The organism is Candidatus Uabimicrobium amorphum, from assembly GCF_009002475.1.
GTDB lineage: Bacteria > Planctomycetota > Uabimicrobiia > Uabimicrobiales > Uabimicrobiaceae > Uabimicrobium > Uabimicrobium amorphum.
This window is the reverse complement of the sequence record NZ_AP019860.1, coordinates 7,183,325-7,240,995: the sequence shown is the minus strand read 5'-3', so window position 1 is coordinate 7,240,995 and position 57,671 is coordinate 7,183,325. Positions and strand designations below refer to the sequence as shown.

Below are 57,671 nucleotides of genomic sequence, written 5' to 3'. Positions count from 1 at the left end.
TCCATTCCCCACTGATGACACCTATCCTCGACGACTTTAGCAAAGTGGCGCAGCAAGTAACATTTCATGCTCCCAAAATACCGCTCATTTCCAATGTAAGCGGCAAACAAGTCGACAACAGCATTGCGACACCACAGTATTGGCGTGAGCACATTATGGCGACCGTTCGCTTTCAGAGTGCTGTAGAATATGCACATGAACAAGGCTTTCGCGATTTCGTGGAGATAGGACCTTCACCAACCCTGATCGCGATGGCGCGTAGATGCGTACGCGATAAAGAAGTGAATTGGCTATTTAGCATACGTGGTAGCGGTAATAATAATCAGCAAATACTGGAAAACTTAGGAAAACTTCACGTCTTAGGCTATAAAGTGGAGTGGCCGATGGTGACATACCAGCAAGATGTCGCGCGCGTTTCGTTGCCAACATACGCTTTTCAACGCAAGTCTTTTTGGCTTGAGGGAGAAGAAATATTAACACCGGCATTTGTCGAACATAAAAAAACGACAGCACCGCAAGAAAAACCGAAGACAGTCGCGCCTGCGTCACAAAAAGTAACTGCGACTACGCCACCACCACAAATGTTTGGCGAACATTGTTACTACATTGATTGGCAAAAAACAGCAACCCCACAAGCGATGACGTCTGAGAAAAAAAGTTGGTTGGTGTTTAGCGAAGGACAGAAGGCAAAAGACTTTACCGAATACCTACAACAACAAGGTCACGAAGTGATGGTTCTTGAAAAAGGCAAGAGCTTTAAGCAAGTTTCTGCGAAGCACTTTATTGTAGGAGCGCACAAAAAAGAGGTGTTCAGCAAAATGTGTGCGCTCTTCGCCAAAGATGGTGATAGTTTTGATCACGTTGTCTATTTTTGGGGTGTGGATAACGGTGGCGATGACATTGATGCCGGTATCGAAAACACCAAGTATGTTTTTGACCTGACACGGGCTTTTGTCGCACAAAAAGATTTGGCCTTTACTCCCAATATGTGGCTTGTAACGCAAAATGCTTGTCCGGTGAACAACGATGTAGCTGTGGCGCAATCCTTTTTGTGGGGGATCGCTCGTGGAATCGCCATTGAATACCCTCAATGGTTTGGCGGCGTTGTTGATATAGACGACACGGTACAAACGGACTTACTATGCCGCGAGGTACAAAAAAATTCCTATAGTGTACGTACCGCATTGCGCGGTGAGACACGCTACAAACCAAGTATGCAACCGTGTGAAAAACGCGAAGCCAAAAAACTATCGTTAAAAGACGATGCCACATATATGATCACCGGTGGGTTGGGGGCGATTGGTTTTGCCGTAGCGCAAAAGTTGGCGCAAAACGGTGCCAAAAAATTACTACTCGTTGATTGCAAGTCACCCGATGCAAAGCAACAGCAGCAAATAGACGCGTGGAATATCGACTGCAAAACGATGGAGTGTGATCTGGCAGACACAAAACAAGTACAAAGCCTTCCTCAAGGTATTCACGGAATTTTTCATGCAGCTGGCCTTCTCGGAGATGGTTTGGGGATCGACAAAACCACTTGGGAAGCTTTTTCGCGTACTCTGGGTCCAAAAGTTCAAGGAAGCATGAACCTAGCGCTTCATTTTCCCGATGTGGATTTTTGCGTGCACTTTTCCTCTATTTTGACGCTCTACGGCATGATGGGACAATCCAGTTATAGTACAGCAAACGCCTTCCAAGATGCGATGGCGCATCACTTTGACAATCACATCACCATCAACTGGGGCGCCTGGGAAAAACAAGGTATGGCCGTAGAGAGCAACCAGGAACAAGTGCTCACTGCTCTTGGGGCAAACAATTTTTCTGCCGACAAAGGATTTGCGATTCTCGAAAATGTGATTGTGCAGCGTGACCATGCGCAAGTTGTGGCGACTGACATCACGTGGAAGAAGTTCATGCTGCAATTCCGCGAAGATGCGACACCAGAGTTATTTGCTGCGGTGATTGAAAATGCGCGTGGCAATGTACAGCGACAAACCGCACAACGATACGCTACTAAAACTTCAGGAGCGCGGCTCAATAGAATTATGGCGCGTCTAAAAATCATGGCTTCGGATTTATTCGGTATCGAAGCAAATGAAATCGAGGAGGACGTTTCTTTCTTAGAGATGGGTGGCGACTCGTTCTTACTCATTCAAATCGCACAGCTCATCGGCGAGGAATTCGCGGTGGTGATTTCGTTCCAGGAACTGATTGAAGACGTGAATAACTTAGCGGATTTGGCGAAACTCATCGATGAGAAACTACCTGAAGACGAACAACAAAGCGAAGTTGCTGGGGATTATGTTGGCGATGATATTGCCGGAAACGACCTGGAAAAAATACTCGCCAATCAAATGAAATTGATGTCGCAACATTTAGAAAAATTGCGTAGCGAAGGAGCTAACAGCGTTTTAGATTTGCAACAGCGTCAACTACAAGGATTGGCAACAAGTGGAGATCAGGAACTTGTTGGACCGAAGAGCACATTGGCCCCACAAACTTCCCGAGATCCGATCAATCTAAATCTAACAGAACAACAACAAAAATACCTGGAGGATTTCTTGCAACGCTTTGCGGCAAAAACCGCGACATCGAAGAAAATCACCGCTGAAAATCGCCACAATCTCGCCGATCGTCGTACAGCACTGATTTTTCGTATGGAAACCAAAGAGATTATCTATCCCATCATCGGAGAGAAATCCTGCGGTGCAAGGATTTGGGACGTGGATAACAATGAATACATCGATGTTAGTATGGGTTTTGGTGTTCACCTGTTTGGACACGGTGCGGACTTTTTGTTAAAAGCGATTCAAGACCAACTAGCCCTCGGAATTCACATCGGCCCGCAAGCGATGCGCGCCAATGAAGTGGCGAAAGGAATCGCCGAAATCACCGGAAACGAACGCGTGGCATTTTGCAATACCGGAACCGAAGCGGTGATGTACGCAATGCGTCTGGCACGCACGGTGACCAATCGCAGAGCGATCGTCATGTTCAACAATTCTTATCACGGAATGCATGACAGTTTGTGGGGATACCGCACCCCTTCGGGGAAAACCTATCCCGAAAAGTATCTAGCGGGTATTCCACGAAGTTTGGTACAAGACATGGTGGTGTTAGACTACAATGATCCGGCGTCATTAGATTTTATCGAAGCCAATGCCGAAAAAATTGCCGGAGTGATGATCGAACCGGTGCGCAGTAGAAGTCCACACGTTCAACCGCGCGAGTTTCTCCAAAAATTGCGCAAGATCACCGAAGACAACGATGTACCGCTCATTTTTGACGAAGTGCTCGTCGGTTTCCGCCTAAAGCGTGGAGGTGCGCAAGAGTGGTATGATATCCGCGCCGATATTGTGACTTATGGTAAGATTATCGGTGGAGGAATGCCCATAGGTGTCGTTGCTGGTAAATCAGAGTATATGGACGCCGTTGACGGTGGACTGTGGCAATACGGCGACGATTCTTTTCCCGAAAAAATGTCTACCGCATTTGGCGGAACCTTTAGCAAGAACCCACTGACAATGGCCGGAGCGCATGCCGTCATTCAGTATTTGAAAGAGCAAGGCCCACAACTGTATGACAATTTGAATCAGCTCACCGCAGATTTGGCCGCAGAGCTAAATGCGTATTTGAGCGAAAACCGCGTGCCGATGAAGGTCGTGAACTGCGCGTCGATTTTCCGCTTTATCCCCACGGAGATGAAGGGATATCTAGTTCCGTTTGATGTCGATTTGTTCTTCCACCACATGAACTACCATGGTGTATACATTTGGGAAAGCCGCGTTTGTTTTATGTCCACGGCGCATACCAAAGAAGACACTCAAAAAATAGTTGCGGCGGTAAAGCGCTCTGTGGAAGACTTGCGTAGTGGCGGGTTTTTGTTGCCGGAAACAACCAAAAAAATTCACTACCACACCACGATTGAAAAACCAAAACTACGCGTATTTTGTTTTCCATACGCCGGTGGCGGAGCGTCACTATTTCGCACGTTCCACGAAACCATGCCCGAAGGTGTGGAAGTGGTTCCGATCCAATACCCTGGTAGAGAAAATTTGATCAAAGAACCGCTACTCAAAAGTGTGGATAAACTGGTCGCGGAGATTTATCCTGACGTGAAGGAAATGCTAGATGTTCCCTGTGTGTTTTTGGGCTATAGCCTCGGTGCGTTAGTGGCATTCGAAATGGTACGCAAACTACGCCGCGAAAATGATACGCTGCCGCAAGAGTTAATCGTTGCTGCACACCGTTCGCCACATTTGCCGGATTCGACCGTACAAATTCACAGTTTGCCGGATAAGGAAATGGTGGACGTACTGCGCAAAACCATCACCGACGTTCCCGATCAACTTTGGGAAAACGAGGAAATGCTCAAAGCATATTTGCCGATGATCCGTGCAGATGTTACCGTCAGCGAGACGTATCATTATGTCGACGAAGAGCCTTTGGGTTGTAAGATTCTCGCATGCGGTGGTACGCACGATGATCATGTCAGTGAAGAGGAAATACTGGCGTGGCAAAAACAGACTTCGGCAGAGTTTGTGCATAAAATGATCGAAGGGACGCACTTTTTCTTGCACGACGAAAAACAGGATTTTCATAAGATGGTCGCAAATGAGATGAAAAAGAGGTGTTAATTTGGGTTGGAATTCGCTGTTGTGCGATGGTCGCAGCTGAGATGAAAAAGTGGTGCTAATTTGGGTTATGGAATTCGTTGTTGTGCGATGCCCTCACCATCGATTTGCAGATTTCAGCTACGCTGAAAGCAGCAATTCTCATGCCTCTCCCACGGGAGAGGCGTAATGCGTCTTCTTTGTAAAAAACAAAATTCACTTAAGTTGCGAAACACCTGGTGTGCGATGCAATTTTGGAAATTGTGGTTGTGGCGCAAACAACAAAACAACAAAAACAAGTTGGACGTGTTACGTCCCTCCACGTGGGAGGGACAGCGATTCGCAGTCTTCAGCGTTAGCTGAAGGAAGAATCGCAGGGAGGGCATCAAAATGAAGACGAATCCCCAGCTGAAGTTTTCCATATGAGGGCATCAAAATGAAGACGAATCCCCAGCTGAAGTTTTCCATATGAGAGCATCAAAATGGAGACGAATTCTTTAACTAAATTTCACATATGAGAGTAGTCCTTACCACCTAATTCAAAATAATGCGGAGGATACATGGAAGAGATTCTACGGTTTTTAGAAATAGAAGACTTAGAGTTGTTACGCGAAGCTAGAAAAACATTGCCGGCGCTTGATGATGATAGTCACTTTGTCGTGCAAAACGTCGTTGACAAATGGGACGATGAACAAGCGGTGGCCAATATCTTAATGTGTCCTGACATTATGGAGGAAAGTTATCGTTGGCAGACGATTGAAAAAGGACTTGAGTCCTACTCCAATCCTTATTACATACTCTCCACAGTTTGTGGTTTGCAACATCTTACTGCTATTCCCGATTCTTACCGTGAGAAATATTTGACGCGTGTCTTGCGTTTTTGTGAAACGAAGACCGAGACCTTGGCGATTTGTGCTTCTATTACCGTGACACATCTTCTTCGTAAGGATGAAGACTACCTATTTTCACAACTGTATCCGGTGTTTAACGATAACGTGAACCACAACATTACTCTGTATTTTGCCAAAAATTACGATGCAAAGGAATTCAAGGCTGTTGCGAAAAAAGCGGGGTTGTCTTGGGGAACAAAGCGTCACTTTTTGAAAGAATTTGCGAAGATCAAAGAACAGGAATTCGTGAAGGCTCAAATTCCTCATTTTCGTAACTCTTAAACTTTGTTTTGTGCCCACAGTTGTGCTGCGCGAAAAATAATGTCCATTACTGGGTCTTTGATATCAAGGTAGCCGTCTATATCGTGTGGGTAAATAGATGCCAGTTGCTTCTTTATCTGTAGATAGGCATCTCTTGTCGTGGTACAGCTTCTGAGATAGTCGCGAAATAATAGCGCATATTTTTGGTTTAATGCGCCCTCTTTGCGTATGTGGATATTTGCGCGGCGCTGTCCTTTTTTTTCCAAGGTTAAAAACTTGCGCATTTCACATGCATTTCCAGTAAAACCGGTTAGGCAATCTTTTTGTATATGTTCGCGAATTTGGTAATCGTTTTTGCGCAATGTTTCCAGGATCTGTGGATCGAGTTCACGAACGGTTACCTGAATATCAATGATGTCTTTTGCCCCCAAATTCGGAACTGATGTAGAACCAATATGATCTATGCGAATTGCCTTGGGGAGTATTTGTCGTAAATCTTGTGCAATTTTCGCAAACTCTTGTGGCCAATTTGGGTTGTAGTCAACTATTTTTATTGTACGTTTCATCGCGATCTCCTGCTAGCGAGGCTGTTTTAACAACAGTTTCAAACGACCTTGTTGCTTCTTTAGCAACTTTTTCTCCCCATATTGTTGCAATATCTTGACATATAAATCTTGCGCTTTGGTGTAGAGAGGTGATAGTTGCAAAGCCTTTTCCACGGCCCGCCGCGCTCTTTTGTATTGTTGATTATCGTGGCGGATTTTGGCGAGGTAATACCAATAGAAACTCATGTTTGGCTTTAATTTAAGCGCCTTTTTTAGACTTTTCATCGCAAGACTATCTTTTTTTAAATAATGAGAAGCGACCGCATGACAAAATAAATATTCATGTGCCTCAGAATTTAGAGCATTTGCCTCAACTAAAAAATTTCGATATTGTTTTAATAGTGCCTTATCCTTGCGTCTACTGAGTAAAGTTTGGTCGATGCGTTCTCCCCAATTTTGGTATGCCAGATTGTTATCCCATCTTCCCAATTTACGAACACAAACGTGCATTTTTCCCATGTCAAAAACAGGAAAGGCGTAGCCAAATGCTGCGCCTTTTTGGGCGGCAGAACTTTGTTTTTTTACCCAACTGTGGAAAGTTTTTCTCTTTTTTGGTACTTGCGTTACCAAAGTGGCAAATAAGGCCCCTGAAGCGATTTGGTGTAAAATGGGGTTTTCCGTTTTACCAATAACTTGCTGTAAATCTTTCATTAAACTCACTTTTTTGGAAACAAAAGCGCCATAGCAAGAAGAAATTTGCACTTCTAGCGAATCGGAGCGTAGAAGCTTTCGTACATAGCTGGCTCCTAATCTTTCCCCGGCAATTTGCGCGATCGTGGGAATGGATTGAATGTTTGTCTCTAAAGACAACTTTGGAAGCATGGTTAAAACTTGCAGCATATCGACTTGCTCGAGTATCTTTGCCAAATCAGCATAAACAAAGGCAGCGCGAATGATCTGTTTTTCTTGTGGATCGCAAACGACGCGTAAGCCGGAAGTCACGTCATTTTTACGAAGTAACCCCAGAACCGCATAGGCACGAACAACTTCGTTTTGTTGTTTGTCTTGCGACACTTTTATTAAATCACGTAATATATTTGTTTGCCGAAATTGACTGAGGTAGTTCAAACAAATTTGTTGCACGAGGTGGTCTTTGTCGTAAATACCTTTTTTCAGGAGGGAGATGTCTTCGCGTACTGCTTGAGCGACATGTTCTTTATTGGCAGTAAAGTATACTTTGTACGCATAACGTCTTATATGGATATCTTGTGATTTAAAGTATTGGCGAATGACTTTACGTGCTTTTTGATCCCCCTTTTGCCAAAGTTTCTCTGCACAGAGCAAGCGTACCTTGTCATTGGGATATGTCATAAAATTGGCAAATGTATATGGTGCGTGACGTATCACCAGTGAATGCACTAAATATTCTTTGTATCTATTATTTTGGCGAATTTTTTTAGGCTGAGCTTTGTTGTCGGAGCCATGTTTGTGCAGAAGAGACAGTGCTAAAATGGCGTTGGGCGAATTCTGTGTTGCGATTTCTTCTACGGCTTTATGGGTACCAGGTGTGGCTAAATCCATCAGTGTTTGCAAAATCCACAAATTCAAAATGATCGAATTACTACGCAGTAATTGCGGCGCAAATCTGATGAGTATTTTTCTGTTTAAAAATAAAGGCTGTAGGGCACTTTTATCGTTAAAAAATTTATAGCGCGTTACCAAATAATTCAATAAGGCTACATTGTGATCAACATGACGTTTTTGTATTTTACGCTGTAATTTTTTCAGAGCCGGTGTGGTGTTTTCTTGCGCTCTAATGTCTTTGAGCATTCTCGCAGAACGATACATTGTTTCGATGCCTTGTATGGCGATTTGCCGCAAGGCCCCCGAATTATCCGCGGCAATTATTTTCAAAAATTTTTGTACATATTCTTTGTTATAAGTTTGTATTTTTTCGCGTTGCCATTCGCGGTAAACACGTACTACGTCCAGAGCAATTTTTTTCTTTTCTTTATGCAAAATATCGACGTCAAAGTTTTCAAAAAAATTCACAAGAACACCATCTAGTATGCAGTTAGTTTTATAGCGCATTAACATCGGATAGTTGTTACTATGAGCATGCAATTCCATAATCGCATTATGTTGGCGACGATTGATTTCGATGGATTTCAAGAAATCATCACGTGCTGCGACAATTTGATTTAATTGCGTGTAGCACATGGCTCTTTGATAGAAATATTCCGCTTTCCATGGCGACAAATCAATCATTTCATCGTATGTGGTTTTTGCTTCCTTAAAATTTTTTGCGTTTTGGTAGCTTTGCGCAAGTAGGCGAAGAACTTTTTCGTCATTGTTGCGCTCTTCCAAACTCTGTGATAAATGTTTTATGGCTTGTTCTGGTTTCTTTTCTGCAAAAAATATTTGTCCTAGAAAACGATGGGTTTTTTTCAGGGGAAAATGTGATAATGATTTGAATAAATATTCTTTGGCCACTCGATATTTTTTCTGCGCAAAACATGTGGCTCCCAGATAAAGAAACATTTCACCTCGGCCGTTCTTGTCGAGTTTAAATTTTACCAATTCCTGTAAATATTGTTGCGTTTCTCCATACATTTTTAGGTCAAAGCTGGTTTTTACCAATAATAACAAGCATTCTGCTGAAGGAGAAGTTTTGTACACTTTATGTACGAGATCGTATGCGGCTTTTTGTCGTTTGGTTTTCCATAAACCTGTGGCATGCAATAATTGTAATTTTTGAATCTGCAAGCGATTGTTGTATTTTTTTTGGAGTTGTTGCGCATTTTCGATGAGTGCAGCGTAATTTTGCTGTTTTTCTAAGCAGCGCAGTTGTAAAACATATTTTTCAAAAGAGGTTTTTTTTTCGATAGATCTAGTGATGAGAGCAAAGGCTTGTTCAAAGTTTTGTTTGGCAAAAGCTTCTTGTCCCTTTTGAAAAAGCAATGAGGCATTTTCTTGTACTTTAGTGTTGGTGTTTCCAAAGCGAATGTAACCATTGGTGAGCATGACGGTAATCGCTATGACTAAAAATGCACTACCATATAAGAGTAATGTACGCAATTGCGTTATTTTTTTGAAACGCAACACCGAGGAAACAAGTAAACTTTCGCCATGCTGTGCTCTTTGTAAATCATTGACTAATTCTACAGCACTTTTATAGCGATCTTGAGGTTTCTTTTCTAAAGTGTGTAGACATATCTTTTCCCAGGTAGTGGGGATTTCCGGATTTATTTTACGTGGTGCTATTACCTTTTCGTTGCAAATTTTATTTGACAATGTTACTTGATTTTGTGCATCGAAAGGTCGCTGATTTGTCAAAGCTTCATACATCACAACACCTAAACTGAATACATCACTCGCATAACTAACTTTAGATGTTTTTGTTTGTTCGGGAGACATATAAAATGGCGTTCCGAGAATATGACTGGTCTGTGTATATTGCGACTCTGTTTTCATTGATTTTGCCAAACCAAAATCGGCAAGATACGGTGTGTCATTGGCGTCAATTAGTATATTCGAGGGTTTAATATCGCGATGGACAATACCTTTTTCGTGTGCGGCGGCAAGGGCACTGGCCATGGCTTCGATAATCCGCATTCTCTCCGAGAGAGAATCGTTTGTCGAGAGAAATTCGCGAAATGTTTTACCGGGAATGTATTGCATAACTAAGAATAGGCGCCCCTCATATTCTCCCATATCATAAATGGGAACTACATTGGGATGCTTGATCGTAGATGATAATTTTGCTTCGCGTATAAAGCGGCGTATTTCTTGTACAGAGGAAGTACTTAATAATATTTTAATGGCAACTTTGCGTTTGATTTTTTCTTGAATGGCCTCATAAACGACTCCCATACCTCCGCGCGCAATTTCGCGCACAATGATGTAATCTCCCCAGCGCTTTTCTTTTATATCGACGTCTTGCTGCTGATTCAACGCTGTATAAATATTCTGTAGTTGCGAGGTAGACAACATTTTTTTTTGTAATAGAAATTGTTCGAGGCTCAATGAGTTTTGATTGCAGTATGAAATACACTGCCGTATAGCGGTTTGATTCAGAAAACCCAGGTGAACGACACATTGAGCGATATTTTTATTGCGCTCGGCTATTTTATTTTGCACGTATATTCCCACCCATTGTTATATTTTTTGCCGTTATTTATGATTTTTATTCTATGAATTTATTCTATCAAAGTCAAGAAATTGGGTGTAATTGTCTATGATGAAAATTTTGTGAGGAATATGCATATTTACACAAAAAAACCACAGAGAACGTTTATTTTACTCTCTGTGGTTTTTTGTATCTACGTCTTAATCACAAGCTCGCGATCTTCGCGAGAATGTTTTAATAACGATAGTGTTCTGGCTTGTATGGACCTTCTTTTGGAACATTGATGTATTTTGCTTGATCATCTGACAACTCGGTGATCTTACCACCAAGTTTTTCGACGTGTAGTCTTGCCACTTCTTCGTCAAGCTTTTTAGATAGACGGTATACACCAATTTCTTTATTTTCTTTCCACAAGTCCATTTGCGCTAGTACCTGGTTGGTGAAACTGTTGGACATTACAAAACTTGGGTGTCCTGTTGCACAGCCTAAGTTTACCAAACGGCCTTCTGCTAGCAAGAAGATAGAGTTTCCTGTGGGGAAAGTATACATATCTACTTGTGGCTTAACGTTTACGTGCTTAACGTCAGGGTAGGTCTCTAATGCTTCTACCTGAATTTCATTGTCAAAGTGCCCAATGTTGCACACGATCGCTTGGTCTTTCATGTTTTTCATGTGATCGATGGTGATAATGTCTTTGTTCCCTGTGGTGGTTACATATATATCTGCATGAGGAAGAGCGTCTTCTACTGTAACAACCTTGTATCCAGCCATCATTGCTTGTAGTGCGCATATTGGATCTACTTCTGTTACCCAAACTTGTGCACGAAGAGCAGCGAGTGCGTCGGCAGAACCTTTTCCTACGTCTCCAAAACCGCAAACTAGAGCTGTTTTTCCGGCAACCATTACATCGGTAGCACGCTTGATCGCGTCTACTAGAGATTCTCTACAACCATAAACGTTGTCGAATTTAGACTTGGTAACAGAGTCGTTTACATTGATTGCTGGGAAAAGTAGTTCGTTGTTTTCCAGCATTTGATATAAACGGTGTACACCTGTGGTTGTTTCTTCAGAAACACCTTTGCAGCTTTCTACTAGCTTGTGGAAGAAATTTGGATTGTTAGGTACAAATTCCTTCAGAAGGCTATTTACGATTTGCAATTCTTTATTGTCTGTAGGCTCATCAAGAATTGTGATATCGTTTTCAGCTTGGTAACCGCGGTGGATCATAAGGGTGGCGTCTCCACCATCGTCAACGATTAGGTTAGGACCTGAACCGTCTGGCCATACCAAAGCCTTTAGTGTAAACTGCCAGTATTCTTCTAAAGTTTCGCCTTTGTATGCGAATACAGGAATACCACTTTTCGCCATTGCCGCCGCAGCGTGATCTTGGGTAGAGAAAATATTGCAGCTTACCCAACGGATGTCTGCTCCGAGTTCTACTAGAGTTTCCATGAGAACCGCTGTTTGGATTGTCATGTGTAGACTTCCCATGATACGTGCTCCCGCAAGTGGCTTGTCTGCGCCGTATTTTTCGCGAGAAGCCATTAGGCCTGGCATTTCATGTTCAGCAATTTGAATTTCTTTGCGTCCGAAATCTGCCAAAGAAATATCTTTCACATGATAATCTGTTGTTTCTTTTGGATTTGGTGTCATTAACATTATATTTTCTCCGCTGAAAGGGTTATGAAATTTAATTTACACTAACTATAACTCTTTGTGGAAAGTAATGCTATCAACCAGCGGTTCAATTTACTAAACAATTCGTTGTATGGGTGGAATGCTTTGTGAAATGGGGTGGAGGATTTGCGATGTGGGATTCGTTTTCAGGTTGGTGCCCTCACTATCGAAAAGCATGTGTTCATTTAAGATGAAGGGATTCGTTTTCCGTATTGGTGCCCTCACCATCGAAAGTATGTGTTCATTTAAGATGAAGGGATTCGTTTTCCGTATTGGTGCCCTCACCATCGAATTTAAGGTTTTAGCTCCGCTAAAAACCTTAATTCTCATGCCTCTCCCACAGGGAGAGGCGTAACACGTCTTAGTGTGTTTTTATTGTTTCATTTTATGCTACCGTATACACAACCGTAACTGTGTAAAAATAGTAACGCTATGCTTTTGTCCCGCAACTCAAGTGAATTTTGTTTTTTACAAAAGAGAAGCATTACACCTCTCCCTGTGGGAGAGGTATGAGAATAGCAGTTTACAGCTACGCTGTAACTGCTTTTTCGATGGTGAGGGCATCGCATACCAACATCTATCTATACCTAAATCTCTCTAATTCGGCTTCAAAAACGACAGAAACTTTTGGTAATTTTCTCTACTCAGTTCTTGTTGTGCACGTTGCTTTAGTTTCTCTAACGCCTCCGCATCATTTCGAATCATTTGCGCTAAAATAATCCATGCACCTTCATCGTGAGGATTGCTTTCTATCGATTTTTGCAGGTGATCTTTCGCACCAACTTTATCTCTTTTGGTGTTGAGTAAAATGGTCGCCAAAAGATTACGCGCGTAGTAGTTATGTGGACTAATCTCAATCGCTTGCTCCAAAAATGAAACAGCACGTTTATGCTGTTGCTGCTGAAAATATAACCATCCAAGTAGGTAATGTGCTCGTGAGTAGCCCACTTGTAGAGAAATGACACTATTGAGTAATTTCTCTGCTTTGCCGTATTGGAACGTTCTTATGCTATCATAAATCGTGTCGTATGTCTTTTTTAGACGTACTTGACTGTGTCTTTTCCCCTCCGCACTCTCTTTCAATTTTTCAATTTGACTTTGTATATCTTTATCTTGTGTCAACTTGAGCAATGTAGCGATAGAGTCCGCTCGTTCAGGGAAAAAAGAACTGTCGATGGCTTTGGCCATTGCAAGGTTAAAGCTGTCTTGTGGTTCATTGCCGAAAAATGCTTTTGCTATTCTCGGGAATTTTTTCTCCCAATTTTTTATGTGAACCTTGGCATTGAAGTTACCGTACATTTCCAAAGGAGCGCGGTACTCTAAAAATAAGTTATCATCATTGTTGCGCTGGTCACTTGGAAATTGTTGTATGTCATCGGGGAACGTATACGCGTATGTACCAAACAATTGATGTTGATTGTTGACCTTGATGCGCTGCAAAGTTTTTGCGACAAGTTCTTGCTTCATGCGTTCTAGGCAAGATTTCGGATCAATGGTTATTTTATTTCTACTCGATACGCAGATCATGTCCATGTCGACAATAAAAATATGTATGTGTGGAAATGTGTCTGATAGGGTTTGGATCATCGAGTTTAAAGTATATTCGGATAGCTCGTACAATTGAATCCACTGGCAGAAAACGCCATTGTCTGCTAAACGATCATCTACGATTTGATAGAATTCGTGTGAAAACAGGTTCGCAACACCCGCGATCCAAGGATTGGACGGTTCTGATACAATGACATCGTACTTTTCGGGAGCATAACGCAAAAAGCTACGACCATCATCAACGTGTATTTTCAATTTCTCATTCTGTAAGATGTTGTCATTGATGGTATCGAAATATTTTGACACTTCGACGACCGCAGGTTCCAGTTCCACTACATCAAGTTTATCGATGGGGTGAGTCGCCATAGCGTTGGCGGTCGCTCCACTTCCAAAACCTATGAGGCAGGCGTTTTTTGCTTGTAGATTGAAAAACATCGGTAAATGTCCCACAAGGTACTGGGTGGGTAAATCTCTTGTTGTAGAAGCTTCTGGTTTTCCGTTAGAACTGTACCATGTACCAAAAGAATTTCTGTTTACGGTAATTGTTGAACAAACGCCATACTTGAAAAATAACATGCTATCTTCTTCTACATCGGTTTCTTTCTTTTTATTTTTCGTCAGTACTCCGCGAAAATAACCTTCATAGAGTTGTCCCATTTGCGTTTGCAAATTTAAATTAAAGAAAATAGCAAAAAGAGTCACAGCACCTACGGTCCATAGAGAACGCCTTGCAACGGTTACTGTCGAGGCGTTTACAAAGAGAGCGATCGCCACAACCAACATAAGGGTTCCACAGAAAAATAAAGTTGTTTGCGCGCCGAATGTTGGCAAAAGCAAAAACCCCGTCATAATCGAACCGAGAATGGAGCCGAGTGTATTGATGGCGTAAATTTCACCTACCGCACGTCCACGGTGACCTATTTGTTTGTGATAATTGACGATCACAAGTGGCAGCATGATTCCCATCGCAAAAGCAGGTATGACGACAATAACACCGGCGATACACGCTTGCGCCAAAAGTAACAACCAAAAGTTATTTCCTAAAGTTTGTACAAGAGAAGTAAAGAACTCGGGAAGAAACTTTACCAATAATATACTCGACAAAATAGAGAAAGAGGCCACAAAGGCAAATAACGCTAAATTCAATTGGTATTGTAGTTTTGTCAACATTTTATGCGTTGCCACAACACCACCAATACCAATACCGATTAGGAATGTCAGCAAAATGATACTGAAGGCATATGTCGAAGAACCAACAATCGGTAGAAGTAAACGCGTCCAACTAATTTCGCAAGATAGGCTAATAAAGCCAGAAAGAAATACGATAACAAGTAAAACCAACGGTGCGGAAGTTTTTGCTTGTTTGGTTTGTTCTTCACTAGTGTTTTCTTCAAAAGAAGCTTGGTACTTTTTATCGTAGTATATGGCAAGAAAACCAATGGCAACACCAATGACCGCGGCACCAATGATGGTTTTTGTCACTCCGATAGCTGGTAGAACAAAAAGGCCACATGCCAAAACACCAAAGGCAGCACCTATTGTATTGACACCATACAATGTTCCCGCTGTTTTTTCCATTGGGTGAAAACGAGCGATTCCAGCGATGAGTACTGGCAATGTCGCCCCCATGCAAAAAGTAGGTAACAATAATATTGCAAAAGCGATAATAAAACGAATTACATGAAAAAAAGAGGGGAATGAGTGTTTCGCAAATCCGACAATGACATCGAGATTTTGAAAAATAGGTAAAGATAATAAACCAAAAACAGCAATAGCGATTTCTAACCATGCATATGTTAGAAAGGGGCGTTTTAACACCTTGGCATTGCGTCCGGCCCAGAAACTTCCCAATCCCAAACCGGCCATAAACGACGAAACCACTGTTGAAACCGACCATGCAGAACTTCCAAATTGCAATGTCAATAGTTTTACCCAAATGACTTGATAGAATAAACTGCATGCTCCGGAGAGAAAAAACAGAATAGTTGCGGTGTATAGTAGCGATTTTGTGGAGGCAGAGCTTTGGGAATGTTCGCGCTCAGTGGACATAGTACTTCCTTCTAAATGAATTATAAATCGAGGTTGGTTCGTAGAGTAGTTTGCGAGAGATTATAAGGATAGATTTGGCTACGCGAGGTAGCCAAATCTACAATGTAGAAAGGTGATTACTTAGTAATACCACTTACAACTAGAGCATAATCCACATCAACTTCTGGTGTCTCTAGGTGATTGTCAGCGTTAATTTCGTCTGCAATTACTTCTACAGTCCATGTTCCTGCTGCAGGATTTGCAACAAAAACATTTTCAACGCAATCAACTTTATTTGCTTCTCCACCAGCTTTAGAGTACATGCCTTCAAGTAGACCGTTGTTGCCGTAGTATACTGTTCCACTTGGAGAGGTAACTTTTAAATCAAGGTTGTTGATAAGTTGCTTCGCAGCGCTCAATGAAGGAGCTGGTTCGTTCCAAATCAATGTTACCTTGAATTGTTTTTCTCCCGCCGCAACACTTACTTTGTAAGATTTAGAATCAAGGTTGGTTAGAAGATGATCTTCGTTAACAACCATCATTTTGTTGCGAAGGTCCAGCATGTTTTGTACGTTAGGGAAACCCCAACCTTGGTGTACGCGTGTACGGTCGTGGCTTTTTCCTTCAAAACTGTACTGTTTTGCGGTGTTGATCAACAACGCTTTTGTTGTTGTGAAGTGAGGTCTATTTGCAAAACGATCTTCTTTTGGAGCCTTAAGTTCGTTGCCGAATACACCATCAGTCCATAGTTGAAGTGTCAAACCAACATGTCCAGCGATAATCGGAGTAGCACCTGATGTACCACCGAAGCCTGTTGTGTATCCATTTCTGGAGGTTGTTAAGATCTTGTCATAGTATGCGCATAGATCTGGCTTGATTCTACCATCGGTAGCAGGGCCAATACTAGCACCACGTGCCCAAGCGTCATCTTCAGGATTAATGGTATCGTAGTGACGAAGAGCACCACCAGAGATGATGTTTTTTGCCCAAGCTTGTGGACGAGAGTGACGACTTCCTGCGTTACTCTGGCTTTGACAGATAGGCATATCGAAATTGAAGATAATGTCATCCATTTCAGCAGATCTTGCATCGTAATCGTATACACGAGAATATCCCCAAGAGGATGTTTGGAACATAACCTTGTGCTCACGAATTAAACGTTCGGTCAATTCATAACGACTACCAGGTTTCTTACTACCAGCAGGTGAGCTGTAAACAGCATTGTAGTTGGTGTAGTAACCTTGTGCATCAGGAAGTAAACCGCGAGCTTGTTTGTTACCTTTTCCGCTACCAAAAACTTGACCAAAAGTACTGTGACCGTGAGATGCACCTGCACCATCGTCTACAGCGATTGGCTTTTGACGGTGTTCTGTCGCTTCGAAATCTTGGTGATCGGCGTAAATTCCCTCTATAACGTGTCCACGAAGGCCTTTACCAGTGTATCCACCGAACTTACTTTCGATGTAGTTTGCTCCACCTTGGATACGCGCCTTGTCCATGTCTTCTTCAATAGCTGTATCTTTATTGATCCATAGAACGGTGTCCAAATGTGCAACTTCTACTAATTGATGAGAATTTAATTCTGCAACAATCAATAAACTACCTTCGGTAGGGTTAACAACTTTTCCGCCAAGACCAGCAATTTGCTCTACCAATTGTGTTTTGTCTTTTTTAGACACAACAACAATGACGTAGTTTTCAACACCACGAGCATTTTGTAATTCACTAGTATTCATTTTGTAAGCGGGGTGCATTGGGCCTACCCAGTTAACGAATTCTAGTTCTTTTACTGCTTGAGCTTTTGCTTCATCCATACGCACAATGTACGAATTGTTAGGAACGAATTGATGGATTTCAACACCCATCTTTTGTAGCTCTTCGCGATAAACTTGCAAACTTTGTGTCACAAATTGTACTAAAAACAATTTGCAATTGTTGCGACTTTGCATGTTAAAAGGTACTTCAGTGCGTTGTGCTTTTGTCGGATCGAACTTATAGTTTTTTAGTAACAACTCATAAGATGTCTTTTTTGCAGCTGTCCACTTGTTTCCTTTTAGGTTGATCGCGTAGCAAGGTGTTTCTTTTTCTTGTTGTTTTTCGGTCCAAGTAACAACTTTAGTAGCGCGATTTACACTGATAAGCTTTTCGTTAACGATGTCCGCATTTGTTGTACAAATGGTTTCACCATTGACTACTAGCTCTTGTAGTCCTCTGTTTTTTACCACTTCAACTTCATCTGCACATAAAGAAACAGCTAGTACAGCGCAAATGAAAAGTAAGGATAGTTTTTTGAACATCTAATCCTCCCTCAAATAAGTGCGATTGATGCAACAAGCAATCAATTTACTTATTTGTATAAAAGTTTTTTGATTATTTTATTTTATATAAAATACAAAAATTGCGCAATAAGAAATATTGGCGGCTGTTTTGGTTTGTCTAGATAGGGCGTTATCATCAATGAAAAACATGATTGTGCCCGTGACCATGACCGCTACGGCGACGACTACGGTGGTCTTAAAACCATCTTCCGCGAAAGAAAGTACTTAAATTTAACCAAAATAAACCTTGGGTATTGCCATTGACAAAATTGGGATGTACCTCTTCGGGTTTACGCAGAGAATACGTTACGATGTTGCGTGTAAACCACCGATCTCTGGTCGCGACACGGAAAATTTCGTTGACGTTAAGGCCAAAACTTTCCGTTAAAACAACTGGGCGTGTTGAATCGTAGTTACCCACTCCAATAGTTGCCCATCCAAGAGTGGTGCGGTACACACATATTGTATGTCCTGCTCCAAGATTCATACCTGTCATATACAGTAGATAACTGTCTATGTTTTTGTGTCGTAAAATAGTGGCGGCTAACATGGCTGCCTCTACGCATTCAAAAGAAGCACCTTCATAATTGTTATTTACAGCGTGGAATATTTGTTTTGCACTGTGTAGGCACGACGATTGTTGTGGAATTTGTTTATCTCCTTCACCGTCGCGTATCATCCATAACAAAGTAACGATATCGCGAATTGTACCTTCGTCAGCAATTTTTTTTATTTTTTGCTGTGTCGTTAGTTGGTTATTGCTAAGTATTTTTTTGAGACCTTTTTCTTTGAGTGAAAATGTATCTAACTCTTTTCTTAAAATATCCTTAGGGACTTTATTGATCGGGATTTCTCCTATTTTCATTGAAGTTCCACAACCAATCAGTGCCCAAGAAAAACACAAAATCGTTAGAAAATTTTTAAATATAAATTTCATAAAGCACTTGATCTCGATACAATAAAAATGAAGAGGCAAATTCGTTCTGCCCAGGGCGTGTTCACGCCCTAATATTTTCAATAAGATGTGAATCTATCTTATTATAAAGCGACATAGTCCAGATTATAAATAAATTTTTATCTCACACGAAGGATTTTTTTATGAAAGTAGAAGTGAAAGTTCCTGCCGTAGGTGAATCCATAACTGAAGTTACTATTTACAAGTGGTTAAAGCAGAGTGGTGATTTCGTAGATGCGGATGAAATTATTTGTGAAGTAGAAACAGACAAGGCTACTTTGGAATTAACTTCTGAAAAAAGCGGAGAGCTGACTTGCAAGGTAGAAGAGGGCGCTACGTGTTCTATTGGAGACATCATCGCTGTTGTGGATACTGAAAAGCAAGGTAAAAAAGCCGCGGCTCCAGCAAGTGATGACAAAAAAGATGAAACAGCATCTGCTTCTGAAAAACATACTAATAAAGTTGTTGCCCATCCTTCGCCAGCAGCTAAGAAAATTTTAGATGAAAAAGGTGTTGCCGCAGCAGACGTTAAGGGAACTGGTAAAGATGGTCGTATTACCAAAGAAGACGCCCTAATGGCAACGCAAAAAGTCGTTACCAATATTCAAAAACCGAAACCTGAATCACAACCTCAGCCAACATCAACAACAACTCAATCAACAGAACGTGGCACACGTCGCGAAAAAATGACGACGCTGCGTAAGACAATCGCCAAAAAACTTCTTGCTGCGAAACATGAAACAGCTATGTTGACAACATTTAATGAAGTGGACATGACCAATGTGATTGCCGCACGTAAACAATACAAGGAAATATTTAAAGAAAAATACGGCGTTGGTCTTGGGTTCATGTCGTTTTTTACCAAAGCCGCGGCAATTGCGATGAAAGAATTTCCTGCGGTAAACGCTTCTATTGATGGCGAGTACATCGTTTACCATGATTATGTCGATATGGGAGTGGCGGTATCAACTCCAAAGGGACTAGTGGTTCCTGTCGTACGCAACTTAGAGTCATTGGGTTTTCACGAAGTCGAAAGTGAAATTATTCGTCTGGCCAAAAAAGCGCGCGATGGTAAGATTTCCATTGCGGAAATGACCGGAGGAACCTTTACAGTCACCAATGGTGGAGTTTTTGGTTCGATGATGTCCACACCACTAATCAATTACCCTCAAGCAGCGATTCTCGGAATGCACAATATCGTGGAACGTCCCATGGGAGTGGATGGACAAATCGTATTGCGTCCGTGTATGTATATCGCCCTTTCTTATGATCATCGCATTATTGATGGTCGTGAATCTGTAGGTTTTTTACGCACCGTAAAAGAATTGATTGAAAATCCTATCCGCATGATGTTAGAGGTATAATAAGATGAAAAACTATGATGTAACAATAATAGGCTCTGGCCCAGGTGGTTATGTATGCGCGATACGTTGTGCGCAGTTAGGGATGAAAACCGCAATTATTGAAAAGTACAAAACCTTAGGGGGAACATGTCTCAATGTAGGATGTATCCCTTCAAAAGCCCTTTTGGATTCTTCAGAACATTATCATCAAGCCAAAGAAAAGTTTAGTGCCCACGGAATTCTTGTCGACAATTTGCGTATTGACTTAAAAAAAATGATCGAGCGCAAAAACGAAGTGGTTTCACAAACATGCCAAGGTGTAAATTACTTGATGAAGAAAAATAAAATTGATGTTTACCAAGGCGTTGGCTTTTTTGAAGACAAGAACACCATCGGTATTCGCAAAGAAGACGATAGTGTTGAAAAGATATCCAGTAAAAACACTGTGATTGCCACAGGTTCGAAACCGACAGTTCTTCCGTTTATTCCCGTAGATAAAGAGCGCATTATTACTTCCACAGAGGCCCTAAACTTACAAGAAGTTCCCAAGCACATGATTCTCATTGGCGGTGGAGTTATCGGCACTGAGTTAGGTTCTGTTTACGCACGTCTGGGAGCAAAAGTAAGTGTTGTTGAGCTTCTAGATCGCATTGTGCCGCCTTTTGATAAAGTGATGAGCAAGGAATTGCAAAAATCGCTAAAAAAGATGGGGATGGAATTTTATCTCAAGCATAAAGTGACCAAAGTAGAACGTGACGGAGACAGCGTTAAGGTTTACGCAGATAAAAACGGCAAAGAGGTGATTTTAGAAGGCGACTACTGTTTGGTCGCGATTGGACGTTCTCCCTATACCAAAGGACTGAATCTCGAAAGTGCAGGAGTTGCGACGGAAAGAGGACGCGTGACAGTTAACGAGCATTTGCAAACATCGGTGGAGAATATCTATGCCATTGGTGATGTGATTCACGGTCCGATGTTGGCTCATAAAGCGGAAGAAGAGGGGATTTTTGTCGCAGAACTCCTTGATGGGCAAAAGCCTCATATCAACCACTTGACAATACCCAATGTCGTATATACTTGGCCAGAAGTTGCCTCCGTTGGTTATACAGAAGAGCAAGTTAAGGAACAAAAGCGCGCATACAATGTGGGGTCTTTTCCTTTTAAAGCCAGTGGGCGTGCTCGGGCCAGTATGGATCTAGATGGTTTAGTTAAGGTAATTTGCGATAAAGAAACCGATGAAATTCTCGGTATTCACATCATCGGGCCTCGCGCTGCCGATATGATTGCCGAAGGAGTTTTGGCGATGGAATACAAAGCGTCTGCGGAAGATATTGCCAGAATTTGCCATGCACACCCTACTTTCACCGAAGCATTCAAAGAGGCAGCGCTTGCTGCCACAGGTAACCGCGCGTTGCATATCTAAAAGCTCGTTTGTGGAATAAATTGCTTAGAATAACCATGGAAGTTAGAGATACATTAGGCTTTGTATCCCTAACTTCCATGGCTTACAACCATACAGCGTAAAAACTAAATAGAATTCCTGCTAGTGTAATTGAGTGGCATCGTTTCATTTTGAGGTAAATATGGCTACGAGTAATGATTTTTTATTTGGTAAAAAAGCGGTAGAAAATGGCTTTCTTGACGAAAAGCGTTTGCGGAATTGCTATTTAATTCAGAAACAATCTTTGCAACAAGGAAAAAAAGTTTCGATTGCCGAAATCACGCAAAAGCTGAAATTTTTGAACGACAAACAAATCGAATTTATTCATAGCCAAGTACAACAAAATATTGCGCAACACATAGATAAAGATACAAATAATGGCACATCACATCTCCCACAAAATTCACCTCCTAAGAATACTGAAAATTTCGTACAGGAATACCTACAAAATGATGACACAAATGTTGACTTTGTGCAGGAATATCGACAAGTTAGCGACACACAAAACGTTGACTTTGTGCAGGAATATCGACAAGTTAGCGACACACAGAATGTCGACTTTCTACAGGAATATCGGCAATTTAGCGAAACGCAAGATGAAAACTTCCTTCCGGAATATCGCCAACTGAGTGAAACACAAGAAGATCAATTCATTCAAGAGCTGCGCAATACAAATAAAGATAGTTCTCACCAAGCACTTTTAAGTATGAGTAGTTCACACGTTTCAGGGGAAACGTACGGTCGATATGTCATTAAAAAGTTTCTTGGGAAAGGAGGTATGGGCAAAGTTTGTTTGGCCCATGATCCACATCTCGAAAGAGACGTCGCGATAAAGTTGATGAAAGTGGAAGGGGAAAGCGATATCTATGCAAAACGTTTTCTGCGCGAGGCTCGGGCCGTTGCCAAGTTGAACCATAAAAACATCATTTCTGTTTACGACATCGGTTATGACAAGCAACAGTTTTTTTTCATCATGGACTATATTGAGGGCGGATCTCTAAAGGATTGGATGGGGAAATCCATTCCGTTGCAGCAAAAAATAAGGGTGATGGCGCAAATTATTACTGCGATTCAATATGCACATAGTGAAGGGATTATTCACCGCGATTTGAAACCGGCGAATATAATGCTCACCAAAACAAATGAACCTAAAATCATGGATTTTGGTTTAGTAAAACTGTTACAAAGTAGCTCGATTTTATCGCGAAGCGGCGCCATTTTTGGTACTTTGCAGTACATGCCGCCAGAACAAGCTTCGGATTCTAGCGCTGTTGATGAGCGTAGCGATATCTATTCGCTGGGAGTTATTTTATATGAGTTACTTACCGGACGGTTACCCTTCACCAGTAAGACGCGTATGAAGTTACTCACACAAATTCTCAACGATACTCCCACTTCTCTTAGCGAAATCAATAGTGAAATACCTGTGCAGTTGTCACACATTTGCCTAAAAGCCTTACAAAAAAAGCCACATGAGCGCTATCAGACCGCACAAGAATTTGCTGCGGCGTTACAGCATTTAAACTTGGGCAGATTGGAAGTGGAAGAAACCAACAAGTTGCACATGACAAAACTTTTTACCAACAGTACCACGGGAGACACAAATAGATCTAGGTTGGAAATGGGCGATAGGTTTGGGCGTTACATTGTAGAGACAAAACTTGGTGAAGGTGGCATGGGAGCAGTGTATCGAATACGCGATGAGAAATTGAACCGCAGTGTGGCACTTAAAATTATTTTAGGTAATCAGAAAGAAAAACAAGTACAGCGCTTTCTACAAGAGGCACGTGCCACAGCGTCATTGAAACATCCCAATATTGTTGAGGTATACGAAATAGGCGAATTACCACAAAATTATTTTACCATGGAACTCATTGAGGGACGTTCTCTTGCCTCATTGTTGCGCAGTAAAAATTTGGACGCACGCAAAGCCGCGATTATCATGGCCAAGTGTAGTGATGCACTTCAGTATGCCCACGAAAAAGGAATTATTCATCGCGATGTAAAGCCTTCGAATATCATGATGGAGAGAAACAACGAACCGAAGGTCATGGATTTTGGCTTGGCAAAAGACATGAAAGAAGACAGTGAACTTTCCAAATCGGGAGATGTTCTGGGGACGGTTGTTTATATGTCCCCCGAACAAGCAGACGGGGCGGCCATAGATGCACGAAGTGATGTCTATTCTTTGGGTGCATCGTTATACGAAGTGTTGACAAAAAGACCGCCCTTTCAAGGGGAGAGTCCTATACGCATTTTAAAACAAATTTTTACCGAAGATCCCCTTGAACCGCGTATGCTAAATCCTGATATTCCCAAAGATCTTGAAGCGATATGTCTCAAGTGTCTACAAAAAAAACCGGAAAAGCGTTATCAGTCGGCGCGAGAGTTGTGCGATGATTTAAAGAATTTTATTCGTAAACGTCCGGTGAACGCCAAATCGATTACCCCTTTCGTCCGTTTGCAAAAAGCCATTGCACGCAATAAATTGCTGACTATCCTCTTCGTCGTAATTTTATTGTCTTCTGTGGCAATTACTGTTGTGCAAACTCATTACGCCAATATTGCGATGCGACAAAAAGAGCAAGCTGTACGAGCTAAAGACGCGGAAGAAATAGCCAAAAATCGCGCCAACTCTGCAAAGGAAAGTGCTGAGAAAGCATTGGCCATCGCGAAATTGGCCACAGAAAAAGCACAAATTGCCGAGCGCAAGGTGGAAGAATCTCTGTACCGCGCCAATTTGCTACTCGCAGATAAATACAATGACAATAACCAATTACAAGAAGTGGAAGATATTCTAAATAGTATCGCTCAGCAACGCGGTGATGCACAAAAAGATTGGGAATATCGCTGGCAAAAACATCGCAAGCATTTCGAAAAAGATCACCCGGTTTCACAGTATACGTCGCAGATAAGAGACCTCAGCGTAAGTGACGAAGGCTACATCGCGATGATGACAGAGGAACCTCTCATTAAGGTATTTAATCCAAAAACAAACAAGTTCATGGATTTTTTGGACCCGTCGGTGAATGAAGGCTGGGTATGGGTGAGTTGTGCAATTAGCCCCGACGCCAAATATCTAGTCGCTGGTAACTACTTCGGTAACATTCATATTTGGGATGTCAACTCGCAACAAAAAGTTCATGTACAAAGTATCCAAGAGCAAAAACCCGCGAACTTTGTCGGTAAATTTCCTCAAGATGCTCAGCGTCCTTTTGGATTGAAATTTAGCAACGACAGCAAAGTGCTCCTTGTGTCGCGAGAAACAGTGGATAATAGTGAAAACGAGGTACTATTTCGTTCGTTGATGCTTTTCGATATGCGTAGTTTTCAGATAACAAAAAAGTTCAGTGTTCCCCAAGAACATCGTGGCCCTTTTGATAACAATTTCGTATTTTGCGATCTCAGTGACGATGTGAAATATGCCGTTGCTACTCGCCAAGACTCTAACGTATATATGTATCAGACATCTTCATCAAAGGTCCGCGTATTTGTGATGAAAAAACTACTGGAAGAATATTACACAAAACTACGCCAACCAACAACAGTGAAAATATCCCCTTTGACAAGATGCGCAATACATCCCAACAATCGTTGGATTTTTGTTTGTGGTGGGCGACATCTTTATGTGATTGATGTGAAGCAAAATAAAATAAAAAGTGACATCGTGTTATCACAACAAATCAATGACTGTACCATAGACCCAAGCGGCAAAAAGATTGTTGCAGGTACAAAGGATGGCAGCTTACACTTTTGGTCGCTGCGTAACAATGACATCGTTTATGATGACTTTCTCACCGGGGCAATCGAAATTCGACGTTGTGTGTTTTCCGCTGACGGTCAAAAAATATACACTGGTGGGAAAAAAGGAGTAAAAGTGTGGGGAAATAGTGTCGAGCGAAACCCCAAGAGAGTAGCACTCCCCTACTATTCGCTGTTTTGTGCTGCGCATCCGACAAAAGATATCGTTGTCGTTTCTCCAATAAAAAGACCAGCTGTCATTGCGTACAATAGCAAAACAGGTAAAAGAATTGTAAACGGTAAAATTAAAGAGTTGATTGGGCACATGAATGGTATTACCCACGGTCAATTCGACTCTAACAATGTCCTCTACACATGTGGTTACGATGGTAAGATCCAAAAATGGGACGTTGATAATATGCGTCCTCTAGGTTCTGCGATCAATGCCGCAGGTCATCGCGGCCTTTTGCATTTTACACTCATCGATAATGAAAAAACCCTGGTAGTCGTGGGACGAAAATCGTTTATTTCTTTTGTGGACCTGCCATCGAAAAAGCAGAGTTTGTATCGAATCAATGACCTAGCACAGGCGTTTGGTGAAAATGAGGAACACGCTACCAATATAAATATTCATCTTTTACGCATTTCTTGGGACGGACTTCACACCGTGGCGGTGGTGGGAAGTAATTCATACATATACTTTTTAGACACCCGTCAACAAAAAATCATCAACCTAATAAAACTAGAGCAGGGAAAACACCACGCGACAAATTGCATATTACAGTTTGACGCAGAAAAAAATTGCCATTATTTGTATGCCGATAACTACAGCAAAATAATCAAATATAGAGTAGAGAAGAACGCGTTAAAACCTCTCATTGAATACACCGGTAACGTAGCAAAAATCACAAGATTCACGATTGCAAATGGACGTCTTTTTGGTTGTAGTAATGAGCAAGGTAATATCAGCATTTGGCCATTAACTGCAGAAGAAAATGTGATTACGCCATACTTTTCGATAAAGACTTCCGGATATTTGGCCAACTTTGCCTTGAGCAAAGACGGTTCCGTTTTATTTGCTAGCGGAGCCGAATCACAAAACCACGACAGTCGCTCTTCCTTTTTGCAAATCTGGGATTCATCTGCTCCTGCGAAAGATAGTCATTAGTATGCGATGCCAATTTCGTTTTTTCTCTCACGAAGTGCTAACTCACCGGCAAAGACGCGATCAAAGGCTCTATGGCAGCCATAAATTCTCCCGCGTGTTGATAGCGGTCGTGACGTTTTTTGGCCATCGCTTTTAGGCAAACCTTGGAAAGATTTGCTGGTATTTTGTCATTAATTTCATGAGGAGCGGGCGGCATTTTATTGCTGATATTCCATAGCTGTTTTATCGACATTTTGTCGTGTAGTGGAATTGTTTTGGTGAGGATTTGGTAGAGGATTACCCCTAAAGCATAAAGGTCGGTGCGGTGATCTATTTCGCGAATTTTTCCTTCCGCTTGTTCCGGCGCCATATAATTGAGCGTTCCGAGTACATCTCCTGAATTGGTCAATACATGCACCTCTTCTAAAAATTTGGCCAAGCCGAAGTCGAGTACCTTTGGTTCAAAGTTGCGGTCCATCATAATATTCGCCGGTTTTAAATCACGGTGCACTATTCTTTGGCTATGCGCAATACCCACGGCATGCATTATTTTGAGTAGTATGTGCATTTGCGTTTTTAAAGAAAATAGATCACGGGCAATGACTTCTTCAAATGTCTTACCACGAATAAGTTTCATGGTAAAGTAGTACATGTCATTGATAGCACCCATGTCATAAACTTTGACAATGTTGCGATGATTGATGTTCATCGTTCCTTTCGCTTCACGTAGGAAACGCTGTAAATGTCGTTCACTACCCTGAAATTCGGAAATCATAACCTTTACTGCCACCGAGGAGTTGCGGTTGTGGTCAAAAGCTTCAAAAACTTTTCCCATCGCACCTTGTCCTAGAAGCCGGATTAACGTATAACGGCTAAATTCTCGTGGGATGTCTCCCAGGTCTTTTTTTCTTAATTGGCTAGAAGGTATCTGTTTTTGTAGTGTGTCGCTCCCCAAAATGAAGACATTGTTGCAGTCTTGGCATTTCATTTTTTTACCAAACAATTCTTGTTGCCACTCAACTATGCATTTGCGCTGGCAACAAGGGCATAAAAACTTGAGGAGTTTGTGGGGTTTTTTGATGAGAGCTTTGGTTAAGGTAATGACGTTGTTACATCCACTGCATATGAGATTCTTTCCCAAGGGATTTTGCTGTTTTGCTACTTTGATTTCTTTTGCACAGTGCGAGCAGACAAAAGTGATTAATTGCGGTGGCATTTTAACCTCAAATCTTAACAAGGTGCGGCAGGTGTTTTGCCCACCATAACTGTGCCTCGTGGTTTGTCCAAGAACTTTCTATTGTGTGTAGGGTATTTTGTATTTCGACAAATGAAGGTCTTTTTTGGGGTTTTTTTTCCAGACAACTCATGATTAAGGTGTCGAGTTCGTCGGGGATTGTATATTCCGATGCTACGGATATCCTTTTGGGCCTTTCGCTGACATGCTTTGATATTAAGGATAGTGTGTTATTGCTTTCAAAGACATACTGACCACTGAGTAACCAAAATGCAGTGCACCCAAAAGAATATACATCGACCTTGTCGTCTATTTCGTTCGAAATAGCCAATTCAGGTGCGATATACGGTGGAGAGCCGACAATATTGTCCCCGGTGAGATTGGAAAAATCTCCTTGTTTTTTGGCGATACCAAAATCCAAAACTTTGATGAAGTCGTATTGCAAACCGAGTTTGCACAAAAAGATGTTCTGCGGTTTTATATCGCGATGTATGACACCATAAAGGTGTGCTTCCATAAGCGAAAAACAAATTTGCGATAGTAAGTAAATCGTCCGTTGTGGCGGAACAGGTCCAAAGCGTTCGACAAGTTCGGCCAAATCACAACCATGCAACATTTCCATAACGTAGTACACGGTGTTGTCATTGTGTATACCAAAATCGTATAGGGTCACGGTATGTGGTGATTGTAATTCGGCAATGGTTTGTGCCTCTAACTGAAAACGCTTTAGATTAACTTCTAAATCTTCATCGTCGGTATCTTCACGAATGAGCTTGACTACTACCGGACGTTCGAGAGAATGGTGCTTGCCTTTCCACACCTCGCCCATTCCGCCCTCGGCTATTTTTTCGATTAAGCGGTAGTGATCAAGGTAGCGAATGGGAATAAGTTCACTATTTTGGATGACAAGGTGCGTTTGTTCGGCGGCGACTCGTGCCACATGCTGCTGTATAATGTTTTGTAGTTCGCGAATATTATTCGGCCAAGTATGTTGTAAAAAATACTTATGCGACTTTTCATCTAAACTTCGCACGCGTTTATCGTATTTTTTCGCGTAATAGCGAATGTAATTTTCCGCAATTACGACTATATCTTCTAAGCGTTCTATCAAAGTAGGAATTTGCACGACATGACCGGAAAAAAAACTATTGATTTGAAAAGATAGTTTGCCAATGTCGTTTTTATCACAATGGCATATTACGTTGGTTATGTTATTTGTGAGGAGCAATTCAAAGATGATGTCCTGGTCTGTCATCGATAACGTATGAATATTTTTGAGAAAGAGACTACCTTGTTTTGCAAGCTCTATAAGGGTTTTTATTTCATCTTTGCTTCGAGAAAAGTGTAGATTGGCAAAATCAATTGTGACAAATGCATCAGTTTGTACGTAATTGCGGTGTATGGCTTGAGCAATGGCCTGTTCTCCACAATTTTCCTTTCCTAGCAACAAAATTCCTTGAGAACCGCTGGTAAGTTGCAGTATTTCTCTGTGAATTTTTTCAATGGCCGCACTCTTCCCGAGTAGAGCTATTTGGATTTCTTCATCCAGCGACGAAATATCTAAAGAGATTTGGGGGGCAGTACTTTTTTGTTCTGTGACAGCGTAAGAAATATCATCACACGTGACATCGTTATGTATTTTTTCGGTTTTTTGCAACCACTCTTTGGGGATCAAATCCGTTGTTGCGTCTAATTGATTGAGATTGGTAATTGTGACGTCGTCAAAGTTAACTTGTTGTTCTAGGAAAAGTTGTACGGCAATGGCGGTGTCTTTAACAAAATTATATTTTTCGTAAACACCCGCGTGTTTTAGTATTTCCGCAACTTGAGAATGAATGCCCGCAAATAAGAATACTCCACCTTCATCGCGGATCACATCAATCTTATCCAGTAAAATCTTTAGCCCTTCTGCACCTATGTAATCGACATCCGCAAAATCCATAACTATTTTACAATATTTATTTTGCAGTATTTGCGCAAAACACTCCTTTAAGGCATCCTCTGTAAAATTTTCATTTGCCAATTCCACAACAATGATATGTTCTTCTACAACCGTTGTTTTTATTTCCATTTTCCCATTCTCAAATTACAATTTATTCGGACAATGAGTACAGTAATCCTTTACCACCTCCGACATATAAATTGCTCGCATGACGGAAAAATATTTGTGGTACGTCTTTAAAATTTGTTTCGCGAAATACAACGCCATCTTGGAGGTCTAGTTTGAACATTTTGCCTTGTTGACTCACAACGTACAGGTATTCGCCATTTGTTTGTGGTGAGAGTTCAAATGTTTCCCCTAAACGTTTTTTCCAAACAATACGACCAGAAAGAGATATTTTAAAAACAACACCTTTGTGATTGCATGTGTATAAATGTTTATTGTGATAAAGTGGTGGGCCATCGATTCTGCCACCTGTCACTTGATACCATTTGCGGCGACCATTTTTCATGTTGACGGCATAAACATAACCAGCGGTGTCCGTGAGGTATAGCGTTGTCTTTACTTGCACAAGTTTGTTGATTTGGCGTTTTGATTTAAAACGCCAACGATTTTTGATGTATGGTCGTCCTTTTTTATCGATGAGTTTCAAACAGTACAAGTGTTTGTCTTTTAGCGCAACAAAAATGTAACCGCGAAAAAATAATGGGGCAGTGGCAAAGTCACGTGGGGCAATATACGTACGGTAACGATCTTTACCATTTTTCAAGGACACCACACGTAGCTTATTACTATCACAAATAAATGCGTACACTCCGCGATAAACATATGCTTGGGGCATTTTCTTTTTTTTGTTGACGTTGACTTTGGCAATTTTATAGCGCTTACCTTTGCGAAAGTCGTAAAGGCTAACTTTTCCATAATCGTTCATTGTCAGTAGTTTGTCGTTTTTGCTGACAACACGTGCCAATGATGTACGCACTTCTTTGACATTATTTCCGGGTATATAGCGATATTTTACATCTTTAGCACCAAGTTTGGCACAGTACAAGCGACCGTCTTTTGCAGTAAGCCATATATTGTCGCGGTATAAGTTGTAGTCATGCCAAGGAACACCAATACGCTTTTCCCACATTTTCTTGCCTTGGTAAAAATGTCCACACCACACACCCTGTGATAGTTTTACTTGCATAAATAATGATTGCGATGCCATTTGTGGGTGGGCAAAAATTTCTCCTGAAGGGATAAGCTTTGCAATTTGAGAGGTATCTTGGTCATTGGTTAAGATAAACTTCTTGTTCGCCAGCGGCGTTGTTTCCTTTTGTTGTACATCCAGTTGATACAAATATTGCTGCGTTGAAATGTATAAATGTCGCTGATGCACACTGGCTTTCAAAGGAGTGTGCGATATACTGTATTTTTTTGCCAATGACGACTGCAAACCTTCGACTTGGTATTGGTAGATATTACAATGACCGTTTTCTTTGACCACATTGACAATAAATCCTGCGACATGCGCGGCAAAAAACATCGGTTTTGTTGCCGAAATCACATAGTGTCGCAAAGTTTTTTGCTGGCGATGAAAACCGAAAATTTTGCCATCGTAGCATGGCAAGAACAATGCCTCTTTATATGCGAAGGGGCGCACCACACATTTACTACTCGTGGTATAGCCTCCAAGAGCTTTCCGTGTTTGTATATCGACAACATAGGTATTTCTGTTCAAGCACGGTAGATAAATTTTGTTTTCAAAACAAGCTATTTTTGCCGAGAGTGGATAAGAAAGTTGAAAATTCCATATTTCTTCGCCATTTTGAGCATCTAGTAAATAAAAGGTCTTTGCGTCATAGTCGCAGAGCAATATGCGATTTACTTTAGAAAAGTCTGTTGTTTGCGTACCATTGTGTAAGAACACAATATCTGCAAATGACTCTACCTCGCAGCGCAACTTTTTCACCCACAAACCACGACCATCTTTTGCCGAAATACAGTATAAAAAAGGTTTATCATATACAAAGAAACTTCCGGTTCTCACAGTGGCTTTGCTTTGTGGTTTTTCAAAAGCCAATGGATAGAAATTTTCCGTAGCAAAAGCGCTATTTTTGGCACGGTATAGTTCGAGGTTTAGTTCGTACTGTGACGTAAAGTTGTAATCTTGTAGCTCTTGCTTTATTTGGCGACGGGCAAATTTCTCTTGTAGCTTTTGGTATGCCTCGCGGTGTTCTCTTGTTGTGGCGAGAGAATATAGCTCGCTGAGTTCTTCATTGAGGTTTTGCATTTCGCGTTGTTGGATGTGTTCTTCGATGGTTTTCCACTTCATCCAAAAAGAACGATTTTGTTCATCTAGGGCTATTTTTTGCTGCAACTGTTGGTACAATTTGCGCAAGTCATTGGCGGTGGCGGAGTCTTCCTGCCATTCAAGTGCCATGCGATACATGGTCAATGCACGACGAGGGTTTTTCTCCGCAAAACGTGCGATTTGCGACAGAGAATATTGTTGTAGCTTATTGATATAATCCGGCTGTATTGTTTTCAGTGCCGAAATATGAGTAGTTGCTTTTTCAAAATGAAGTTGCTGAATTTGCTGTTGCGCTTGCGTGTAATTGTACTCTATTTTTTGCGAAGTTGATCGCGTGAAAAGAAAGACAAAACATACCAAAGCAAAGATTCCTAATGCAGCAAGGTACTTCCAATAGCGCATGGATAGATTCTTAGCTTGTGACATTTTGTCCATAAAATTGATCAAATCCCATGGGCTAAGCTCTTGTGTTTCGAGAGGGTTTTTGAGCATACGCGTTTCGGTGTCGTCAAGAGACACCAGTGAATACTCAATATCTACTTCTGCTGTACCGTCAGAGTCTTCTAGAGGAGAGAAGTTCTTGGCCGCGGCATTGAGATCTCGTAGTAATTGTGTTGGATTTGAATAGCGTTCTTTGGGGCTCTTTGCCATCATTTTCGCGATAATCTTTTCCAAATCTTGTTTTTCACTACTTTGTGATTTGGGAAATGGTATGGGGGTCTGAACATGGTGACGACGTACCTCTTTTTTGGCACCCTTAAACGGTAAGTCACCATAAAGCATACGAAAAAAGACGACTCCAAGGGAGTAGATGTCACTGCGAATGTCAATGTTCTTTTTGAACAAGCATTGTTCGGGGCTCATATACGCAACGGTACCAAAGACTTTTTCCTCGTCATTGGCCACTTCGTCGACATCGCGGACAAGGCCAAAGTCGCATAGTTTTACACTGTTGGGAGTCGCGAGTAATATATTGTCTGTTTTTATGTCGCGATGCACCAAACCACAACTGTGTGCATGTTCTAAAGCACTGGCGATTTGCATGACCATGTTTAAAGTTTCATCAGGTAAAAGACGTCCACCTTGTTCTTTTAGATGTTGTTGCAGATTTGGTCCATCTATGTACTCCATGACAATATAGATATTTTTTCCGGCAAATCCGAAATCTAAACCGGCAACGATATTTTTGTGGTTGAGTTTGGCAATGGCTTTTGCTTCGCGAATAAATTGATGACTAAGTTGCATGTGGTTTTCGTCTTCGGTACTCGAAAGGACTTTCACTGCTACCGGTTCAGAGTCGTCGTTAAAACGGCCTTTATAAATTTTCCCCATTCCACCAATTCCAATGAGTTCCTGTAGTTTGTATCCTTCGATGGAGGGAACCTGGATTTTGTACTTGTTGATTTTTTGGATTTGCTCGCTATCTAGATAATCTTCTTGCAGAAAAATATCTTCCAAGTGCACATAGTCACCGTCTTCGCTGAGTGTTTCTTGTAGTAGGATGCACTTTTTAACTTGGCTGCGCTTTATATAGCCAAGTTCTACGGCGATTTTTCCGATGAGTTTGTCATGACGTTTTAATTTGGAAAAACTTTCTTGCTCGTCTTCGTGGTAGTCTTTTTTGTCCTGCTCATATATCTGAAAGCGAAAGCGATGTCGGCCTAAACGAATGACATCGCCTTGTTTAAGCGGTTGTCGCGAAACACGTTGATTGTTGACTAGGGTGCTGTTGCGACTACCAAAATCTTGAATCCAAAATTGCGCTTGATGATAAAAGACTTTGCAGTGCAAACGCGAAATAGCGTTATCATCTAAGATAATGTCTGCGTTTTTCCCACGTCCAAAAACTAAAAAATCTCCAGGGTGTATTGTGTGTTGAGAGGAAGAATTTGCAACTGCAACTATTTCACCATACATAACATAGCTTTCTATTTATCGCGAAATAAGGGAGGGAAATAGGGCCTCTAGGGATATTTATTTTTTCTGCTTCCCTAAATTTCGAATTTGAGGTTCTTCGTCTTGCAATAGAATTTGTTTCATCTCCTCAGAGATGTTTGGATTCATGGCCACTGCCTGACGTACACGCCAGTGTTTGTCCTTGACGAGTTTTTGTAAAATTTTTTGCGAACATTGTGTATTTTGTGCCACAGACCTGCGCACCAACCACTCGCGATCATTAGATAGAAGCTCGTGGGTCCGTGGTAAACTATTGGTATTTCGCGCAACACTGCTGCGTATCTTGACCGCGTTATCTTTGGCAAGTACGGCTAATATTTTTCCGGAAACACTGCTGTTACCTGCCAGATAAAAGCGCACGTCTTCATTGGCGTCTTTCATGAGTTCGCGCATCCATTTTTCGGGTAGGTCGTTGCGTTTGGCGGCATACATACGCGCGGTTTTGCGCACGCGTAGATGATCGTCGTACAATAGTTTTTCCAAACTATACCACGAAATATTTTTATTGCGCGCCGCATACTCGCGAATTCCCACGTCGTCACAAAGAACCAGCATTTGTAACCGATCGTCGGGCAATGACTTGACGTCTTCTGGCCATATTCCCTGGGAATGACTACCATCTGGCCAATGAAAGATGCCATCGCCGCGGACTTTACCGCGTTGCCATTCACCTTCGTAAATGACTTTGGCCTTGAGCCACGACATTTTGCCCTTGCCGTGTCTGGTGTTACCGCTCCACTTACCGTCGTAAATATCACCGCTTGCAAACGTTTGTATTCCGTTGCCGCTTTTGTATCCCTTTTGCCATTCACCATTGTAGGTGTAACCTTTGGCGGTGATTTTGCCTTTGCCGTGGCGTAGATTATTGTAAAATTTTCCTTTGTAAACCGTGCCACTTTTCCAAGTATATTTGCCGGAGCCATGGAATTTGTTATGGGCAAATTCGCCGTGATACGCATCACCATTTTTGAGTTGCAAAGAACCTTCACCATACATGGAATTTCGTTGGAAATTTCCTGTATAGGTGCTTCCGTCGCGAAATATTTGCACTCCAAAACCGTGTTTTGTTCCCAGCTCAAATTCACCTTCGTATATGGTACCTTTTTTTGTAACTAGTTTGCCCGTGCCATGGGCAAGCCCGTTTTTCACATCTCCTGTATATGTACTACCGTTTTCGTAGTGGAGAGTGGTGTCGGAGCATGCCACCAGCAACAGGCAAGTTACCATGAATATGAATTTCAATTAAACAATACCTCGATCGGAAATGAAAATTCCTTTGAAGTTCATTTTCAGTTGTTCTGGGTTATGTGACATCTTAAGAGCGGTCTTTTTGGTGATTTTTCCTTCCTCAGCGATACGGAATAAACTTTGGTTAAAGTCACACATTCCGTCGTCGGGATAGTTGCGGATCACGTCACCCATTTTTTTCTCTTTACCTTCTTGCAGAAGTTTTTGGATGGTAGGGTTCATGACCAAAATTTCATGTATTGGTACACGGCCTTTTCCATCGACTGTTGGCGCTAACTTTTGGCAGATAATCGAAATCAAGTTGAACATAAGTCCTTGGCGCAAAGCATCGCGTTCGTCGTTGGGGAAAATATCGAATATACGTCCAAAAGTCTGTGGTACGGTAGAACTGTGCAGTGTTCCAAATACAAGGTGCCCTGTTTCTGCTGCGGTGAGTGCTGTACCAAAAGTTTCGGCATCACGCATCTCACCAATTAAAATAACGTCGGGGTCTTGACGAACCACAGCACGAAGTGCCACGGAAAAGGATTCGACATCAAGGCCAATTTCGCGTTGATTGATCAGAGCTTTTTTATCATCGTACATATATTCAATTGGATCTTCGATGGTGACAATATGGCAGCGACGATGAGTATTAATATGTTCGATCATTGCCGCAAGAGTGGTCGATTTACCACTACCGGTGATTCCACATACGAGAGCCAAACCTTGTTTGTGCATCGCGATTTTGGAAAGTACCTTAGGAAGATTCAGCTCCTGGAAAGAAGGAATCGTAGGATTTACACGACGTGCAACAAGTCCTGCTTTACCTCGCTGGCGAAAAATATTAAGACGAAAGCGTCCAATTCTAGGAATGGCATACGCTGTATCGAGATCTCCGGTCTCTTTAAATTTTTCTAAATCCGGAGGAGAAAGTATCGGATAAATTAGTTTTTCGATATCCTGTGCACTCAGAGGAGGCGTGTCAAGAGCACGCATCGTTCCCGTAACGCGCAAAACCGGTGGATTATCTGCTTTGAGATGGAGATCCGAAGCACCATGCTTTGAGCATACTTCAAATAACTTATCTATTTCAGGCACTGAAAACTCCTTTTATTTAGTTTTTGATTTCAACGTCAATAGATTTACTTGTGGTATTGCCATTAAAATCTGTGGCGTGAACTGTTACAGTATATTTTCCGTTTGGTAATTTTGTGGTGTTCCAGAAACCATTGCCACTCACTTTACCGGCATTTTGGTTGGTAACCACGATATAGAAATTACGGCTGTAGTAGTTTCCTGAAGTATACAAATATTGTCCAGATGCATAGAATGACTTTTTGTATACTGTGTGAACATCTTTGTTGATGTCTCCACCACCAGGCAAACGATCGAATTGCCACAATTTTGTCTTCGGTAATTTATACTTCTTGTCCGCAGAAACCACCTCGTATTCGGTTTTGTAAATGGTTAACTGATATGGCTCGTTGTCCATTTTGTCTTCCGCTTTGACGATAATATCGATATTTCCGGATAAAGAGCGTGGCGAAATTGCCGAAGTGCCTTCGTCTTTGACAAAATAGATATTCTCAATAACCGGTGCTGTTGAATCTTCAAGAGGTAATAAAAACAGCAATGGGTTCATGTAATTTCCATCGCCATCAAGAACGTTGACATGGATATGATGAAAATTTTTGCCATATGCCTTTACCGGCCAATAAACAACTTCACCAATAAAAGTTCCGCTAGGAATGGCCGCTTTTGTTTTATAAGCATCGAAAATACTTTGTGGAATACTGTCGCGGTCCACATGATGATATTGCCACAAAAATCCTTGTTCGTCAATAATGGCGACTTCCCAATACAAATCATTTCCCAGTTTGTAATTCTCAATATTGACAACTTTACCACCTGTTGAGCTATAGATGGCGGTATTTGCCGGCATGCGAATATCAATACCATGATGAAAATAAGGTTCACCAGAATAGTATTGAAAACTATGAGAAATATGCCCTACAGGGCAAGCCTTGCCAAATGGTTTGAATGGCCAATTGTGTTGTGCTCTTTGTTGCCTGGACTCAAATTTTCCATAAACACCTTCGAGAGAAATCTTACGATTTTTTAAATGTTCACAATCTTCGCATGTAGGCACATCTTTGTCTTTGCCATCACAAAAGACTAGCGTAAGTAATAAGGAAAATAATATAAATTTTTTCATAACTTTTATTCCTGTACACAAAAGAAAAATGTTTAAGGTTACACAACGCAACCCATAAAATCGAATCAACGCAAGTTTGTGTAACCCTAAAGAAAATAAACTCTTTGCGGTAAAAAACTCTATTAATGAGGCTTAAAATAAAGTACCATACCCGCTCCCGCAGCGGCCATGACAAATCCCACATACATGAGAGGGTTGATATCTCCCTGTGGCGGCTCCGTAACCATAGTCACGATTACATTGACAATAGGAGCTCCCGCAAAAACAAGTGGCATAACATAACGCGGTGTTCCACCATTCATAAAGGATAAAATGACAAAGAATGCGCCAAGAGCACCCAACACCCCTGCCAAAGTTCCCCAGGTAACACCTTGTTTGTTAAACGAGAATTCCATACCTTTTACTTGCATAACAATAAGTGGTAGAACAACAGCAACTAAAAAGTATGCCATTCCCACACAAATGAAAACTTGTAACGCTGATGCAGGTGGCTTACCTAAAGCTTTCTGTCCGGTGTGAATTGTGGGGCCATAACTTCCCCAACACAGGAATGCAGCAACGACAAAAATGAGCCATTTCACAATAGTTTCCTCCAGATTGTTGTAGTCGTCATCGCAACCGTAAAGGTGTCGCAGATAAATTTTTGTTGTGAAATTAAGTACTTAACTTCGGTAACATAACGATTGAGTTTGCGGTTACGAGCAAAGATGTTTAAGTAATGGATAGTATATTTTATGTCTGGCACAACAGCGAAGTTGCAAAAGACACAAAACACACTATGTGCTTAATCTGCTTATATTAAAGCATATAGGTGCTGTTTTACCAAGTTCAAAAATATACGCTTTGCTGATTTTGAATGGAAAAATTTTTTCTGTGTATGAAAGCACTCTTGTTGTAAGGCAACACAAAATTGTTTGCTGGTATGAATAAAAGAAATTTTTCTTAGTTGTTATTGTACGAAGTTGTAAATTCGCTGCCGAAAAATCAGAGCCTTTTAAATTTGCAGAATAGGTAACAACTACTTAGTTTGTTGTAAATACTATTGTTTAAGACGACCAGAAGCGACACTGTTTGGTGATGTAGACGTTTTTGCAAAAAACTTTAAAGTATGACGAAAAAATGACATTATCGTGACAATTCTGTGACATATCTTTTTCTATAATGTGTGGCCTCGTAAAAAACGATTCATCAAATTTACAATTTCAAGCAACACTTTGATTTACGTCAATGTTGCAAAATCTAAAACTAATCCCAAATTCAACACTTGAACAAGGCAATTTTCATGACAAAGCCCTACTACATTATTATATATATGATTTTATCTTGCGCCTTATTGTTCGCTGATGACTCATCGTTGGAAATTGACTATGAGAAGGGAATCTTTGCGGAAGAGGTGCATGGCGATTTGCAAAGTGCCATTGAAATTTACGAAAAGATTATTGATGCGCCGGAAATTGGTGATGACTTGAAGTCTCGTTGTTTATTACGTCTTGCTCTTTGTCACGAAAAAATGGGGGCGGACGAGAAAGCACGTGAGTTCTACGGGGAAATTCTAGATAAATTTTCTCACATGCGTCGGGTGTTTCAAATTACTGAACGGCAACTTAGTATTCAAACGCGGCGGCGTTTGGAAAAACTAAAGCAGGAATTGGCTGCGGCGAAAGAAAAAAGCAAAAGTGAAACAGTCGATGACCCTTTGGAAGAAAAGAAACTCATCTCGACCACTCTTTACAATATCGCCGAAGACTATTTTAAAGACAACCAATTACAGTATGCAAAAGAAACACTGAAGAAATCATTGTCCTTTCATTTGGAAAACGAACAGGCGATTGCTCTTTTACAAGAAGTCGAGAAAAAATTGATCACGGTTCAGGATAAACTTTTTTCTCGTGAAGATTCTGAGTACAAGTGGTTAAAGGGTCTTGAGGAACAAATTACCGAAGACAACGAGGAAAACTTCAAGGATATCCTGTATGACTTCTCTGAAATACTGGGGAAAGACCGCACGGTCAACGATTACACGTTGAAAAATAACTTTTTGTTACTAGTGAAAAATGAGCTACCGTTTGTCAACCAGGCTTCTTTGGCAAATGCCATTAATTTTATCAATGGAAATTTGCTGGTACGCCACAACGAAGCTTTTCATTTGCAGATTGAAAAAATTCTACAGTCGCTCACCAAGAAAAAACATTTGTATTATGCAAGTGTGGTGGTGGCAAGTGGCAATGGTGCTATTTTGCAAAAAGAGATTCGTAATTTAAATTTGAACTTTTTCTCTGCGGAAAAAGGGTGCTTTTACGCGCGACTTGACACCAATAACATCAAAGAACTCATTTCGCAGTGTTACGACCAGGGAATTTATCTCAATTTTTTTCCAGAAGTCGTTTTTTTACAACGCAATGAAATCGCCTTGAAAAAGACTTTTGAAGTCCCTTTGGTCAAAGAATATATCAATAAGAAGATTGATTTCAACGTTTACCAAGAAGGTTTGCGCTTTTTGTTCAAGATGGATTATGAAAAAGAGCAAATCGATGCCCATATATCGACACGGACGATTAAACGGCCATTTGAAACAATTCCGATGACCTCAGGACCGCTACAAGTTCCTTTTTTTATGGACCAAAATGCACACTTTGATTTTAAAATAGATGGCCAAAAGTCTTTTATATTATTAGGGCTTTTAAACCCTATTTCTTCGCATTACCTCGCTTCACGAGTTTTGCGTTTGCAAAGTCATCGTTTAATCGCGTTTTTTTCGTTCCGTAAGATAGCGGTGGATGAATTCTTGTTAAAGCCAGACATAGAAATAGATCTTTTTGCGAAAGAAGACGATAAACATTTCCCGCAATACTACGACATTGCTGTGTGGCAAAAAGTACCCAATCTTCATGTTTCGACGATCTTGCGTTTTCAAAATCATGAAAGTCGCAATAGTTTGATACTGCGCTTGTGTAATGAGTACGTCAAAGAGAAAACGTCCAAAACGGTATTTCGTATTGTTCGCGATCGTCTGCTAGTGTATGGTACGGAAGAGGTTCATGAAAAAGTACAGTTTTTACTCAACGGTTTACGCAAAAATATAGATAAATTGCAGCGCTTCCACTCATACGTTTATCTTGTGGAAGACATTGACAAAATTACAGCAGATGGTTGGGAAAGTTTGCCATCGAAAAATACACTCAATGTGTTCGTGTCACAAAACACCAAGTCGCAAATACTGAGAAATCTGAACACTCATGGACAAATACTTACGCAGTTTTCCCCTGTGGTATGTAGTAATACGCAAATTATTGAAACCGCGGATTACCATTTGAAGACCTTTTGGGAGGGAATTCATCTTGAAGAGGGCAAACCTCCTGCGGCAAAGGTAAGAAGTGTTCCCGAGGGAACAGCGATTAAGTTGGCAAATATTTTTATCGATGACACACAGCACTTTATTGAAATACAAAGTAGTATTTTCAAAAGAAATATAAAGCAGAGTACATATGATATAAATGACTACTCTTTCTCTATTGAAACACCTAAAACTGATATACATCGTGGATTTTTTAGTTTTGAGCACAAACCGAATCAAAAATATCTCATCACAAATTTTAAAGATAAAAAATACGTTTTTTTAATAATCCCTAGTAAAATAAATGAAAAAAAATAATATGAGTTTTATTAAAAATACCCCACAAAAATCAGATACATATCGACAATTGCAAGAATATCAATTGTACGTCGACTATTTAGTGACGACTTTGCGAACACTGGATAAAGCGGTTGATTATATTGTCAGTAAACTAGGAATTACTCTCGAACTAGATCGGTACGCACAACAGTATTTACAACAAGACCTAAGCCATCTGTCGTCCTTAGGTTTTGAAACGATCTCTATTGAAGAGTTTTTGTATCTTGCATTGTCGCCACAGCAAGTAAAGTGGAATATCAACGAGGGCGTTTTACGTATTCGCGCAGCACAACACAAATGCAACAAACTATATTTGAAGACATACGATATTTCCGACCTCGTTTTCAGTAGTTCCGTACTCGATAAGTACGACGCGGTGGACAAACCATATAAAATTTTTGGCGAAAATTTTGAACAAGAAGAGATAAAAGACAACTACTATACCCCTGGCGAAATCGTGGCAATTGTAAAAGAAAAAGTTTTGCAAAAATATGAGTACAACAGCACGATGATCACCACAATGAAGGATAAGTTGTTTATTCGCCATTACTCACATGTTCATAATCACATTGAGTCGTTTTTAGAAAACTTACGCATTTCTTTGCGCCATCGTCTGCATATTGGATATGGGTTTATTGCCTTTCGCAGCAATTTTTTTAAAGAAAGTAATCTTGACTTCACCCCTATTCACACTATTCAAGAAAAATCAAACAATTTATGTTTGTACGCCACAGTGAATAACAGTGAGTTGTCATGCTTTCTACAGAGTGTAACTGAGTCGAAAAGTAGTCAGGTGATTCACAAAGAAGATTTGGAGTTGCATCAACTAGAATCAAGAAACATCACAAACGTGACGAAAACAGATTTTCTCGCCGGTACGAATAATGATGGAGATATTGTCGGACGCATGTTTGAAGGAGTTTCGTTAAAAATCCAACCCGAAATTCGCGAGCAAAAATGCAAGATCGATTATAATCTTACGGTAAAAGTGGCTTCGATTGCGAAACCAATTCCGACGTTTCCTATTGCCAATGGTGAAATTGCTGTGCCAAATCAAAAATTACAGACCATTGAGACAAAAATTAGCGTGCCATATAATCACACTGTATTTCTTGCTGGCTTCCATAATCCATACGATTTACAAAATGACAAATCCTTTTCTGCACACCGCAAAAAAGAGAATTTGATGATTTACATAAATGCAAATGTGGAAAGTTTTTATTAAAAAAAACTTGAAATTGATTTCGCGGCATCGTAAACTTTTGTCAATGAAGCTATTTTATGTAATTTGGAGTTTACGAATGTTGCGATTTAAAGTATATAGTATTATCATTATGTTGTTGGTTGTGGGAGCACAACAAATAACACCGTGCTGTATAGAGCTAAAAAATCTATCGCAAAACTGCGGTACGACAAGCTCATGCTGTCATGAGACCAATACTGATGCTGATAATTCACATCACCACGACACAGACCCCAATGCCAACTGCTGTGAAACAGAAAACGACTCACAACAGTGCTGCACATGTTCCGACACCAACACCGACAACATGTACTATACTAGCTTCGAAAACGAAGAATCTCCGTCGTATAACATTACCGACAAAATCGCCTTTCTAACCATTAGAAAAAGCGCTCAAACCAAAGAAAAATCACTACTTCCACCGAAAGATTTGCTAAAGCAATCCTGTATTCTTCTCTGCTAAAATCCAAATGAATTTATATTTGCGTTACTCATTATTTGGCTTATGGGTAATTTTCTATTAAAAACAAATTTATAAATATCATTCGGAGAATCAAAAATGAAAAATATCATTACATTAACTTTAATCGTTGCCGTTGTTGTATTTTCCCCTTTGGCTTTTGCCGATAATTGTTGTGAAGGTCAATGTGCCGAAAACGTTTGCTCTTGTGAACAACAGTGTTGTAAAGATGAGTGTAACCTTGAATCAAAATCTTGCTGTGATGGCAAATGTGACAGCGATGGCAGTTGTACTTGCAAAGAAGAATGCAAAGACGCATGCAAGTGTGCAAAAGAGTGCTGCAAAGAAGCGAAAGAATGCTGCGGCGGAAAATGTGACAGTGATGGCAGTTGTACTTGCAAAGATGAATGCAAGGACGCATGCAAGTGTGCAAAAGAATGCTGCAAAGAAGCGAAAGAATGCTGCGGCGGAAAATGTGACAGTGACGGCAGTTGTACTTGCAAAGATGAATGCAAGGACGCATGCAAGTGTGCAAAAGAATGCTGCAAAGAAGCGAAAGAATGTTGCGGCGGAAAATGTGACAGTGACGGCAGTTGTACTTGCAAAGATGAATGCAAGGACGCATGCAAGTGTGCAAAAGAATGCTGCAAAGAAGCAAAAGAATGTTGCGGTGGAAAATGCGACAGTGATGGTAGTTGTACTTGCAAAGAAGAATGCAAGAATGCATGTGATTGTGCAAAAACTTGCTGTGGTGGAAAATGTGACAGCGATGGCAGTTGTACTTGCAGTGAAGAATGCAAAGATGCATGCAAGTGTGCAAACGAAACAGCTTGTTGCGAAAACAAATGCTGTGATAAAGCGTAGTTTGTAGAGTACAATTTATCATAATAAAATAAGCCTGCTATTTTACTAGCAGGCTTATTTTCGTTTATGCTGATGAAATAATTATCTGGTATGCGATGCCCTCCCGCCGGCTATCGCCGATTGTGGGGGCACCAACTACTAACATATTTCTATACGTATTGCACCGAACCTGTGGTACCAACTACTAGCATATTTCTATACGTATTGCACCAAATCCCGCTCCCCAAATTTATTCCGTATAAGGCACATACTCCTCCAAATGAGGGTATTTCACAAATAGTCCTAGTAGACGGCTCTTCACTTTTTCCGAGAGTTCGAAAAGATCTTCATCACTCTTGCTCGGCAATTTTACTTTGATATTTTCGATATCCAAATCGATCTTTTTGAGATCGTCTTGTAATTCATCGTATCCTGCAAAGTGGTCCGGACAACAGAAGGCATTACCAATCACTTCCAGAGTTTCTTTTATGTAGCTTTCATCGAAATGATATGCCGACAATCTCATTAATGCATGAACAGAGTCTTGGCACACATTGGTACTGGTCAATAAATGTGAAGCTATTTGTGTCAATAAGTCAAACTCTCCGCGCATGTGGCGTTTTGTTGTTTTTTGTAATCTGGTATCCCCGTCTTCAATGTAATTTTTTTCAATTTCGGATATTTCTCCCACGACCGCTCCGGCAACCTGGACCGTGTCTTCTTTCATGATTTCATCGTCCATGGTGTCGAAGAAGCTCAGAACATCCGTTACCGGATTTTCTCCTGCTTTTACCGCTTCTTCTTGGCTGGTTTTGAGCAAATTGAAGAAGTTATCTGATAGACTTCCCGTCATGATCAGTTCAGCGATGGTTTCTTTTTCGGTCATTCCACAACTACTGAAAATATCCCACAACACCTCTTTGGTGATAATGACTTCATCAATGAGGTATTCATGCAAAGTTCTTTCAATTTGACTTCCCAGTTTTTTCAAATATTTGACTTCTTCGTCAGAGCGTCGAATGCTCAAAGTCATTGCCGCGGTTTTTCGTTGTTGCTTGACCGTTGGATTTTTGAGGAACTCTAATGCATTTTCTATATCTTGTGAGCTCTTGCCGTGTATTTTTTGCCCCGATGTAACTATTTTTTCGAGGCTTTTGATCATTTGTTGCATTTTGCCAATTGTATTACGCATTTCTCGAAATGAAGAAAATTCACGAGGTGTCGTACTATTGAGTATCAAATACACATTTTTTATTTGATCCATATATGGATCTTGTTTTAGCGTTTCAGCGAGTTTTTTTACATCGAGTTTTTTGATAATCTCGGTGGAGAAAACCAGTTGTTTGTGACCAATGACAATCACATCTTTATTTTCTAAAACCTTGCGTTTTGATATTTTAACGCCATTGACTTGAACTCCATTACTCGAATTGAGATCTTCAATGATGATCTCAGATCCCTCAGGAAAGACACACGCATGATTGCGGGAAATTCCTTTGTCTAAAACAACAATGTCATTTCCTGTGCGCCGTCCAATAGTAAGTTTTCTATCTATTTCAAAGACTTTGCTAAAACCTCTTGTAATTTTCAATCTTAAAACAGCCATAATTTTACCCTATGTAACCAATCTTCCCTGCATTTGTCATATTCCATTTACCTCAAGAGTAATATAACAAATATTGACCCCAAAATAATCCCTAAAATATTGACAACCTCATTGTTTACCCAACGAAAACCTCTGATGAGTTGTTCCTGTTCTTTTTCTGTTTCTTCTCCCTTGTCGTTGCAATACACCGCTTGTAAAAATGCTCCGCAAAGAGAATCAACAACACTACCTAATAAACCGCCGCAGCTAATGATGAACATTGCTTGTAGATTGTTATTGTCATATATGTATACCGCAGGTACGGCAACGAACAATGCACCCAAAAATGAATACGCGAACCCCATAGCGCTGACAGCTCCCGATGTACCTTTGGGCACGCGAGATAGTTTTCGAAGGCATAGCGGCTTTCCTTTGTTGAGAACCCCTAGCTCTGTTGCCCAAGTATCGGCATTTGCCGCAGCAAAACTAGCGATTACCGCATAGAAAAACATATTTTCGCCATAAAGAAAATATAGGAAAGCAAAAATGACGCCTACCCCACCATTTGCAAAGACTTGGTACGCATCGCGGTGGCTTGTTTTGGCAAATTTTTCGTCAAATACACGCTTATCTTTTTTACAGATATGACTTAAGAGCGAAGAGGAAACGAAAAATAGCAGCAATGCGCAAAGACCTGCTTCCCGTGTGCAAAATGCAATTATACTACCAACAATCAATGCCGCAATTGCTCCACTTGTTGTCAATGATTTTTTCTGATGAGCTAACGCAACGATCGCCACAGCAAAGAGTGATAGTATTGCCACATGGACAAATTGTGGATAGAGAACCAAAACGTAGGTAATTAGTGGCACACTTAAATTATCGAATCCTTTAGGAGTAAAAGCTTCTAATAGGGTTGCCACAATCGCCAACTGTATGGATAGGTATATTGCATGATCATGATTCATTATCCTGAGTACAATATACGCGGCGCTACAACTCGCGATGAACATTGTGGTGCATCCGACAATACTCTTGGTGCTACCCATGATGGAAAATGTAATGCGCCCCCAATTTTTTCCGGTAATTGCCGCGAGACCATCTCCATACCCCAAAATTAAAATCGCAATAAGGGCGGCGTTTTGTCGATAAGAATTTTCCCAGCTCATTAACACTAAAATAAAAAGTGACAAGGCATAATAGACGGTACCTAAATCTTGTTTGCCACCTTGGCGCTCAATACTTTTTACTAGCTGCCAACGGTATGATGCGTAATTGAGAAATGTAAACAATATGGTGGGAAGTAGTGCATAGTAAAGACTCTCAACTAAAAAACTCGTTACAATCCACCAGTGGCATACCCCTATGTGAATAAATTTACGCGCATTTTCGTGCTGCCAGCGGCATTTCAAGTACAAAAATTCGCCAAATACCACAATAATAACATTAAAAAGTACGGTTATGGCGCTATAGGTGAGTTGAGTAAAATCTATGGGCATTATAAAAAATCACCTGTGCGAATTTTGCGACGTAATAACTCGGAAAAGTTGCCCGAAGTTTTGGTTGTGTTAAACTCTCCCGACATGATACTATCATAGTTATCGACAGCAATTTGTACGCTACGCGAAAAAGGATGGTAGTCTGTCGCCATGTCGAAATCAATTTCTTGTATTTGTTGTGCTATGTCTTGATAAATAGGGACATCAAGCCCTCTGCGCGTTAGCGCACGCGCTACTTTGACTTTTTCGGGCATCTCTTGTTCTATTTTTGAGCAGGTGGAAAATGTCACTTTGTTGTACCTGTCGCGATTTGCTGAAAATCCAAAAAGACGACAAATGAGCGGACGAATGGGATATACTGTACAGTGTTTTTCGTCGTCGTAAAACGGACAAGCATACCATTTCTCTTTGTTGCGCTTGACATTTTTTTTATATAGCTCGTGTTTTTGTGGATTGTCGCGCAAGTATTTTGCCAGAGGAACCGCTTCTAATACCGAAATATATGGTTCAAAACGTTTGCAACACGCACCGCAGTTGGCAATGCAGGATACACAGGTCTTTTTCTGCAATTGATCGACCTGCTGTTCTATTGTTTCGTATATCGCAGTGAGTTTGCCTATTTTTTCATCCATTTTACCACTCATCTATTTCTTGTTCGGTATTTTCAATAAATAACAAAGCTTCATCTAAACTACATACCTCCACGCCAGGTTCACGACCTTGTTGGTTCAATTCATTTAGTTCTTGTAGATCGCTAAAGTACTCACTTTGTTTTAACATCACTTTTGCTTTGTGACCTAATTTCCCTTTGGCAAGTAATTGCGCTTGTGTGTGATGACAAATGAGAAAAAAAACTCTTTCTGACACTAAATTTTCTAACGCATGTGCTCCCACTTCGGCATGGTGTTGTGGATCTATGGCTTTGCCAACATCATGTAACAGGGCCGCTTGCAAAAATTCTACGTCGTAACTATACCACTGTTTTGCGAGTTCAAATACTTGTAGCGAGTGATACAACATATCCCCTTCAGGATGAAAAATACTATGCTTTATTTCTTCTAAGGGTTGTAGTAGCATTTTGAAATCACAGTATTTGTTTGTCGTTTGCTGCGGGTTTTCATACAAATAGCTCAGTCGTTGCAATTGATGACGAACTTCTTTGTTTGACGGTACATTTTCTTTGTGGAAAAAACTTATTCCTAAATTTTGTGCCGCTCTTTTTTTCGCAATATAATAGTCATGTTCTTTATTAGAATGTAACATTTTTGCGGCTTCAAGAGCAATGGCTTTGCGATTATTGTTTGTTTTATACATATTTTAAATTGGGCGCGCCAAGTTTGTTAGAGTTCGTTTTTGCCTGCAATATATTCAATTAGTACGGTGAGAGTTCCTCCGCAAATATCACCATCTTCTACACCAACTTTGTCGTTTAAGTGACAAGTTTTTGTGCAACTTTGATGCGTTTGTAGAAGAACATCTAACGCCTCCTCGCGAATTTGCGATTCAACACATCCGCCGCCGATGGTTCCCACTGTTTTTCCATTGGGGAAAATAACCATTTTTGCTCCTGTTTTCCGTGGAGTAGAGCCACTGGCGGAAACTATGGTAATTATAACACAATCTAGGTGAGCGTTGCGGTATTTTTGTACATTTTTATACAAATCTTCAGCCATTATTCGTCCCAGTGTAGAGTTTTTTTGGATACCTGGCTTTTTTTCAAGCCGCGAAATTCTTCTTTTAAATTTTGTGCCCATAGCGGTCCGCGATTTCGGACACTCACAATTTCCGCCATAATACTTAGCGCAATGTCTTGTGGACTGTCTCCTCCCAGCGGCAAACCAATGGGAGCGTGAATCTTATCCAGAATCGATTTTGAGTAACCTTGACGTTCCATAAGTTTAAAAACCCCCTGCAGACGTCGCAGGCTACCTACCATACCAATATAAGCGTATGGTTTGTTGACGAGTATTTTTAAACAAGCGCTATCAAAAGTGTGCCCACGAGTGATGAGCACGAAATATGTATGTGGTGAACTCGAAAAGTCATTGAGAACTTCGGCAAACTCTCCCACAATGACCTTCGCTTGTGGGAAACGCTGACTATTGGCGTAGTCGGGACGATCATCAACAACATAGATATCGAAATTCATAATCTTCGCTAAATCGCAAAGTGGTTGTGCAATGTGCCCAGCACCTAAAATTACCAATCGTTGTGGTTGCGGAAATACTTCGACAAAAGCCTTGAGAATAAGTTCTTTTTTTCGATAAACGCTCAATTGGCACGAATGATTTTCCTCTAGTATGTCACGTGCGGCCTGAGCTAGTGAACCGCTGATGTTGTCGTCGTCTATCACCGAAAAAATGTCTTCGTGAGTGATGACAGTACACATACCTAAGGAAAGCTGCGGTAAATTGTTTTCATATATGTGAATACAAGCAAAAGGAATTTTTTGTTGTGTAAGCTCGATTATTTTGTCAATCAGATGCATTGTAACCTACTCTATTTTGTATTGCCATAGATGTAATGGTTTCAGTCTTTCGATGGCAAGTTCTTTGTTGACCTTATAACCAAATATACGTTGTGTTAATTTCTGAGTCTTTTTTTGTAGATATAGTTCAAATAACCACTGTGGAATCTTTTGCCGAAATGATATGGAACAATCGAGAAGGTGTTCAAAAATATGAATATCTCGTGTAAAATATATTCTCTCTCCGGTGACAGTATCATAAAATTTGACGGTATTTTTGTTATGTGAAGTGATGCTTTTTTTGTCCAATTTTTCTTCTTGCAAATCCCACAGACGAACGGTCGCATCAAGCGATGATGACGCAAGAGTATTTGTCGCTTTTATATGTGCCAAACCACTCACGGCATCTTTGTGTCCACGCAGTATACGCGAAGTCTTTTGCGTATGCAAATTCCATAAGCGAATGGTTTTATCGACAGAGGCCGAAGCAACGACATTTTGAGATAGGTACACGACAGAAGTTACCGCTCCCTCGTGTCCACGTAAAATGTGCTGTTGTTTACCACTCGCCACATCCCATATACGAATGGTTTCATCATCGGATACAGAGATGATTTGTTTTTCATCTGGACTAAAAACAGCTCGATTGACTATATTTTTATGTCCGGAAAAAGTTTGTAGAATTTTGCCTGTTGTGTATTGCCACAAACAAATGAGTCCGGAGTTGTCTGCAGAAATGAGAAGGGTGCCGTCTTTGTTAAAGGTCATATGCGATATACGATTTTTATGTTTGGATAACGTCTTTTGTACCTTGCCTGTTTTGATTTCGACAACTTGAATGACAGCGGGGTTGTAAGTTGTCAACAATAACTTTTTGTCATCCGGAGAAAAAATCACGCTGTGAAAGTTCCAATTTTTATTGCGTAAATGGCGAATTTTTTTGCCGCTAGCGATATCCCAAATCATTACGGTGCCGTTGATGGAGATCGCGGCAAGCATTGATTCGTCATTGCTACAGCTCGTCGAAATCATCAACTCTTTTTGCGCAAATGTTTGCAATATCTTTCCCGTATCTGCGTTCCAGTGGATAATTTTTTGATCCACACCTACGGAAATGATTCTGTTGGAAAAGTGTGACATGTGGGCAATACTATTATTATGCCCTTCTAAAAGACGAAATTTTTTCTTATCGCTAACACGCCATAATCTGAGAGTGTGGTCACCAGAACAGGAAGCCAACATTTTTCCGTCCTCACTATAGCGTACACTGTGTACTTCTTCTTGATGCCCTTCAAAGGTGTGTATTTTTTTTCCTAAGTCAACATCGTAAACTTTGATAGAATTATCGTACCCGTAGCAACCAAAAGCAATGTTTTTTCCCGAAGGTGAAAAATCAATATCCGATGCCATTTTATCAATGAAAAGAGTTTTGATCTCTTTTCCTGTTTTTGGATTCCAAATGCGAATAGTGCGGTCAATAGCGGCCGAGGCAAGTATACCGCGTTTGCGATTGTAAGAAAGACCATATATTAAATTTGTATGCCCTTTGAGGACACGAAGCGGTTTCTCTTTGTGAATATCCCATACTTTAATCTTCTTATCATACGAAGCGGTAGCAAAAACATTTTTGGACAATAACTCCACGCCAATCACCGCAGCACTATGCGCTGTGATTTTTTTGTACTCTTTCGGATTTTGCAGATTCCAAATGCCACAATGGCCTGTTATAGAACAAGCAACGATCGTTTCGCCATCACGACTACAATCCACCGATAAAATGATTCCCTGTTTTCCTGATAGCTCTTGCTGCTTCTCCCCAGTTTTTATGTCCCAAAGACATAGGTTTTGTCCTGAGGAAGAGATTAAATAGCGACCACGTGGATCAAATTTTAGAGTACGCACTCGCTTTTCATTGGTAAACGTAGTCATTTTTTCCCCTGAAGTTCTATCCCAAATACAAATGGTGTGTCCGCTAGAAGTAGCGATTATTTTACCATTAGGAGAAAAGGTAACTTGTTCGACACTTCCTATTTGGTAGTCACTTCGGGTGATACTTTCTTTTAAAGATGTACTCCACAGTTGTATTTTTTGATGTGTACCTTTACCAACAGAAACAAACGTGCGGCCATTGGGATTTACCTTTATCAGTGAAAATGTTTTCGTGGGCAGCGTGCGTAACAATTTTTGTGTTTGGATGTCCCAAAAACAAATCGTTTTGTCAGCAGATAACGAAACGATTTGTTGGTGATTGCTCAGGTAATCTATATCGTTTACGATGTCTTTATGCCCCTGTAAAACTACGCTGTCACTATCTTTATTCCAAATACGAATGCTGTGGTCTTGGGAGGCGGAAGCAATTGTATGTTCATTAATACGGATTAATTTGGTAATTGGTTTTTCGTGGCCTTTGAGAATGCGCCGCTTTCCACTACGCATGTTCCACAAATAAATATCGTTTTGTTGATTTACGGCAATGGCATCTCCCATTGTCGCAAGCGTAGTAATGGCAAATTCATGTTGTTCAAAAACGCGTATGAGTTTTTTTTGCTGCAAGTTCCATATGCGAATACTTTTATTTTTGTCCGTAGAAACAAGTCGATTGTTCTCGTAGGCAAGGCCTGTCACTTCTGCGCTGTGTCCCTCTAAAACGCCTGTGGCTTGTTTTTCCTGTATATCCCAAATGCGAATGGTTTTATCTCTAGATGCCGATATGAGATGCTTGTCATCGATAAAAAGTACTGCGGTAACCCCTTGTGAATGCCCATCAAAAATGCGCAATTGTTTTCCTGTTTGTACATCCCACATACGTAAGGTATTGTCTTCTGCCCCGGAAAACAAATATTTTCCGTCGCTGCTATACGCAAGAGCTGTAGGAGTCCACTTGTAGATATAAGGAGTTTGCCAAATAGCTGGTGTATGAATTAAAGCGCGGCGTATCAACTCTTGACTTTTGTCCTTGAGAAGTTGTTCTCCCGGAACATTGTGCAAATACTCAAATGCCAATCCCGCATAAACACCACAATGAGCATAGTGCGCTGAATTTCCCGTTTCTTGTGCGTCATCTAAACTCTCCTGTGCTCTGCGCATTGCAATATTCGCTAAGTTAACTAGTGCGCGATCGCGTTGTGTTGTATTGATGTCTTTTTGTTTTTCTATTTCTTGTGCACGTGCAATTGCTGTTCGGCGAGCACTTTCGGTGCGCTCACGCTCTTGTATTGTTTTATTGTGGCTTTTATTAATTAACCAGATTCCTGAAGTTAAGGTGGAGATAATCACCAACACCGCAACAATCAAAGAACGACGCAATACCTTTGCCATGCGCAACGAACGCAATGTTTTTTCTTTGGCAATGGCAATTTCTTGTATGAGTGGTTGTTTTTTTGCGGGGTCTTCAATTTCGCGTGCCTGCGCTTCAGCTAGCCCCAGATCTCTATTTTGTAGTGCCGCAGTGGCGTAAGCAAAACGCGCAGCGAATTGCCCGCGAGCAGCGTCCTTGTTATTTCCCCACAATTTCATCGCTTGTTGAAAACCGGCGAGAGCTTTGGCAAAGTCATCATAAACCCTATTGCGTTCGATATTCGGTGTTTTGGCAAGTTGTGACTCGCGGATATTTTTTTCGCAGCGTTCTAATAATTCTTGCGATTGCTGCGTGATGATCACACTTTCGCGGTGTTGTAAAAAGTCTTGCAGTGCCTTTTTAAAAGCGTTAATACTTTGGTAACGATCACCAATGTCTTTTTGCAATGCTTTTTCACAGACCTCGCGAATTTCATCGGGAATATTGTCATCGAAAGCAGGCATATCGTTGCACGATAAGTGAATGGATTCCTTCAAACTTTTTGCCTTGTGTGGAGATTTGCCCATGAGAATTTCGTATAGAATTCCACCGAGTAAATACACATCGGTCCACGGACCGATTTTCTTCCCCTTGCCGCGCGCTAATTCTGGAGGCATATAGCTCGGTGTTCCCATGGGAAATTTGACTTCCTTACAGTGCAAAGCTCTGCGGTTCTCTTGCGGTGGTTCGCTGATATCTACGGCAATCCCCCAGTCCATGACAAACACTTCGCCAAATTCCCCCACCATAATATTCGCAGGTTTGAGATCATTGTGGACAATACCTTTGTTGTGTGCAAAAGCCATGGCATTGCACACATTTTGTAAAATTTCTAAGTGCGCGATCAAATCATATTCATCGGCCTTTTCACGTTGGCTACGCGTAAAAGGATGCAGTAATTCGTGCCACGAACTGCCGTTGATCAATTTCATGGTTAGGAGCAATTCGTCGTCGTTTCCCACTCCCATTTCGTATACAGGAATGATATTGGGGTGGTCGAGATAGGCGGTGACCATTGCTTCGGAAATAAATTTATCTTTTTGGTGGTCGTGCTTGGCCATTTGCGGTTGGATGCCCTTCAGCGCTATTTCGCGTTGTAAATTTGTCTGAATTCCTCGGTAAATAACCCCCATACCGCCGCTGTTGATTTTTTTGTCGATAGCGCAATGCTCGATGCGCGGGTAGCTGTTACCACTACTTTTGCTTTGGCCACCGCCTAGTGTAAAGTCATCATTTTGTTGATTTTGTGTATAGAGAATGGTTTTTTCTGATGTAAAGTCGGCATCCGGTGAAGAATTTAAAGACATTCCCATGGTAAACGACTTATCGGTGTCTTGTTGTGGTGACACCTCTTGCAGTTTTTCCCACTTTTTATACACATCCTCTTTGTCCCAACTATGCGATTTTGTTTTTGCCTTTTCGAGGCGTATTGATTTTTCGTTGAGTTTGGCGAAGAGCAACTTTGCTTTTTCATAGTCGGCGTTCAGGTCAAGGGCTTGTTGCAAAGATTTTTTAGCAGCATCGTAATTGCGTAGTTTGGTCAAGATCATCGCACATCTTGTATAACACGAAGCGCTCGGTTGAATAGCGATCATCTTTTCAATCACACTGAGCGCTTTGCGCCATTTGTGCTGTAAAATATAGCGATCTCTCTCGCGGCGTAAGACATCGAGTTGTTCATTGTCTATCTTCATCAAAAAAATCCTAACTTATGTCGAAATTTTTCGTATGGTTTCAAACCCGCGGTCCTGATTTTCCACATGCAAACAAATACATGCGATATCACAACCACCTGCCATTGATTTTTCTACCGCTTCCTCGATGTCGTAATGCTTCTCAATTGCACCCATTTCTAGATCATCAGACAATATAAGACCTTTAAACCCCAGTTCATTGCGCAGTACATCGGTGATTACTTTACGCGACAACGTTGCTGGAAAATCGGGATCAATATGTGTATATGTTCCGTGAGTCACCATGACCGCATCTACACCTGCCGCTATTGCTTCGCGGAAGGGATACCACATTTTCTTGTCCATTTCTTCTTTGGTCATTTCGATGACTGTGCCACGTTCGTGAGTGTCGTGTGCCGCAGGACCAATACCTGGAAAATGCTTGGCCGTGGCTTTGACACCTCCGTCATGCATTCCCTTAATAAAAGCATTGGCCATCGTCGCCACCAACTGAGGATCTCCTCCGAAACATCTATCATACATACGCTGATGTGAAGTTTGCATAAATAGATCGACAACTGGGGCAAGGTTAAAAGTAATGCCCCAGTCTTGTAACGCTTTTGCTGCACGCAAGCTGTATTCGTACATCTTCTCGGGATTGTTTTCTTCGCCAAAAAGGCGTGGCGCGGGAAGCTCGGGAAGAGCTTCCGGAAAACGCACCACACGTCCACCTTCGTGGTCAAGTGCAATTTCCGTGTCTTCACCAATAAGCTTCTTTATTTCGCAAATAAGCGCTTTTATTTGCGGAGTATTTTCATAGTTGCGCGCAAATAAGATAACCCCCCATGGATTGATACGTTGTAGACGCTCTTTGTCATCTGCCGTCAAATGAGTCCCAGGCAATCCAATTAGCATTGGCGTTTTATTCATTTTGCTCACTTTCTTTTTTGGAGAAGAGTAGCGCAACTACTACGGTCCAGATGGTACCAGCGGGAAGAGCCCATTGCCATGCTAGAGGTTTGCTGCTCCACAATTCGATACTTGTCCCTGGAATATTTTTCGAGGTAAGCCAGATAACAACAACAACGCTGGTGAGCATCGCGATTAAATTCCCGGTGTCCCAAAAACGTCTTTTGGACATTACCGCAAGGAGAAATACCGCCAACAATGCGCCGTACAGGTAGCCAAATATGCGGAAACCAAACCACAGGATCGAGTCCACTTGACTAAATAACGAAGCCACAGAAGCGAGTATTAGGGCAAATAACGCTACATAGATACGCGAAATGGCCACAGAATTTGCATCGTCTTTATCATGAGGATTTATGTAACGCTTATAGATGTCAACATATGCGGTGGATGCAAGAGCATTGAGCGCCGAGTCTAAAGACGACATTGCTGCCGCAAAAAGTCCGGCAATGAGAATACCACGCATACCAGGGGCAAGAACCGTTTTGATGAAGTGGGGGAATATGTAGTCGGTTTGTTTTGCCGCTTCGTATGCCGCGACTTGTGTATCCGGAGTAATTTGATAGTATACAAATACTGCGGTTCCCACACTTAGGAATAGAAGTGTGATCGGAAAATTTAATATCCCGGTTAAGATCAAAGCACGTTGACTTTCTTTGACGTTTTTACAAGTTAACATGCGCTGCACTAAGTCTTGGTCTGTTCCAAGAGCGGCAATTCCCGTAAAACAACCAAATAAAAATCCGGCGAGAAACGCTTTGGGGTTGGATAGGTCTAACCAGTAATTGGGACTAGCGCTATCCAGGGTATCGTGAAATACTTTAAACTTACCTTCGGCAGACGCGATATTCCAAAATTGTGAAAAGCCTTCTGGTAGAGATGAAATGATGGTGGTAAGAGCGATGGCCGCAGCGGCCATAAACAGAAAAAACTGTATCATATCTGTCCATATTACCGCCTTAATTCCTCCGGCAAACGTGTAAACAACAGCAACAGCAGCGATGGCCCATATGGCGGTATGCACGGGTACTTCAAAAACCACGTGAATAGCAATCGCACAGCCTGCGAGACGAACACCGCTGGCCAGGATACGTCCTACGAGAAAAAATCCCGTTCCCGCGTCGCGTGTTCGTGGACCAAACCGCTCTCCTAGCAATTCGTACACTGTGGTTACTTGCGAACGATAATAAGCTGTGAGTAGTAAAAAACAAATGACGAGCTTTCCACACAGGTCGCCTACCCCTAATTGTAAATAGTAAAAATCTCCGGCATAGGCAGCACCAGGTACTCCGATAAAAGTCAATGCGGAGAGTGATGTGGCGTAAATCGAAACCATGACCGCCCACCACGGCATACTGCGCCCTCCGAGGAAATAGTCTTCGGTATTTTTTTCCTTGCGGCCACTCACGACACCAATGACAACTATTGTCACGGCGTATGCAGCGAGGATCGCCCAGTCAATATAAGCTAGGTTATTCATTTTCGTTCTCTTTCGCAATTTCTTTTTGAATGTGCGTTATCATATTTTTTCGCATAATAGCGCAGGTTGTTAACATTCCGGAAAACAAGGCACCCGCAACGCCGTTTGTTACGACGTCTTGTCCGGTAATGAATAAATTTTTAATAGGGGTTTGCGGACGCAGCCATTTGAGTGCAAAACGTTGTGGCGTATGGTTCAGTCCATACATCTCACCACGACTATAACTCGTGAAATGTTTTGTAGATAGAGGGGTAGATAATTCGTAGTAGTCGACTTTGTCGCGCAGATGAGGAAAGTGTTCGTAAAGTTTTTCCAGTAAACGTTTACTAAAATATTCTTTGAAATCCATATAATCCTCACCGCGTTTTCGCCACGGCGCATCTTCCCATTTTTTGAACCAGTCATAAGACGCCAGGGTAATAATTTCGATAGTGGATTTATCTGGGTAGCGCTGCGTCCATTCGGGATCTTTCGCCGAAGGAAATGAAATATAAACAATCGGAAATTCCGATTTGTGATCTTGTAAATATTTGGTGACATTGTCGTCGTGATCATAGCCGGGGTATATCCAGTAGTTGTTTTTGGGTAGTCCCAAGGATTGGGGTGTGCCCTTCAAACCGATGAATAAATCCATATAGCCGCAGGAAGGTGTCAATCCTTGCAATTTTTCTTTAAGATCAAATTTTAGCCCTGGGACTTTGCTGAATGTATTGACAGCACCTATGCCACTGATGACAAGCGGCGCAAAAATTTTATCGCCGTTTTCCAGTTGCACACCAGTGACTTTTTTTCCTTCGGTAAGAAAACTTTCGACGCCGGCTTTGGAAAATACTTGTCCACCGTGATTTTCAATATTTTCAACGATCGTCTCTGCTATTCTACGGCTTCCTCCGATGGGGTATGATCCTCCATTGTCCAGGTAATGACTCG

General features: G+C 41.2%; 32 protein-coding genes (2 of these 32 running past the window's edge). 9 read left to right on the top strand and 23 right to left on the bottom strand.

The window, feature by feature from the left end:
• Both UABAM_RS25335 and UABAM_RS25330 read left to right on the top strand, forming a co-directional pair.
• Positions 1–4,637 carry the 3' portion of a type I polyketide synthase gene (locus UABAM_RS25335; protein ID WP_151970793.1) on the top strand. Its footprint begins 2,248 nt before the window's first position, so the window shows 4,637 of its 6,885 coding nt (coding positions 2,249–6,885); the start codon falls outside the window, past its left edge; it ends in the stop codon at positions 4,635–4,637.
• Between the two features lie 536 nt (positions 4,638–5,173).
• Positions 5,174–5,785 carry a hypothetical protein gene (locus UABAM_RS25330; protein ID WP_151970792.1) on the top strand — a complete coding sequence of 204 codons (612 nt, stop codon included), beginning with the start codon at positions 5,174–5,176 and terminating at the stop codon, positions 5,783–5,785.
• On the opposite strand, the gene UABAM_RS25325 is transcribed toward UABAM_RS25330, so the two are convergent.
• From UABAM_RS25325 to UABAM_RS25300, 6 genes are all read right to left on the bottom strand, one after another.
• Positions 5,782–6,330, bottom strand: a complete 549-nt coding sequence (locus tag UABAM_RS25325; RefSeq protein ID WP_151970791.1) for a GrpB family protein — start codon at positions 6,328–6,330, stop codon at positions 5,782–5,784. The genes UABAM_RS25330 and UABAM_RS25325 overlap by 4 nt on opposite strands.
• A 12-nt stretch (positions 6,331–6,342) precedes the next feature.
• Positions 6,343–10,449, bottom strand: coding sequence for a serine/threonine-protein kinase (locus UABAM_RS25320; RefSeq protein ID WP_151970790.1), 4,107 nt, complete (start codon positions 10,447–10,449; stop codon positions 6,343–6,345).
• A 223-nt stretch (positions 10,450–10,672) separates the two neighbouring features.
• Entirely contained in the window at positions 10,673–12,091 is a 1,419-nt protein-coding gene (ahcY, locus tag UABAM_RS25315; protein WP_152022055.1) for an adenosylhomocysteinase, read from the bottom strand.
• A gap of 621 nt (positions 12,092–12,712) precedes the next feature.
• The gene (locus UABAM_RS25310) at positions 12,713–15,712 is read right to left on the bottom strand and encodes a fused MFS/spermidine synthase (RefSeq protein WP_151970789.1); all 3,000 of its coding nucleotides are present in this window, start codon (positions 15,710–15,712) and stop codon (positions 12,713–12,715) included.
• 116 nt (positions 15,713–15,828) lie between these two features.
• On the bottom strand, positions 15,829–17,988 hold the full coding sequence (locus tag UABAM_RS25305) for a S8 family serine peptidase (protein ID WP_151970788.1): 2,160 nt from the start codon (positions 17,986–17,988) through the stop codon (positions 15,829–15,831).
• A gap of 217 nt (positions 17,989–18,205) precedes the next feature.
• Complete coding sequence (locus tag UABAM_RS25300) at positions 18,206–18,874, bottom strand: hypothetical protein (protein ID WP_151970787.1); 669 nt, start codon at positions 18,872–18,874, stop codon at positions 18,206–18,208.
• A gap of 233 nt (positions 18,875–19,107) precedes the next feature.
• Between UABAM_RS25300 and odhB the strand changes: the two genes are divergently transcribed.
• From odhB to UABAM_RS25285, 3 genes are all read left to right on the top strand, one after another.
• A complete protein-coding gene (gene odhB / locus UABAM_RS25295; protein ID WP_151970786.1) occupies positions 19,108–20,328 on the top strand; it encodes a 2-oxoglutarate dehydrogenase complex dihydrolipoyllysine-residue succinyltransferase in 1,221 nt (406 codons plus the stop codon).
• A 4-nt stretch (positions 20,329–20,332) separates the two neighbouring features.
• Positions 20,333–21,730 (top strand): dihydrolipoyl dehydrogenase, encoded by a 1,398-nt coding sequence (gene lpdA / locus UABAM_RS25290; protein WP_151970785.1) that lies wholly within the window; start codon positions 20,333–20,335, stop codon positions 21,728–21,730.
• Positions 21,731–21,890: 160 nt separating this feature from the next.
• Complete coding sequence (locus UABAM_RS25285) at positions 21,891–26,657, top strand: WD40 repeat domain-containing serine/threonine protein kinase (protein WP_151970784.1); 4,767 nt, start codon at positions 21,891–21,893, stop codon at positions 26,655–26,657.
• A gap of 37 nt (positions 26,658–26,694) precedes the next feature.
• On the opposite strand, the gene UABAM_RS25280 is transcribed toward UABAM_RS25285, so the two are convergent.
• The 7 genes from UABAM_RS25280 to UABAM_RS25250 form a co-directional block, all read right to left on the bottom strand.
• Positions 26,695–27,852: a serine/threonine protein kinase gene (locus UABAM_RS25280; protein ID WP_151970783.1), complete on the bottom strand. Its 1,158-nt coding sequence runs from the start codon at positions 27,850–27,852 to the stop codon at positions 26,695–26,697.
• A gap of 7 nt (positions 27,853–27,859) precedes the next feature.
• On the bottom strand, positions 27,860–29,941 hold the full coding sequence (locus UABAM_RS25275) for a protein kinase domain-containing protein (protein ID WP_151970782.1): 2,082 nt from the start codon (positions 29,939–29,941) through the stop codon (positions 27,860–27,862).
• 22 nt (positions 29,942–29,963) lie between these two features.
• Positions 29,964–34,028 (bottom strand): protein kinase domain-containing protein, encoded by a 4,065-nt coding sequence (locus UABAM_RS25270; RefSeq protein ID WP_151970781.1) that lies wholly within the window; start codon positions 34,026–34,028, stop codon positions 29,964–29,966.
• Positions 34,029–34,085: 57 nt separating this feature from the next.
• A complete protein-coding gene (locus UABAM_RS25265) occupies positions 34,086–35,309 on the bottom strand; it encodes a HEAT repeat domain-containing protein (RefSeq protein ID WP_151970780.1) in 1,224 nt (407 codons plus the stop codon).
• Positions 35,310–36,395: a type IV pilus twitching motility protein PilT gene (locus UABAM_RS25260; RefSeq protein ID WP_151970779.1), complete on the bottom strand. Its 1,086-nt coding sequence runs from the start codon at positions 36,393–36,395 to the stop codon at positions 35,310–35,312. It lies immediately after the preceding gene.
• Positions 36,396–36,411: 16 nt separating this feature from the next.
• Positions 36,412–37,512 carry a peptidoglycan DD-metalloendopeptidase family protein gene (locus UABAM_RS25255; protein ID WP_151970778.1) on the bottom strand — a complete coding sequence of 367 codons (1,101 nt, stop codon included), beginning with the start codon at positions 37,510–37,512 and terminating at the stop codon, positions 36,412–36,414.
• A gap of 122 nt (positions 37,513–37,634) precedes the next feature.
• Entirely contained in the window at positions 37,635–38,093 is a 459-nt protein-coding gene (locus UABAM_RS25250) for a hypothetical protein (RefSeq protein ID WP_151970777.1), read from the bottom strand.
• A 701-nt stretch (positions 38,094–38,794) separates the two neighbouring features.
• Here UABAM_RS25250 and UABAM_RS25245 point away from each other — a divergent pair.
• The 4 genes from UABAM_RS25245 to UABAM_RS25230 all read left to right on the top strand — a co-directional run bounded on the left by UABAM_RS25245 (position 38,795) and on the right by UABAM_RS25230 (position 43,759).
• The gene (locus UABAM_RS25245) at positions 38,795–41,164 is read left to right on the top strand and encodes a tetratricopeptide repeat protein (RefSeq protein WP_151970776.1); all 2,370 of its coding nucleotides are present in this window, start codon (positions 38,795–38,797) and stop codon (positions 41,162–41,164) included.
• Complete coding sequence (locus UABAM_RS25240) at positions 41,151–42,410, top strand: hypothetical protein (RefSeq protein ID WP_151970775.1); 1,260 nt, start codon at positions 41,151–41,153, stop codon at positions 42,408–42,410. The genes UABAM_RS25245 and UABAM_RS25240 overlap by 14 nt, the downstream gene beginning before the upstream one ends.
• A gap of 76 nt (positions 42,411–42,486) precedes the next feature.
• Positions 42,487–42,891 carry a hypothetical protein gene (locus UABAM_RS25235; RefSeq protein WP_151970774.1) on the top strand — a complete coding sequence of 135 codons (405 nt, stop codon included), beginning with the start codon at positions 42,487–42,489 and terminating at the stop codon, positions 42,889–42,891.
• 184 nt (positions 42,892–43,075) lie between these two features.
• On the top strand, positions 43,076–43,759 hold the full coding sequence (locus UABAM_RS25230) for a hypothetical protein (RefSeq protein ID WP_151970773.1): 684 nt from the start codon (positions 43,076–43,078) through the stop codon (positions 43,757–43,759).
• 222 nt (positions 43,760–43,981) lie between these two features.
• Here UABAM_RS25230 and UABAM_RS25225 read toward each other — a convergent pair whose 3' ends face one another.
• The 10 genes in view from UABAM_RS25225 to UABAM_RS25180 are tightly spaced (at most 47 nt apart) and all read right to left on the bottom strand, a layout consistent with a single transcriptional unit that may run on beyond the window.
• On the bottom strand, positions 43,982–45,337 hold the full coding sequence (locus tag UABAM_RS25225) for an FHA domain-containing protein (protein ID WP_151970772.1): 1,356 nt from the start codon (positions 45,335–45,337) through the stop codon (positions 43,982–43,984).
• Between the two features lie 47 nt (positions 45,338–45,384).
• Positions 45,385–46,815 carry a DUF92 domain-containing protein gene (locus tag UABAM_RS25220; RefSeq protein WP_151970771.1) on the bottom strand — a complete coding sequence of 477 codons (1,431 nt, stop codon included), beginning with the start codon at positions 46,813–46,815 and terminating at the stop codon, positions 45,385–45,387.
• Complete coding sequence (locus UABAM_RS25215) at positions 46,815–47,447, bottom strand: YkgJ family cysteine cluster protein (protein ID WP_173013569.1); 633 nt, start codon at positions 47,445–47,447, stop codon at positions 46,815–46,817. Before UABAM_RS25215 ends, UABAM_RS25220 begins: the two co-directional genes overlap by 1 nt.
• A gap of 1 nt (position 47,448) precedes the next feature.
• A complete protein-coding gene (locus tag UABAM_RS25210) occupies positions 47,449–48,129 on the bottom strand; it encodes an HD domain-containing protein (RefSeq protein WP_151970769.1) in 681 nt (226 codons plus the stop codon).
• A gap of 26 nt (positions 48,130–48,155) precedes the next feature.
• A complete protein-coding gene (locus UABAM_RS25205) occupies positions 48,156–48,488 on the bottom strand; it encodes an XdhC family protein (protein ID WP_173013568.1) in 333 nt (110 codons plus the stop codon).
• Complete coding sequence (locus tag UABAM_RS25200) at positions 48,488–49,303, bottom strand: XdhC family protein (protein ID WP_151970767.1); 816 nt, start codon at positions 49,301–49,303, stop codon at positions 48,488–48,490. The genes UABAM_RS25205 and UABAM_RS25200 overlap by 1 nt, the downstream gene beginning before the upstream one ends.
• Before the next feature lie 6 nt (positions 49,304–49,309).
• Positions 49,310–54,313, bottom strand: coding sequence for a serine/threonine-protein kinase (locus UABAM_RS25195; protein WP_151970766.1), 5,004 nt, complete (start codon positions 54,311–54,313; stop codon positions 49,310–49,312).
• Between the two features lie 15 nt (positions 54,314–54,328).
• On the bottom strand, positions 54,329–55,222 hold the full coding sequence (nagZ, locus tag UABAM_RS25190) for a beta-N-acetylhexosaminidase (RefSeq protein WP_151970765.1): 894 nt from the start codon (positions 55,220–55,222) through the stop codon (positions 54,329–54,331).
• A complete protein-coding gene (locus tag UABAM_RS25185) occupies positions 55,215–56,741 on the bottom strand; it encodes a sodium:solute symporter (protein WP_151970764.1) in 1,527 nt (508 codons plus the stop codon). The genes nagZ and UABAM_RS25185 overlap by 8 nt, the downstream gene beginning before the upstream one ends.
• Positions 56,734–57,671: the 3' portion of a phytoene desaturase family protein gene (locus UABAM_RS25180; RefSeq protein ID WP_151970763.1), read on the bottom strand. The gene runs 664 nt beyond the window's last position; 938 of the gene's 1,602 nt are visible here — the last part of the coding sequence; the start codon falls outside the window, past its right edge; its stop codon occupies positions 56,734–56,736. Before UABAM_RS25180 ends, UABAM_RS25185 begins: the two co-directional genes overlap by 8 nt.

Excerpts from the sequence above, each read along its gene's own strand:
- UABAM_RS25200 (WP_151970767.1), bottom strand. The coding sequence starts at position 49,303 with ATGCATCTGATTGACAAAATAATCGAGCTTACACAACAAAAAATTCCT.
- odhB (WP_151970786.1), top strand. The coding sequence starts at position 19,108 with ATGAAAGTAGAAGTGAAAGTTCCTGCCGTAGGTGAATCCATAACTGAA.
- UABAM_RS25280 (WP_151970783.1), bottom strand. The coding sequence starts at position 27,852 with ATGCCACCGCAATTAATCACTTTTGTCTGCTCGCACTGTGCAAAAGAA.
- UABAM_RS25240 (WP_151970775.1), top strand. The coding sequence starts at position 41,151 with ATGAAAAAAAATAATATGAGTTTTATTAAAAATACCCCACAAAAATCA.
- UABAM_RS25255 (WP_151970778.1), bottom strand. The coding sequence starts at position 37,512 with ATGAAAAAATTTATATTATTTTCCTTATTACTTACGCTAGTCTTTTGT.
- UABAM_RS25330 (WP_151970792.1), top strand. The coding sequence starts at position 5,174 with ATGGAAGAGATTCTACGGTTTTTAGAAATAGAAGACTTAGAGTTGTTA.
- UABAM_RS25215 (WP_173013569.1), bottom strand. The coding sequence starts at position 47,447 with ATGGATGAAAAAATAGGCAAACTCACTGCGATATACGAAACAATAGAA.
- UABAM_RS25325 (WP_151970791.1), bottom strand. The coding sequence starts at position 6,330 with ATGAAACGTACAATAAAAATAGTTGACTACAACCCAAATTGGCCACAA.
- UABAM_RS25275 (WP_151970782.1), bottom strand. The coding sequence starts at position 29,941 with ATGGAAATAAAAACAACGGTTGTAGAAGAACATATCATTGTTGTGGAA.
- UABAM_RS25305 (WP_151970788.1), bottom strand. The coding sequence starts at position 17,988 with ATGTTCAAAAAACTATCCTTACTTTTCATTTGCGCTGTACTAGCTGTT.
- UABAM_RS25285 (WP_151970784.1), top strand. The coding sequence starts at position 21,891 with ATGGCTACGAGTAATGATTTTTTATTTGGTAAAAAAGCGGTAGAAAAT.
- lpdA (WP_151970785.1), top strand. The coding sequence starts at position 20,333 with ATGAAAAACTATGATGTAACAATAATAGGCTCTGGCCCAGGTGGTTAT.
- ahcY (WP_152022055.1), bottom strand. The coding sequence starts at position 12,091 with ATGACACCAAATCCAAAAGAAACAACAGATTATCATGTGAAAGATATT.
- UABAM_RS25185 (WP_151970764.1), bottom strand. The coding sequence starts at position 56,741 with ATGAATAACCTAGCTTATATTGACTGGGCGATCCTCGCTGCATACGCC.
- UABAM_RS25245 (WP_151970776.1), top strand. The coding sequence starts at position 38,795 with ATGACAAAGCCCTACTACATTATTATATATATGATTTTATCTTGCGCC.
- nagZ (WP_151970765.1), bottom strand. The coding sequence starts at position 55,222 with ATGAATAAAACGCCAATGCTAATTGGATTGCCTGGGACTCATTTGACG.
- UABAM_RS25210 (WP_151970769.1), bottom strand. The coding sequence starts at position 48,129 with ATGTATAAAACAAACAATAATCGCAAAGCCATTGCTCTTGAAGCCGCA.
- UABAM_RS25220 (WP_151970771.1), bottom strand. The coding sequence starts at position 46,815 with ATGCCCATAGATTTTACTCAACTCACCTATAGCGCCATAACCGTACTT.
- UABAM_RS25235 (WP_151970774.1), top strand. The coding sequence starts at position 42,487 with ATGTTGCGATTTAAAGTATATAGTATTATCATTATGTTGTTGGTTGTG.
- UABAM_RS25205 (WP_173013568.1), bottom strand. The coding sequence starts at position 48,488 with ATGGCTGAAGATTTGTATAAAAATGTACAAAAATACCGCAACGCTCAC.
- UABAM_RS25225 (WP_151970772.1), bottom strand. The coding sequence starts at position 45,337 with ATGGCTGTTTTAAGATTGAAAATTACAAGAGGTTTTAGCAAAGTCTTT.
- UABAM_RS25310 (WP_151970789.1), bottom strand. The coding sequence starts at position 15,712 with ATGTCCACTGAGCGCGAACATTCCCAAAGCTCTGCCTCCACAAAATCG.
- UABAM_RS25195 (WP_151970766.1), bottom strand. The coding sequence starts at position 54,313 with ATGAAGATAGACAATGAACAACTCGATGTCTTACGCCGCGAGAGAGAT.
- UABAM_RS25270 (WP_151970781.1), bottom strand. The coding sequence starts at position 34,028 with ATGTATGGTGAAATAGTTGCAGTTGCAAATTCTTCCTCTCAACACACA.
- UABAM_RS25300 (WP_151970787.1), bottom strand. The coding sequence starts at position 18,874 with ATGAAAATAGGAGAAATCCCGATCAATAAAGTCCCTAAGGATATTTTA.